The organism is Streptomyces sp. NPDC006476, from assembly GCF_040612015.1.
GTDB lineage: Bacteria > Actinomycetota > Actinomycetes > Streptomycetales > Streptomycetaceae > Streptomyces > Streptomyces griseorubiginosus_B.
In genome coordinates this window covers 112,434-167,727 of record NZ_JBEXPK010000010.1, presented here as the reverse complement: position 1 = coordinate 167,727, position 55,294 = coordinate 112,434, and the positions used below count along the sequence as shown (strand labels likewise).

Sequence of the window (55,294 nt, the reverse complement as noted above, 5' to 3'; positions counted from 1 at the left end):
CCGCGGCAGGGGCGTGTCGTCGTCGGCCGGGGCCAGGACGGAGACCTCGTGGCCCAGGCGGATGAAGTACTCGGCGAGGTCGCGGATGTGGAACTGGACGCCACCCGGTACGTCCCAGGAGTACGGGCAGACGATGCCGATCCTCACGACGTGCCCTTCTCGGGAGCCGGGGCCTTCTTCGCGGAATCCTCCGCGGGATCCCCAGCGGGGTTCTGCACAGAATTCTTCGCGGGATTCTTCGTGGGGTCGAGGTCCTTGAGCCACAAGCGCTGCAGCATGTGCCAGTCCTCCGGATGGTCGGCGATCCCCGTGGCGAAGGCGTCGGCCAGCGCCTGTGCCATGACAGACGTCTTTTCGGCCCGGCTGCCTGACTCGGGGACCTCGATCGGGGGATGGACCCGGCCCTGCATGACGGGTGAGTCGTCGTACCAGAGCGTGACCGGCAGGAGCAGCGCGCCGGTCTGCTGGGCGAGCAGCGCGGGTCCGGCCGGGATCCGGGTGGCCTCACCGAAGAACTGGACCTCGACGCCGGAGGAGGACAGGTCGCGCTCGGCGACCAGGCAGACCAGACCGCCGTCGCGCAGCCGCCGGGCCAGGGTGCCGAAGGCGGTGCCGCCACTGTGCGGGAGGACCTCCATGCCGAGGCCCTCGCGGTAGGCGACGAAGCGGTCGTACAGCGTCTCGGGCTTGAGGCGCTCGGCGACCGTGGTGAACGGCGTCTGCAGCTTGGTGGTGACCCAGGCGCCGGCGAGGTCCCAGTTGGCCATGTGGGGCAGCGCGAGGACGACGCCCCGGCCGGCGGCGAGACCGTCGGTCAGATGGTGCAGGCCCTTGGGGTCGAAGCCGCCCTTGATGCGCTCCTTGCTCCACGCGGGCAGCCGGAAGGACTCCATCCAGTAGCGCAGGTACGAGCGCATGCCCGCGCGGGAGAGCTCGGCGAGACGTTCGGGGCTCGCGTCGGGCACCACGCGCGCGTAGTTGCTCTCCAGCCGCAGCACGCCCTTGCCCCGCCGTTTCCAGGCGAGGTCCGCGATCGTGCGGCCCAGGCGTACGGCGACCGGCTCGGGAAGGTTCTTGACCGTGCTCCAGCCGAGCCCGTAGAGGCCGTCCGTGAGGCGGTCCCGGGCACTCACTTGGCCGCCCCGCTCTCCTGCTCCGCCGTGGCCTGCGCCTCGGCCTCCGCCGACTCACGGCGGACGGTGACCACGCGCTGGACCAGGGTGACCAGACTGCCGACGGCGACGATCCACAGGGCCACGGGCAGCAGGTACTGGATGCCCGGCACACCGAACTTGTGCAGACCCGCGAGACCGGCCGCGACCAGCGAGATCACCAGGCGCTCGGCGCGCTCGACGAGACCGTTGACGGCGACCGGCAGGCCGATCGACTCGCCGCGCGCCTTGGTGTACGACACCACCTGGCCGCTGGCCAGGCAGAAGATGGAGACCGCGCACAGCACGTTGTCGTCGCCGCTGCCCGCGTACCACAGGGCGAAGCCGCCGAAGATCGCGCCATCGGCGACGCGGTCGAGGGTGGAGTCCAGGAACGCGCCCCAGCGGCTGGAACGGCCCAGCTGGCGGGCCATGTTGCCGTCGACGAGGTCGGAGAACACGAAGAGCGTGATCACGACCGTGCCCCAGAAGAACTCGCCCATGGGGTAGAAGACCAGCGCACCCGCGACCACGCCGGCGGTGCCGAGGAGCGTGACGGCGTCGGGGCTGACGCCCCGCCGGATGAGAAACGCGGCGAACGGTGTGAGGACACGCGTGAAGAATGCACGCGCGTACTTGTTCAGCATGGCCTTCCCGACGGTCGGTGTGGCCGGCTCGGCCCCTGCTGGCCACCGGCGCGCCCATCGTAGCCACGCGCGCGTGTGTGCGACGGCCGGGCACCCGGACCCCCTTGCGTCATGGGCCGAAGGCATACGGGTCACGGCGCGATCACGTCCTTCGTATGGACGCACCGTGACGGGAGTGGAAAGCTCGAAGGACCGCGGGCGTCATCGGAGCCGCCACCGCACGCGGCCCGGCATGCCCGCGCCCACAATGACCTCACCGTGCACGGGAGGCAAGGCCATGGGCGACAAGGCGAACGCACACCCTGGGGCCGCCGGCAGGGCTACGGCGGCCGACCATCCCGCGTCCGTACGGAATGTGGTGCTGGTCGGCCACTCCGGATCGGGCAAGACGACATTGGTGGAGGCCCTCGCGCTGACCGCGGGGGCAGTGAACCGGGCGGGCCGTGTGGAGGACGGCGGCACCGTCTCGGACTACGACGAGATCGAGCACCGGCAGAACCGTTCGGTGCAGCTCTCCCTGGTGCCGGTCGGATGGGACGGCATCAAGGTCAATCTTCTCGACACCCCCGGATACGCCGACTTCGTCGGTGAACTCAGGGCCGGTCTGCGTGCTGCGGACGCGGCCCTTTTCGTGGTCTCCGCCTCCGACGGCGTGGACGGTTCCACGCGCATGGTGTGGGAGGAGTGCGCGGCCGTCGGGATGCCCCGGGCGATCGTGGTCACGCACCTGGAGGCGGCCCGGGCGGACTTCGAGGAGATGACGCGGGTCTGCGCGGAGGCCTTCGGCGGGGACGACCCCGACGCCGTGCTGCCGCTGTACACCCCGCTGCACGGCCCGCAGGGGCCCGACGGGCACGCGCCCGTGACGGGGCTGGTCGGACTGTTGTCGCAGAAGCTGTTCGACTACTCCACCGGCGAGCGCAAGGAGTCGGAACCGGGCGAGGACCAGCTGCCGGAGATCGAGGAGGCACGCAACCGGCTGATCGAGGGGATCATCTCGGAGAGCGAGGACGAGACCCTCATGGACCGCTATCTGGGCGGCGAGCAGATCGACTTCAAGACGCTCGTCGAGGACCTGGAGCGGGCCGTCGCGCGCGGGGTCTTCTTCCCCGTCCTGGCCGCCGCCCCCGCGGCCGAGGGCGCCAAGCAGGGGCTCGGCACGGTCGAGCTGCTGGAACTGATCACGGGCGGCTTCCCGACGCCGTTCGAGCACCCCACGCCGGGGGTGACCACCATCGACGGCAAGCCGCGGGAGATCAAGGCCTGCGACACACAGGGTCCGCTGGTCGCCGAGGTCGTCAAGACCGCGTCCGACCCCTATGTCGGCCGGGTCTCGCTGGTCCGCGTCTTCTCCGGCACCCTGCGCCCCGACGAGACGGTGCACGTCTCCGGGCACGGGCTGGCCGACCGCGGGCACGAGGACCACGACGTCGACGAGCGCGTCGGCGCGCTGTCCACGCCCTTCGGCAAGCAACAGCGGCCGGTGACGCACGCCATCGCCGGCGACCTGGTGTGCGTGGCGAAACTGAACCGTGCGGAGACCGGGGACACGCTCTCGGCCAAGGACGACCCGCTGCTGATGGAGCCGTGGGAGATGCCCGATCCGCTGCTGCCGCTCGCCATCCAGGCGCACAGCAAGGCGGACGAGGACAAGCTCTCGCAGGGCCTCGCCCGGCTGGTCGCCGAGGACCCGACGATGCGGCTCGAACAGAACCAGGACACCCACCAGGTGGTGCTGTGGTGCCTGGGCGAGGCGCACGCGGACGTGGCTCTGGAGCGGCTGCGCAGCCGCTACGGCGTCCAGGTCGACGTCGTACCGCACCGGGTGTCCCTGCGGGAGACCTTCGCCGGCAAGTCGGCGGGACGCGGGCGGCATGTGAAGCAGTCCGGTGGTCACGGGCAGTACGCCATCTGCGAGATCGAGGTGGAGCCGCTGCCGAACGGCTCGGGCGTCGAGTTCGTGGACAAGGTGGTCGGCGGGGCGGTGCCCCGGCAGTTCATCCCGTCGGTCGAGAAAGGGGTGCGGGCCCAGGCCACCAAGGGGGTCGCGGCGGGGTATCCGCTGATCGACGTCCGGGTGACGCTGCTCGACGGCAAGGCGCACTCCGTGGACTCCTCGGACGCGGCCTTCCAGACGGCCGGCGCGCTCGCTCTGCGGGAGGCGGCGGCCGACGCGAAGATCCACCTCCTGGAGCCGGTCGCGGAGGTGACGGTCCTGGTCGGCGACGACTACGTGGGCGCCGTCATGAGCGACCTGTCCGGGCGGCGGGGCAGGGTGCTGGGCACGGAGCAGACCAGCGGCGGACGCACACTCGTCCGGGCCGAGGTGCCCGAGATCGAGATCGGGCGGTACTCCGTCGACCTGCGCTCCCTCTCGCACGGCACCGCGCGCTTCAACCGCTCCTACGCACGGCACGAACCGATGCCCCCACAGATCGCGGAAAGGATTCGTGAAGAGACCCGCGACGCGTCGTAGTTGACGCGGGCCGAGCCCAAGTCCCGTAAGGCGGCGCACAAGTGGCGTACGACGGCACACGGACGGCTTGCGGCAGCGCACAACCGGCTCTCGCGGAACGCTCCCCTCCGGTGTCGGCGGACGGCTTCGGCCGTCCGCCGACGAATGTCGGTGCCTGCGGATACGCTGGTGACAAGCTGATCAAGTGGTCGCGGGATCAGGCGATCACCGTGATGACCTGATCAACAGGTGTGCGGGGCAAGGAAGTCGGGAAGAGCCGCAGAAGCGACGTCGAGCGGCGATGGGGGGCGGGAATGAGCGATGTGGGCGGCTGGGGAGACATGTTCGGGCCGCAGGTACCGCGCACGGGCTCGGACCAGAAGGCGACCTTCGCGCTGGCCTCGGCGGCGTACCGGGACGACGAGGTCATCAAGATCCTCGAGACGAACAACGAGTGGCACGAGTCGACCGTCAAGCTCCCCCGCAGGTGGGCGACGATCTTCCGGCCGAACCTCGGCGAGGCCTTCTCCCAGGCCGTGGTGTCCCGCATGCTGGGGGTCGGCCGCAAGCCGGTCGTCCAGTCCTTCGGTCTCGAGCCGCAGACCGTCGTCGAGCACTGCATGGCGGCGAACAACGTCCGCAGGCAGCGCGACCGGCAGCTGACCGGCGTGGCCCTGCTGTGCGGTGTCCTCTTCCTGCCGGGACTACTGATCTGGCTGCTGGTCTTCCAGATACGGACCGCGATCGCCCGGCGCGAGGACAAGCGGGCCGGCGCGATGGCCACGACCCTGCTGGTGGCCGTGGGCGCGCTCGCCGTGCTCTTCCTGATCCGTATGCCGTTCACCGGCTTCTGGGCCTGGTACGCCCGGCTGGCGATCATCGCCCCGGTCGTCGGCTGGTTCCTGGCCAAGCAGATCTGCGAGCGCACGGCCAAGGAACTGCGCGCCCACTGGGACAGCCTGCTGTCCGGCAGCACGGTCGGCGCCAAGGTCCCCGAGTCGGTGCCCAGCAGCCCCGGCGACACCCGTGCCGAGCGACTGCGGCAGGCCTTCGGGGAGCTGCGGGACGAGCAGCGGTCCAATGTGGTCTTCTACGCCGGCCCCAAGGGCATCCTCGGCATGGGCACCCGCTGGGGCCACTGGCACCTCGCCGAGGACCTGGTGCCCAATCCCGTGGAGGACGCCCCGAAGGTCGGCTCGCTCAGCGCGGACCTGTCCAAGCACCTGGTGCCCGAACCGGAGATCAACCGGTTCCAGAGCTTCGACGTGGTGACCGCCATCCAGCGCGGCCTCGAGCGGCTCGACACGGGCCCGCTGACCACGGGCGGCTTCCCCAAGCCGAAGGTCGCCCACTGGATCGTGTCGCACATCGGCGCGGGCGCGAAGGAGGTCTCCCGCCCCAGCGGCACCACGGCGCACCAGGTGAACCTGGAGGAGATACGCAAGATCTGCAACTCCCAGCAGTACGACCAGGGTGACCGGCACTATCTGGGCGTCCAGTGGACGCTCTGGGACGGCAACCTGGTGATCACGATGATGATCACGGTGACGGTGCTGCACAAGACGCTGCGCATCGAGCTGACGGGGCATGCACTGGGGCCTGTGCACGGGCTGTTCACGACCAAGCCGGCGGCCAAGGAGAAGGAGGTCGCCAAGCAGGTCAAGTTCTGGGAGACCCGGAAGGTGACGCTTCCGCTGGTCGACAGCGACGAGGTGGTCCGGCTCACCGCCCGGGCGCCGCTGACCTGGTATCCGCCGCTGCTCAACTGGCTCGGCGGCTCCCTCGTGCTGCCGGAGCCCTTCGGACTGCGTCACGCGTGGGCCGCGCAGCCCTGGGGGAACCGCTTCATGACCGACGACGTGCTGCGGACCGCCACGCCCGTGATGCGGGTGGTGCACGAGGCGACTATCGAGTTCCTCAAGGGGCACAACGTGGACACCGAGAAGTTCGACGGGCGGTCCTCCGTGCTCAGCGGGGCGGTCCAGGACCCGACGCCGAAGAAGGACGACGTCTATGACGCGTAGGCCTCGGTTCGCCGCCTAGGAGGGCCAGGCCTCCGCCAGCATCTTCCGCGTGTCGGCCAGCAGCTGCGGCAGCACCCGCGTGTGGCCCACCACCGGCATGAAGTTCGTGTCGCCGCCCCAGCGGGGGACGATGTGCTGGTGGAGGTGGGCCGCGATGCCGGCGCCGGCGACCGTGCCCTGGTTCATGCCGATGTTGAAGCCGTGGGCGCCGGAGGCCGTACGCAGAGCCGTCATCGCCTGCTTGGTGAGGGCGGCCAGCTCGCTCGTCTCCGCGTCCGTGAGGTCCGTGTAGTCGGCGACGTGGCGGTAGGGGACGACCATGAGGTGGCCGCCGTTGTAGGGGTAGAGGTTGAGCACGGCGTAGACCTGTTCGCCGCGGCGGACGACCAGACCGTCCTCGTCCGACTTGGCCGGGATCGAGCAGAAGGGGCAGCCGTCGCCGGCGCCCGGGCCGGTCGGCTTGTTCTCGCCCTGGATGTAGGCCATCCGGTGGGGCGTCCACAGACGCTGGAAGGCGTCCTGCGTCCCCACTCCCAACTGCTGCTCCGGCTCACTCGTCATGCAGTGCAGCATATGGCGTCGCCCGTTCGCGGCGTGTCGGCGGGGTTCCGGGAAAAGCCCGCCGCGTCAAGCTGGGGCCGTGGACGATGACACTCGCAAGGCCCGTTGGGAGCAAGCCACCGAGCTTCCGCTCGCGTTCGCGTCCCTGGCTTTCCTCGCCTCGTACGCGGTCCGCGTCCTGGCGCCCGGTCTGAAGGACCCCCTGCAGGATTTCGCCCTCGCGGTGCTGCTGGCCTCCTGGGTGTTGTTCGCCGTCAACTACGCGGTGGTCTGGCGGCTGAGCGGGCAGGGGCTGAGCTTCGTACGGAAGCACCCGCTGGACGCCGTGGTGGTGCTCCTGCCGCTGCTGCGCCCGCTCCGGGTCGTGAAGGTCTACGAGGCCGTGCAGCGGCGGCACGGCAAGCCGCGGCTCGCGCTGCACGCGCGCGTGATCTCGTACTCCGGGATCGCGACGGTATTGCTCGGCTTCGCCGGTGCCCTCGCCGTGTACCAGCAGGAGCGCGGGGCCCCGGGCGCGTCCATGAAGTCGTTCGGGGACGCCGTCTGGTGGACCTGCGAGACGCTGTCGACCGTGGGTTACGGCGACATCGTCCCGGTGACGCCGCTGGGCCGTGTCGTCGCGGTCGGGATGATGGCCATCGGCCTGGCCCTGCTGGGCGCGGTGACCGGCACCTTCGCCTCCTGGCTGCTGCAGGTCTTCGCCCGGGAGGACGACGAGAGGCCCCCGGGAAGCTGACTCCCGAGGGCCCCGCGGCACGGCCGGGTCAGACCTGCGCCCGCTCCTCCACGACCTTCACGATCTTCGCGATGGCCTCGTCGAACGGGATGCCGTTCTCCTGCGAGCCGTCGCGGTAGCGGAAGGACACCGAGCCGCCCGCCATGTCCTCGTCGCCCGCGATGACCATGAAGGGCACCTTCTGCTTCTGGGCGTTGCGGATCTTCTTCTGCATCCGGTCGGAGGAGGAGTCCACCTCGACCCGCAGCCCCTTCTTCTTGGCCTCGGCGGCGAACTTCTCCAGGTACTCCACGTGCGCGTCCCCGATCGGGATGCCGACCGCCTGGACCGGGGCCAGCCACGCCGGGAAGGCGCCCGCGTAGTGCTCGAGGAGCACCGCGAAGAATCGCTCGATGGAGCCGAAGAGCGCGCGGTGGATCATGACCGGGCGCTGCTTGGAGCCGTCGGGGCCCGTGTACTCCAGGTCGAAGCGCTCCGGCAGGTTGAAGTCGAGCTGGATCGTCGACATCTGCCAGGTGCGGCCGATGGCGTCCTTGGTCTGCACGGAGATCTTCGGGCCGTAGAAGGCGGCGCCGCCCGGGTCCGGGACCAGGGGCAGGCCCTGCTTCTCGGCGACCTGGCGCAGCGTCTCGGTGGCCTCCTCCCAGACCTCGTCGGAGCCGACGAACTTCTCCGGGTCCTTCGTCGACAGCTCGAGGTAGAAGTCGGTCAGGCCGTAGTCGCGCAGCAGGCCGAGGACGAAGGTGAGCGTCTTGTCGAGCTCCTCCGACATCTGCTCACGGGTGCAGTAGATGTGCGCGTCGTCCTGCGTGAAGCCGCGGGCGCGGGTGAGGCCGTGCACGACGCCCGACTTCTCGTACCGGTACACGGTCCCGAACTCGAAGAGACGCAGCGGCAGTTCGCGGTAGGAGCGGCCGCGCGCGTCGAAGATCAGGTTGTGCATCGGGCAGTTCATGGGCTTGAGGTAGTAGTCCACGCCCTCGTCGAGCTGCATGGGCGGGTACATGCCGTCGGCGTACCAGTCCAGGTGCCCGGACGTCTCGAAGAGCTTGCCCTTCGTAGCGTGCGGGGTGTAGACGAACTCGTAGCCCTCCTCCTCGTGCCGGCGGCGCGAGTAGTCCTCCATCACGCGGCGGACGATGCCGCCCTTGGGGTGGAAGACCGCCAGGCCGGAGCCGATCTGCTCCGGGATGGAGAACAGGTCGAGCTCGGAGCCCAGCTTGCGGTGGTCGCGCTTCTCGGCCTCGGCGAGGAAGTCGAGGTACGCCTTCAGCTCGTCCTTGGACGGCCAGGCGGTGCCGTAGATGCGCTGGAGCATGGGGTTCTTCTCGCTGCCGCGCCAGTAGGCGGCCGCGTTGCGCATCAGCTTGAACGCCGGGATCAGCCGGGTGGAGGGCAGGTGCGGGCCTCGGCAGAGGTCCTTCCAGCACAGCTCGCCGGTCTTGGCGTCCAGGTTGTCGTAGATCGTCAGCTCGCCGGCGCCGACCTCGACGTCCGCGCCGTCGTCGTGCGACGCCGAGCCCTTGAGGCCGATCAGCTCCAGCTTGTACGGCTCCGACGCCAGCTCCGCACGGGCCGCCTCGTCGGTCACCACACGGCGGGAGAACCTCTGCCCCCGCTTCTGGATCTCCTGCATCTTCTTCTCGATGGCCTTGAGATCCTCGGGCGTGAACGGCTTCTCCACGTCGAAGTCGTAGTAGAAGCCGTCCTTGACCGGCGGACCGATGCCCAGTTTGGCCTCGGGGAAGATCTCCTGCACGGCCTGCGCCATCACGTGCGCGGTGGAGTGGCGCAGGATGTTCAGGCCGTCCTCGGAGGAGATGTCGACACCCTCGACGGTCTCGCCGTCGCGCGGCTCGTACGCGAGGTCCTTGAGCTCGCCGCCCACGCGCGCGGCGATGATCGAGCGCTCGCCGGCGAAGAGCTCGGCGGCCGTAGTGCCCGTCGTCACCACGCGCTCTTCCCGCTCGGAATCGCGTTGGATGATCACACGGACGTCTGACACCGGTCTCTCCTGACTGAAGGTGGGTGCGGCGCCATACCAGGAGCGCGCGCAATAGGGGATCGTACCGACCCCGACCCGCCGACCGCGAAACGGTCACCGACAGCAGCGCTCAGTCACAGTCGTCGCCGCTGCACGCCTCCTCGAAGAAGTCCAGGTTCTCGTGCAGGGACTTCATCAGCCGGTCCCGCTCCGCGTCGTCCACCTGCACCGGTACGACCCCGCTGGCGCCGGTCAGCCGCCGGAAGCCGCCCCGGCTCTCCAGCCTGCCGTGCACCCGGATCGGCAGTCCGACGAGGTGGGCGTGCCCGGCGATGCGGTAGTCCTCCTCGTCCAGGGTGATCCGGACGTGCGGTATCTCGGCCCCGGCGATCACCCGCAGCCGTACGCTGCCCTCGCCGCGCGGCCCCGACCTGCGCATCCGCACCACCGTGCCAGTGATCCGGACGGGCACGGACGGCTCCTCGCGCAGGAAGCGGGCGCCGGCCTCGCGCAGCACGGACAGGTCGCCCGGCGAGAACTCGACGGGCTCGACGCCCGCCACGCAGTCCTCGGGCACCCCGGCGGCGGGCGCCCACTCGACGGCGATCCGGGCGCCCTCGGTGCCGCGTACGAGGGTGATCAGCGCCTCGGTGAGCTCGCGGCTGACGCCGGCCTCCACGGCCCCGTCGAAGGCGTCCATGCCGCCGGTCGCCCGCTGGTAGTCGATGGCCTCGCGGGCGGCGTACAGGGACTGGTGGAGCCGTACGGCGAGCGGTCGCCCGGTGCCGACGGGGACGAAGGCGGTGAGCCGCCCGTCGCCGGCCGCGGGACCGACGAGGACGCTCTCCAGCTGCGCGGCGGCGGCACGGCGGTGCCGTACGCCGTAATAGCCCGCACGTGCACGTGTGGCGAGCGCGGCGGCGAGCAGCATCTGGCGGGCGGCGGAGCGCAACTGCTCCTCGACCACCCAGGGCGCGGAGTCGGCGGGGCCGGTGGGCACGTCCCGCCACCAGCGGATCTCGTCGCTGGGCACGGCGAGGCCGACGAGCACCTCGCGCGCGGAGGGCGTGCCGGAGCGGGTCAGCGCGACGAGCGCCTCGCCCAGCAGGTCGTCGCTGTCGGGGAAGGCGCGGCTCTCGGGCACGAGCAGGCTCGTGCCGCTGCCGCCGGGGCCGGGCGGGGTCCAGCGGCCGTAGCGCCCGGCCGCACCGCCACGGCGTTGCCAGCCGTGCCGTTGCAGCAGGGCGCTGAGCACGGCCGGATCCACCTGGTCGGGCTCGGGGGGCCGGTGCCAGGCCGCGGCGGCGATGTCGTCGGGGTGCGGCCTCACCGGCCGGACTGGCTCCTGAAGGGGGCGGTGCGTCATGGTCTGCCTCCCGTCCCGACCCGCGTCATGATCTCGCACAGCGCTCGGTCGTCGAAGATGCGTGAGGTCGGTATGCGGACGGTGGTCCGTGTGCGGCCGGTGATGGGATGCCCGGCGAGATTGACCCAGTAGCAGCAGTGGCGCAGGTCCAGCCGGTCGTGGCTGGCTCTGAGCCAGTCGTCCTGGGCCCGCGGGACGAGCATCACGACCAGGATCTTGTGCACCGACACCGGTGTGCGCGCGAGCTTGCGCAGATGGTCGTTGTCGAGCGTGAAGGAGAAGAAGCGGCCCGGTGGGTTGGGCGCGACCTGGTAGGTGCACTTCAGCTGCACCTTGATGGTCACCTCGTCGTCCACGGTGTGCCCGGGCGAGCCGTGACTGACGTGCCAGTCGATGCCGTTGTCCGGAAAGGGCTGCGACAGCGAGCAGCCGGCCGCCGCGGCGACGGCGTGCAGATAGCCCACCTGCAGTGTCTCCATGCAGGCGGTGGTGGCGAGTGTGCCGCGAAGGGGGCCCGTACGTTCGGGCAGCAGCCCGCCCCGTTCGGGCTGCGCTATCGCCATGACCAAACAGCCTTCCAAGCCAAGTGATTCCCCGCTGCGGGCCGCTGAACTGCAAAGACCCGTACTCCTGTTGTGTCCTTCCGGCGTAGTGCGCAAACAGCCCGGGTATCACCAAACAGGCAGAAGACGGGACGTCAGCTGCCGTGGGTGAACGAGGAGTTGTGTAGGCATGACGTGCTGGTACGAGGGGCCCCTGGCCGCCTTCGACACGGAGACCACGGGCGTTGACGTCGAGACCGACCGGATCGTGTCGGCCGCCGTCGTCGTCCAGGACGCCCCGGGCACCCGGCCCCGGGTGACCCGCTGGCTGGTCAACCCGGGTGTGCCGGTGCCACAGGCGGCGACGGCGGTGCACGGGCTGACGGACGAACACCTGCAGCGCAACGGCCGCTGGCCGGCGCCGGTGATGTACGAGATAGCGGAGGCGCTGGCCGAACAGGCGGCGATGGCCCGCCCGTTGGTCGTGATGAACGCGCCCTTCGATCTCACCCTCCTGGACCGCGAGTTGCGCCGCCATCGCGCCTCGTCGCTGGACCGCTGGTTCGAGTCCGCCCCGCTGCGGGTCCTCGATCCCCGGGTCCTGGACAAGCACCTGGACCGCTACCGCAAGGGCCGCCGCACCCTGACCGACCTGTGCGCGCACTACGGCGTCTCTCTGGAGGGCGCGCACGACGCGGGCGCGGACGCACTGGCGGCCCTGGACCTCGTACGGGCGCTGGGCCGCCGTTTCGCCACCCGGCTGGAACGGCTCTCCCCCGCCGAGCTGCACACCCTGCAGACGGGCTGGCACGCGGCGCAGGCGCGCGGGCTGCAGGCGTGGTTCGCGCGCAGCGGCACGGACGAAGTGGTGAGCACGGAATGGCCCCTGCGCCCGGAACTGCCGGCAGCGGCTTGACCCTTCGGACACGCAGAAGGCCGGTCCGCTTCTGCGGACCGGCCTTTCCCGGTGGGCGATACTGGGTTCGAACCAGTGACCTCTTCGGTGTGAACGAAGCGCTCTCCCACTGAGCTAATCGCCCGGGAACGCACTGAACCATACAGGTCTCCGCCGGTTTCCTTCAAACCGCTTCCAGGTACGCGAGCAGTCCCCGCCGCCCGGCGCGCATCATCAGCCGGTGGTTGGCGCGGAAGAAGGGGCGCCCCGGCACGGCCAGCCACCTCAGCAGCGGCTTGTCGACGTCGACGACCTGGTCGTACCGGGCGAGCGTGCCGCCGGGGCCGGCGGAGACCGTCCAGCGGGCCCAGCCGTCGAGGTCGCCGCTCATCGAGACCTCCAGCACGCCGGCCACCGGGTCGCGGCGCGTCTCGCGCGCGGTGAACCGCAGGTCGTACGGCAGCACGGATCGGACGACGACGACACCGCTGCTGTCGTCAAGCCGGGTCACCTCCCGTACCTGGGGCCACCAGCGGGGGTACTCCTCGGCCCGCTCCAGCACCTCGTAGACGGCGGCCGGCGGAAGGGGCAGCGCCCAGAGGCTGCGGAAGCGGTAGTGCGTCCAGTCCATGCGGGGAGTGTGCCCGTACCTAGCGCCTTCTCCGCGCACCCGGTGTCGATCTGAGTACGTCCTGAGTACCCGCGCTCATGTCCTACGACGTGACGCGGACCACACTCCGTGCCATGACGCATGTTCCGCCCCCGGCCGAGGAGTTGCGGCTCCTCGACGCCGAGCTGTGGCGACTCGACGCCCGCCGCGCGCAGTTGCTGACGCGCAGAGCCTGGCTGCTCACGGCCCTCCAGTCACAGGCGCCCACTGCCGCCCCGCCGGCACAACCTCGCCGGGAGACCACCGCACCCCGGGTCCAGAACGTCCTGCTCCTCCTCGGGGGTGTGCTGCTGACCATCGCGGCGATGGTGTTCACCCTGGTCAGCTGGGGACACCTGGGCATCACGGGACGCGCACTGGTCCTCGGCGTGCTCACCCTGGCCGTGCTCACCGCGCCGGTCGCCCTACTGCGGCGCGGACTGCGGTCGACGGCGGAGTCGATGGCCGGCCTCGGACTGGCCCTGACGGCGCTGGACGCATACGCGCTGCACGAGACGGTGTTCCCGGGCGCGGACGGTGCTGCGTACGCGGCGTCCGCGACTGCGGCACTGGCGGCCCTGTGGACGGCATACGGTGCCCTGCCCACCGCCTCCGACCTGCGTCTGCCGCTCCCGGCGGCGATGGCCATGGCCCAACTCCCGTGGTTCCTGGCGGCGGTCGCGGTCTCTACGGACCCGTACATCATCACGGCGTCCCTCCTGGTGACGGCCGCGTTCGACACGATGGTGGCGCTCCGCAGCACCGCGAAGGCCGTACGTCTCGTCGCCGTACTCGGCGCTTACGGCGCGGGTGCGTGGGGCGCACTGGCGGCCGGCTTGCTCTCCTGGGACGCAGCCGGCCCGAGCGCCGCCGCCCGTGCGGCGGCGCTCCTCACTCTGGCGGCGGCGATCCCGGTGGGGTCGGCGTGGTGGCGGGCGAAGAGCGGCACCGGGACGGTGTCCGTCGTGGGCAACACCCTCGCCGGCGGGCTCTTCCTGGTCGCCGGCGCCGGCGGGTTGCTCCGGGCGGCGTTGCCTGGTGCGTGGACCGTTCCGGGCTATCTCGTCTGCGGTGTGGCACTGCTGGCCGCACTGCGCTCGGGCCTCCCCGAGCCGGTACGGCGGGGCCTGGCCCACGCCTCCGCCGCCGTACAGGCGATCGCCCTCGCGTGCGCGCTGCCGCTGATCGCGGTCGCTCTGCTGGGTCCACTGGGGTGGGCGGACCGGCCCTGGTCCGGTGTGCCGTCGGACGCGCGCGCCGCGGTCGCCGTGCACACGCCCTGGCCGCCGTACCCCACCCAACTCCTGCTCGCGCCGCTGCTCGTCGCCGTCGTACTGGCCCTGCTGGTCCGCACCGAGTCCTGGCGGCCGGCGGCCCTGAACACCGCCGTGGTCCTCGCCTGGGCGACGCTCATGACACTGCCCGCCGCCCTCCAACTCTCCTACGCCGTAGCCCTGTCGGCCCAGACCCTGACCACTGCGGCCGCGCTGGCGGCGGCCGTCTTCCCGTCGCGCGCGACCTCGGCGTTCCTCCGCCCGGCCGTCCTCGCCCTCGTCCTCGCCGTCGGCACCTCCCTCCCCACTGCCTTCCTCTCCCTCGCCTCCCAGCCCGCCACCCTGACGGTCCTCTCCCTCCTGTCCGCCTTCTTCGCCGCGGCCTCCCTGCGCCCCCGCCTCGCCCCCCTCACCGCCCCGACCGCCCTCGGGTACGCCGCCGCGCTGGCCTGCGCCATCGGCGCGGCGGCGGGATGGCAGCCGCAGCACACCGCGCTGCTGGTCCTGCTCGTCCCCGTGGCTGCGGCTCTGCTCGCCGCTCGCGTCACCGGGCGGGCCACCCTGCCGGTGGAACTGACCGGCGCCGCGACCGCGCTGCTCGCGGTGGGCCTCGCGATCACCGACCCACCCATGCTCGCCCTGGTGCTGGCGCTGTGCGCGGTGATCGCGGCCGGCGTGGCCGTGCGCCCCGACCGCCGGCCGGTCGGCCATGCGGCGGCCGTACTGTTCCTGCTGGCCACCTGGGTACGGCTTGCCGCCTGGGACGTCGGCACCGTCGAGGCGTACACGATCCCGGTCACCGTCCCGGCCCTGTGTGTCGGCGCCTGGCGCAGGCGGCGCGACCGGCTCACGTCGTCCTGGACGGCGTACGGCCCCGGGCTCGCCGCCACAATGCTGCCGAGCCTCGCCGCGGCCTGGGACGACCCGCACTGGACGCGCCCGCTGCTGCTGGGCACGGCGGCTCTCGCGGTCACCCTGCTGGGCGCCCGCCACCATCTCCAGGCCCCTCTGCTCCTGGGCGGTTCGGTCCTGACCCTGGACGCCCTGCACGAACTGGCCCCGTACCTGGCCCAGTTGACCGGCGCCCTCCCCCGCTGGGCCCCCTTCGCCCTGGCCGGCGCACTGCTCCTCGCTCTGGGCTCCACCTACGAACGCCGGATCCGCGATGTCCGCCGAGTCCGGGACGTCTTGACGAACATGCACTGAAGCGCCCCGAAGATGCGCTGGGAACTGCGCGCCATCCACAACGGACCCGCAGTTCCCCGCGCCTTCCCCCCGCGGCGCTACGGCATCCTGTCCCCCAGCAACGCCAGATTCTCAATAGCCGCCAGCCCGTACAGAGCCGTGTCATTCGACGAAACCCACGCGGCCTCACTGCCCGCCACCAACGCCACCGGCCCGCTCAACGGCTCGGTCTTCCAAGGCGACGCCTCCGCGTACCCGTCGGAGTTGTAGAACTTCGCCCACGCCCGTTTGGCCAGCGCCGCATCCCCCGTCTGGACGGCCGCGTACGCGTCCAGCCGCGAGTGCCCCTGGAAGAGCAGCAGCGTGCCGAAGTCGGAGCCGTACCGCGCCTTCTGTTCGGCCTTGGTGGCGTTGAAGTACCGGCAGTAGTCGAAGTACGCCTGGTGGAACTTCGGCATGTCGACGAGGTCGATCAGTTCCGCGCACAGCTCGTTGAGCCCGAAGACGGCCGAGAGGTGGGACACGGACACCACCGGCGAGCTCGCCACGGCGAACTTGCCGGTGTCGAGGTCGTAGAGCCCGCTGCCCTGGACGAAGCCGTTGGGCTGGGCGGCGATTCCCTCCATCGTGGACAGGACCCGCGCCTTGGCCTTCTCCCACTTGGGCCCCTTGCGCTCCCACTCGGTCAGCCAGGCCGACACCAGCCCGCTCCAGTCCGTGCCGAAGCCGATCGACAGCGCGTGCCGGTCGGGCGTGTAGGGATCGGTCCGCACCTTGCGCTGCGGGTCGAGGACGAGGAACGTCTCGTCGGAGTCGACATTGGCGTGCATGAGGTCGCCGACCCGCTCGTCCGCGGTGAGGAAGTAGTAGTAGCGCCGGTACGTCGTGTTGGCGATGCGCTGCTGCTTGGCGCTGTCGGCGTAGTGCTGCACACCGTGCCGTGTGCCGAGGCCGGCCCACTGGCCGATGTGGTAGACGTCGACCTCGCCGGTGTGCCGGGTCAGCGCCTCGGCGAAGCGAAAGATGTCTGCTCGGCCGGAGCGGATGTACGCGAACCAGAGCCAGATGTCCGGCGACAGCTCGGAGTTGTCCCAGGCGTAGCCGCCGACGTCGTAGCGCCACTGGTGGCGCACGGTGTCGTAGGTGTGCATGAAGTCGCCGTAGTCCCAGAAGCCGTACCAACGGCGTTGCTCCACCTGGTCCTTGTAGTAGGCGAAGAGGAAGTCGAGGTGGTCCTCGATCTTCGCCTTGGCCGGGGTGGAGCGGTCTGGCTCGGAGTACAGCCCCGGTCCGAAGACCTTGGCCTTGATCAGCTGCCTGGGCGGGGCGGCCAGCTGCGGCAACACCCGTACGGCGGCGACCTGTTGGGCGAGTGTCTCCGCGCCGGGCGTCGAGTCGTTGGCCCAGAACAGCAGTTCCGAGGTGCGGGCGATGCCGTAGGGGGTGCCGAACTCGGGTTCGTAGTCCTCGTAGGTGATGTTGAGGCCTTCGAGCTGCTTGGCGTACGTGTCCTGGCCCATGCCGTCGTGGTAGAAGCGCAGGTCCATGGGCTGGGCTTCGGGCGACCAGAGCCAGAGGGTGACCTGGGCCGCGTCGGTGTGGGCGTCGCGGATGTCGAGCTGGGCCGGGTACTTCTCCCAGAAGTCCCGCAGGCCGAAGGAGAATCCTCCGCTCACCCCGCCCACGTATCCGAACCCGGAGGCCCGTCTGCCGCCGCCGGCGCCGATCCAGCCGTACCCCTTCTTGGTGCGCTTGCGCAGCGTGAAGCCGTCGGCGGACAGCTGGCAGAGGGTGTAGTCGCCCCACTCGGGGATGTACTGCAGCCGGGTCGTCACCCGCTGGTCCCAGGTGGACGGGTCCGGCAGCTTCTGCCCGGCGTACTGTGCCGCCTGCACCGCGGCGCCGGGGTCGCGGCGCAGTCCCGTGATGCCCTTCACGGCCTCCCGCAGCAGTCCGGTGCCTTCGCCGCCGATGCGGATGTGGCGGTCGTAGGACTCGTCCCGCATCGGCACGCTGAAGCGCACACCGAGTCCGCGGATGAAGTCGCCGCTCGCCTGGCCCGGTTCCTGGGTGCCGTCGTAGGTGATGGTGTGCACCATGCGGAAGGAGTCGGCCCCGGCGTAGAAGTACAGCCGGATGGAGAAGGGCAGCCAACTCCGGCCGCCCTTGCGGTGCTTGCCGTCGATGCGGACGACGGCGCGGACCGGCCCGTCCTGCTCCACCGTCACCTCGCCGATCGCCCCGTCGAAGCGCTCGGTTCTGACCGTGCTCTGGTCCTCGTCCTCGATCTCGGGCTGCCGGACGAGGACGAGCCGCCCGTTCCTGGCGATCTCGGTGGATCCGCGGGTGACGGACTTGATGATCGTGGAACCGTTCTTGCCGATCTTCACGGTGATGACGCCGGTGGACACGTCGATCGTGCCGCCGCTCTTGTCGACGGTGACCTTCTTGTCGGGGGCGGCCGCGTCACCGGCGGTGAGCGTGAGCTTGCCCGATCCCGAACTCACGGCGTGGGCAGTCCACTTGAGCGATCCGTCCGGCCAGTAGGCGATCGGCCACGACTGCACCGGTACGGCCTTGCCGCCGGCGTCGGTGAGCGCGAAGGTCTGGCCGGGCTGATGTGCGCCCTTGGGCCAGGGGACGCCGACGGTGGAGCCGGGTGCGGCGCCGAGGCCGCCGTCCTCCAGCCAGTCCAGGGTCACGGGACCGTCGTCGGCGGTCTCGGCTCTGGGGGCGGCCTCGGCGTCCCGGGCTCCTGGCACCCAGCTGAACTGCGCGGCGGCTCCGGCGACTGCGGCCGCCTTGAGGAGGGACCTGCGGGGGATGGGGGACATGAGAGTTCAGCCTTTCCTTTCCGGAGGTTGCTTTCGAGCGGATAGTCAGGGGCATGACAGATGGCAGCTCACAGTGGTATGTCACATACCACTGACCTCGCACCCAACGGCGGTGGCCGCCGGTTCCCCGGCGGCCCCATCCCTCATCGCCCCCGTTGCCGCTCCTCCACGGCGACGGCGGCCGCCACGACGGCTCCCAGCACGGGAACGGCCAGCGGCGCGATGAACCAGGCGGACAGCGCGACGAGCGCCAAGCCGCCGACGATCAGGAAGGACCCGGCCGGATCGAGGACGGTACGGCGCCCGGCGCTCGCGAGCAGCGCCCGCCACCGCTCCCCCGGCGTCCACACGGCCGCCGCGCGCAGCCCGGCCACTGCGGCCCCGATGAGCGCGAACAGCCCGACGACCCCGACGAGCGGCCCACCGGGCAGCCCGGCCCGCCCGGCCTGGACGTCCACCCAGACCAGCGCTACGGCGACCCAGCCGCCGAGCCCGACGACCCACCCGCGCCGCACGGCCGTACGGAAGTCGCCGGCGAACTCCCGCCAGCCGCCGCCCTGATGAGCCGTCCGCCGGCGCAGATGCCGCGCTCCCGCGGCGAAGGCCGCGGGGTAGGTCACCACGCCGGCCGACGCGACCGCGATCCACACCCCGGTCAGCAGACACTCGGCGAACACGGCGAACCGCTCGGCGGGCCGCGCGGTGGTATGTGACATAGCACTGAAACTCGCAGATTCCCCCCTGCCCTTCACCCGTACCCGAGCCACCGTGACCACCTCAACCCTTCAGCCCGGACGTCGCCATGCCGTCGATCAGATAGCGCTGGAAGGCGAGGAAGAAGAGGAGGACGGGGAGGAGCGCCACGAGGGACATGGCGATGAGTCCGCCGTAGTTGGCCGCCACGCCGTCGGAGTCGCGGAACATCATCATGCCGAGGGAGACGGTGTACTTGCCGGGCTCGTTGAGGTAGATCAGCGGGCCCATGAAGTCGTTCCAGGCGTTGATGAAGGTGAAGATCGCGCTGGTGATGAGCGCGGGCCGGCACAGCGGCAGCACGATCGACCAGTAGATCCTCAGGTGCCCGCAGCCGTCGATGCGCGCCGCCTCGTCCAGTTCCCTCGGCAGGTTCCGCATGAACTGGACCATCAGGAAGACGAAGAACGCCTCCGTGGCCAGGTACTTGCCGAGCAGCAGCGGCACATAGGTGTTGATCAGCTCCAGCTTCTGGAACATCACGTACTGCGGGATGAGCAGGACGTGGTACGGCAGCAGGAGCGTGCCGATCATCAGGGAGAACAGCAGGTTCCGGCCCGCGAACCTGATCTTCGCGAAGGCGTACGCCGTCAGCGAGCAGGAGATGAGGATGCCGACGACGGCACCGCCCGCGTAGAACAGGGAGTTCTTGAAGAAGGTCCAGATGGAGATGTCGGCGATGCCGTCGGCGAGGCCCTTGAAGTTCGCCAGGATCGGGTGGCCGGGAAACAGCTGCAGGCTGTTGATGATGTCCTTGCTCGGCTTGAACGAGGCTCCGACGACCCACAGCACGGGGTAGAGGATGACCGCGAGGATCAGCAGGGCGCCGATGTGCCAGGCGAGCGAGCCGGTGCGCCTGCGGTTCAGGGGCAGGGGTTTCGTGGCGGTCGGTCTGGTCGTGGTGGCGCTCATCGGGCGTCCTCCTCGTAGTGCACCCATTTCTTCTGCGACCAGAACAGGACGGCGGTCACCAGGGCCACGGCGAGCAGCAGCATCCAGGCCATCGCGGAGGCGAAGCCCATCTGGGCGTTCTTGAAGCCCTGTTGGTACAGGTAGCAGGTGTAGACGAGCGTGGCGTCGGCCGGGCCGCAGTAGGTGTTGGAGACGACGTAGGCCGAGCCGAAGATCTGGAAGGAGTGGATGGTCTCCAGCAGGACGTTGAAGAACAGCACGGGGGAGATCATCGGGAGCGTGATGCTCCAGAACTTGCGGAAGGCTCCGGCACCGTCCAGTTCCGCGGCTTCGTACAGCTCTCTCGGCACCTGCTTGAGACCGGCCAGGAAGATGACCATGGGCGCGCCGAACTGCCAGACGGTGAGCGCGACCAGGCTGTAGAGGATCCAGTCGGGGTTGCCGACCCAGCCGCCGGCGTGGATGCCGACGGCGGACATCGCCCGGTCCACGATGGCGTTGTCGGAGAAGATCGACCGCCAGACGAAGGCGACGGAGACGCTCGCGCCGATGAGCGAGGGAGCGTAGAAGGCGGCCCGGTAGAAGGCCTGTCCGCGCCGGCTCTGGGCGAGCAGCAGGGCGACCCCGAGGGCGAGCAGCAGCTTGAGCGGGGTGCCGATGACGACGTACTTGGCCGTCACCGCAACCGACTTCTGCCACCGGGGGTCGTCGAACATCTTGGTGAAGTTGTCGAGCCCGACCCACTTGGGGGTGTTGAAGAGGTTGTAGTCGGTGAAGGCGAAGTAGAGCGAGGCGACCATGGGGCCCGCGGTCAGGAGCAGGAAGCCCGCGATCCACGGGGACATGAAGAGGTAGCCGGCGAGGTTCTCCCGGCGGCCCCGCCGCTTCTCGGCGGCGGGGGCGGCGGAGCGGGCCCGCCGGGTGGCGGGCGGTGAGTCCTTGACGAGCGTCACGGTGCTTTCCCCATCGGTTCCGGTCAGGCCTGGAAGGCGGCCTGGGCCTCGTCGAAGAACTGCTTCACCGCGTCGGAGGTCTTGACCTTGCCCAGGCCGAGGTCACCGCCGATACGCAGGAAGGAGGCCTCGATGGTGTCGGCGCCGGAGGGGTGCGGGGTGATCGTGCCGAGGACTCCCGCCTTGGCGGTGTCGGCCTCGTACTGCGCGATCTCCTTGTTGACCGGGTCGGTCGGCTTGAAGGCGTCGTACTGCTCGGTGGCGGCGAGGATGCCCCGGTCGTAGCCCATGATCTTGCCGACCTCGGGGTCGTGGACCATGAAGTCGATGAACTGGGCGACCTGCTTGGGGTGCTGGGTGCGTGACGACGCGCTCAGCATCAGGGAGGCGAGGTACTGACCGGTGTGCTTGCCGTCCATGGTGGGGATCGGCGCGAGGCCGTACTCGCTGTCGCCCTCGGCCGTGTAGCGGACGGTGAAGTTGTCCCAGGTGAATTCCGAGGCGCCGTGTCCGGCGGAGAGCGAGGACTTGGGACGGTCCTGCGCGACGATCTTCGGGTCGGTGATGATGCCGGCCTTGGTCCGGTTGTAGCCGTCCTGCCACCACTCCGTCAGATCGGCCTTGTCGAAGCCGAGTCCGTCCTTGGTGTAGAACGCCTTGCCGTTCTGCCGCAGGTACAGGTCGTACAGGTACATGATGCTGAAGTAGCCCGTGTCGCCCGGCACCTTGGTCTTGTCATGGACGGTCTTCAGGGCCTTGAAGTAGTCGTCCCAGGTCCAGCCCGGGTGCGGCTCCACGCCCGCCTTCTGGAAGACCTTCTTGTCGACGACGAGAGCCATGGTGTTGGAGCCGACGGGGACGCCGAGCTGCTTGCCGTCGACCTCGCCGACCTTCGTGACACCGGCCCGGAAGTTGTCCAGGCGCAGATTCCCGGCGTCGATCTGCGACTTGAGATCGAGCAGCACGCCTCTCTTGTCGTACTTGCGAAGGAATGTGACGGCGTTTTGGAAAACGTCCGGGGGATTTCCGCCGGAGGCCTGTGTCTGGAACTTCTCCCAGAAAGACACATAGTCCTGGAAGTCCGTCTTCACCTTGATCTTCGGATACTTCTTCTCGAAGAGCTGGATGGTCTGGTTGATCTTCTTGGCCCGTTCGTCGGCCCCCCACCACGAGTAACGGATCGTCACCGTGCCGTCGGCCGAGGTGCCGCTGTCGCCTCCGCACCCCGTCGCCGCTCCCAGCCCGAGCGCGGCCGCCCCCGCCCCGGCCGCCTTCAGGATCGTACGCCTCTCAACATTCCTGCTGGTTCCCACAGTCGGGCCTCCCCGGCGTCGTCGCCTGTGCATGAATCGTTTCAAGTAAGCGCTTGCTGGCACAAGTTACGGAGGGGCTCGGAGTGCGTCAATGATTCGGACAGGAATTTCTCGCGGGCCCGCCGAGCGCCCCGGAGCGACGGGAAAGCGGCATGCGCGGACGATCGCGACGACGTCGCAGGTGAGGAAGGCGCGATCGACGGACCGAACGGCCGACAGCCAGTGGCGCACGAGGGCGCTACGGCCGAAACCCGTCCGGGGGATCGGGGAGTTGACCTCCGGACACGACAACGGCCCACCTGCACTGAAGCAGATGGGCCGCCGCCTCCGGGTGGGCGATACTGGGTTCGAACCAGTGACCTCTTCGGTGTGAACGAAGCGCTCTCCCACTGAGCTAATCGCCCGGACGCAGGAAGAACATTACCCCATGTCAGGGGGTGCACCCGCACCCCCGGCACAGCTCACTGATCCTTGATCTTCCAGGGCATGACCATTCCGAACTTCCACAGGTACACGCCGACCAGGACACCGACGATCACCAGGCCGATCACGGTGAGTGTGATGTTGCGGCGCCGCACCTTCAGGTCGAGGGCCTTCTGGGCCGCCTCCGTGACCTTCCGCTTCGTCCAGCGCAGCACCAGCTGGGCCCAGACGAACTCGGTCGCCCAGACGGCCATGCCGGCGAAGATCACGACCCAGCCGGGCCCGGGCAGCGGCAGCATCACGATGCCGGCCCCGACGATCGCGAGGCCGACGACGAAGACGCCGACCTGCCAGCTCAGATGCAGGGCGCGGCTCCGCTTGATGAAGCCCGGTGCCCTGGAGCCGAGTCCCTGCTCGCCGTCCGGCTTCGCCTCGTCCGCGTGCGTCCCGTCCGATGCCACGGCGACCTCGCCCGACTGGTCACTCCCCGTATTCATACGGCCAAACTTTACCTTACTTTACTGACCGGAAACCAGTCACCGGAATGGCCGTACCGTACGAAGGAGGTCTCGGCCGGAAGAGTTACGTAAACGCACGCAAAACACTCAGAGGGGTTTACAACGGCACCGTAGGTGGCATGTCGATTTCGCCGACGTGCGAATCCCCGAGCGCACACTGAGCGAAAGGCCCTGGCGCTTATGAACACCACGGTCAGCTGCGAGCTGCACCTGCGCCTCGTTGTGTCGAGCGAGTCCTCCCTGCCTGTCCCCGCAGGACTGCGGTACGACACGGCCGACCCCTACGCCGTGCACGCCACCTTCCACACCGGAGCCGAGGAGACCGTCGAGTGGGTGTTCGCCCGCGACCTCCTCGCGGAGGGTCTGCACCGGCCCACCGGCACCGGCGACGTCCGAGTCTGGCCGTCGCGCAGTCACGGCCAGGGGGTCGTCTGCATCGCCCTGAGCTCACCGGAGGGCGAGGCGCTGCTGGAAGCCCCGGCGCGGGCTCTGGAGTCCTTCCTGAAGCGGACGGACGCCGCCGTGCCGCCCGGCACGGAACACCGGCATTTCGACCTCGACCAGGAGCTCTCCCACATCCTGGCGGAGAGCTAGGCCGAGGCCGCACCAAGCCGCCCGGCGCCGTCGACTCGGGGAGACGGCTCGGGCCAGGACAACCGCATACGGCACGCGTCGGCGCCGTCCCACGGTGGGGCGGCGCCGACGTGCGCGCCCGGGGCGGCCACGGAAGCCGGACCGCTGGGCGCCGGGGCCGCTCTCCGTCTCCCGGAAACCATTACCATCGGCCAGCATCGGCGGGCGTGTGCCCGACCCCCAGGCCAGGGAGCGAAACGTGCTGATCACCCACGACACCCGGTGCGCCCTCGACACCGTGGTCGATCTGGTGAACACCGCGCCGGAGGACGACACGACGCCGGACGGGCTGCTCGATGTGACGGCGCTCGAGGACTTCGTGCAGAACCACGAGATCAGCGATGTCGGCGTGCTGTCGGAGTTCGATCTCTCGGCGGTGAAGAAGATCCGCGGGCGGTTCGCGTCGGTGTTCGCGGCCCCCGACGCCCGGGTCGCCGCGGGACTGATCAACGAGCTGGTTGCGGCCGCGGGCACCACCCCCCGCCTCACCGATCACGACGGCTACGACTGGCACGTGCACTACTTCGCGCCGGGCGCCTCCGTGGCCGATCACCTCGCGGCGGACTGCGGGATGGCGCTGGCCTTCTTCGTGGTGGCCGGCGAGCAGGAGCGGCTGCGGCGCTGCGAGGCCCCCGACTGCCGGCGCGCCTTCGTGGACCTCTCCCGCAACCGGTCGCGGCGCTACTGCGACAGCCGCACCTGCGGGAACCGCCTGCATGTCGCCGCCTACCGGGCGCGCCGCAAGGAGGCAGCGGGCTGACGGGCACGATCGAGACGCCCGGACAGTGCGGCGGTTTCCCGGCGCGCGGTCCCTCCCGGCCCCGGAAGATCCCTCACGGTGCCGTCGACCACGGTGCTGTCGTCGTGATCCCCGGCGGGTGGCGCCGGGGATCACGGGTACGGCTCAGAGCAGCAGCAGATCGTGCAGCGCAGCCATGAGCAGCAGACACCCGATCACCGCAAGGAAGATCATCAGCGGTGGCTGGGAAAGGGCGAAGAGGCATCCGCGCGGCTCGTCCTTCGGCGGCGCGGTTTCGCCTTGTGTCGTGTCCAGCATCTCGCGGGCGATGATGGCGCAGACTGCGGCTTCCGCGCGATCAACACGCCCGGAATGACCAGGAGTTCGCCGGATCCCGTGATGTCCGGTTTCGGAAGTGACCGGTTCTGTGCACGGCGTTGATCCACTGTGTCGTTTCAGTCGTCATGCGAGGGTCATATGCCGTGCTTCTTCAGGATGGCCTCGATGTCGCTGAAGTCGTCGGTGGATCCGGAGCGGGGTGCGGTCGCGGGCCGGGTGGCCGCCTGGGTCCCCGGCCCCAGGGAGGGCGCGGAGGCCGTCGGGGCGGCGGCGGCGCGCCGCGCGGCGGCCTTGGCCTCCTTGCGCTCCTTGCGGGTGCCGCCCCGGCGCCGCTCCACGGCCCGGGTCGTGGAGAACAGCAGCCAGGCGACGCCGAGCACGCCGAAGCCCGCCCAGGCCGTGACGCTGAAGGCGGTGTCCGCGAGCCACTGCACGACCCCGGTCATCACCAGGCCGATGGGCACGAGGGAGTAAGCCGCGATCCGGGCGGCCGAGAGGAAGCGCTTGCGGTACGCGGTGACCGCCGCGATGCCGAGGCCGGCCGCGGACACGGCGGAGCAGATTGTCTCGGCGATCATCCGGTCCTCCAGGCAGGGGTCGGTCGGGCAGGGGCACTTCGTCCCTTCCATCCTGCACCGCCCGGACCCCGCCGGGCCATGCCTCGGGCGGACATCAGGGACATCTCCGGGTCCCCTCCTCCCCAGGTGCCGGTCGGATGCCCACCCCCGGGTGGGGATCAGGGTCGGCGCGGTGGACAGGCACCGTCCGGCTCGATTGGGTCGGCCTCGCCCCGACCTGGGAGACTGACCGCATGAGCGACTCCTCCCCCGTGCCCACGCCCGTCCTCGAGGTCTGGTGCGAACTCCAGTGCCCTGACTGCCGCAGCGCCCTGGACGATCTGCGCGCCCTGCGCGCCCGTTACGGCGACCGGCTGGAGCTGCGGCTGCGGCACTTCCCGCTGGAGAAGCACAAGCACGCCTTCGCCGCCGCGCAGGCCGCAGAGGAAGCGCTGGAGCAGGGCCGGGGCTGGGAGTACGTCGAGGCGGTGCTGGGCCGGCTGGAGGAGCTGGACCGTGAAGGGGAACCTTTCCTGGTCGAGGTCGCCGGTGAACTCGGCCTTGACGCCGAGGAGTTCGACACCGCGCTGATCGACGGGCGGCACATCCTGATCGTCGACGCCGACCAGGCCGAGGGCAAGGCGATCGGCGTGACCGGCACGCCGACGTACGTCATCGGCGGGGAGCGACTGGACGGCGGCAAGAGCCAGGCGGGGCTGCGGGAGCGGATCGAGCAGATCGTGGACCCGCTGCTGGCCGACGGGGCCTGAACGCGGAAGTGGGCCGAGAGCGGGTCCTAGATCAGGTCCTTCTGCAGGTTGTGAGAGGTGGTCTCGTAGCCGAGGGACTCATAGAGCCGCTCGGCCGGGGCGTTGCCGGCGAAGACGTGCAGGCCGATGCGGTCCTTCCCGGCGGCGATCGCCTGGATCTCGGCGAGCAGCATGAGCGCCCGTCCGTGGCCGCGGCCGCGATGGCGGGCGTCCGCCTCGACATCGAGCACGTACGCCATCTCCGGCCACAGCCCCACCCACAGCGTCCCGACCGGTACGCCTTCGTGCTCCAACACGCTGATCAGGGTGTTCTCGCTGGCCAGACCGTCGGGCAGGAACTTGGCGTGGCCCTCGACGGCCTTCTTGCGGGCCTCCTCGGCGGACACTCCCCGCTCGACCATGCTGCGGACGTACTGCTCGGCCTGGTACTCGATCCAGGGGCCGTACTCCGCCTCGGTCATGGGCCGGGCCGAGCTCCCCGTGGGCAGGTCCGGCGGGGTCGGCCCCAGCCGCTTGACCATGTTCCGGCTCCTGCGGACGTACCCGAGTGCCGTGGCGAGACGCAGGGCTCCCTCCGCCTCGCCGGGGACGGGTGCCTCGACGCGCTTGCAGCCCCAGGCCCGGGCGATCTCCTCCGCGGCCAGCACCGCCACCGTGCCGCGTCCGCGTCTGCGGTCCCGCTCCTCGATGCGCAGCTCGGTCAGCCGGGCCACCGTAGAGCCGAAGCCGGGGTCCGTGGACAGCCGTATCCCGCCCACGGGACGGCTGTTCACACAGACCTGGTAGCGGCGCGACTGTGTGCCGTCCGCGTGGCGCTGAAGCGGCTCGGTCGGCCGCAGGGTCGTGGTCATCAGGGGTGTTCTACCCGCCCGGCAGGCTCGCGTCAGCCCGTTTTTCCGGGCCTCACGGGTCCAGGTCGGCGCCGGACCGCTCGTCGAAGATCCGCATGGCCTTGGCCGTCACCGGGCCCGCCGTGCCCGGCAGTTCGCGGTCGTCGACGCGGTGGACGGCCTGGACGTCGCGCAGGCTGGAGGTGAGGAAGACCTCGTCGGCCCGCTCCAGGACGTCCAGCGGCAGGTCGCTCTCCCTGGCCCCGGTCCACTCGACCGTCAACGCGCGCGTGATGCCCGCGAGGCAGCCGGAGGCGAGCGGCGGGGTGTGGATCTCACCGTCGAGGACGACGAAGACGTTCGACCCGGTGCCCTCGCAGAGTTGGCCGACAGTGTTGGCGAACAGGGCCTCGGAGGCGCCGTGTTGGTGGGCGCGGGCGAGCGCGACGACGTTCTCGGCGTACGAGGTCGTCTTCAGGCCGGCCAGGGCGCCGCGTTCGTTGCGGGTCCAGGGGACGGTGATGACGGCCGTGGAGTCCGGGCGGCGGTCGGTCTCGCCGAGGGCGACCACGAGGGTCGGGCCGTGCTCGCCGCGGTCGGAGCCGAGGGGGCCGTGGCCGCCGGTGTAGGTGATGCGCAGCCGTCCGAGGGACAGCGGGTTGGCCTCCAGTACGGCGGCGCAGGCGCGGCGGATCTCGTCGTGGTCGGGGTCGGGCAGACCGAGGCCACGGGCCGAGCGGGTCAGCCGGTCGAGATGGCGGGTCAGCGCGAACGGCCTGCCGTCCACCGTCTTCACCGTCTCGAAGATGCCGTCGCCCACGGTCAGCCCGTGGTCGAACACGGACACGCTGGCGGACTCGATGTCCCTCAGCCCGCCGTCGAGCCAGATCTTCACGTCAGTCCCTCTCCGCTCACCAGGTCTCTGCCCGACGCTACCTCCAGCAGTCGGGCCGCCTTCAGCTCGGTCTCCCGCCACTCCCCCTCGGGATCGGAACCCCAGGTGATCCCGGCACCGGTCCCGAACCGCAGCACGGCCGTGCCGTCGGAAGCCCGGTCGATCCAGAACGTACGGATGCCGACGGCCAGCTCCCCTCTCCCCCGATCGGCGTCCACCCAGCCGATGCCTCCGCAGTACGGGCCGCGGGGGGCGGTCTCCAGGGCGTCGATGATCCGCAGGGCGCTGGACTTGGGGGCGCCGGTGACGGAGCCGGGCGGGAAGGCCGCCGTCAGCAGCTCGGGCCAGCCGGCACCGGCGCCCAGCTCGCCGCGGACCGTGGAGACGAGGTGGACCAGCCCCGGGTGCTTCTCCACCGCGCACAGGTCGGGGACAGTGACGCTGCCGGTGGCGCACACACGCCCGATGTCGTTGCGGACCAGGTCCACGATCATCACGTTCTCGGCGTAGTCCTTCTCCAGCAGGTCCGCCTCGGTGCGCCCGGTGCCCTTGATCGGCCCGGACTCGACGATCCGCCCGTCGCGGCGCAGGAACAGTTCGGGCGAGGCGGTGGCGATCTCGACGCCGTACCCGGGCAGCCGGATCGTTCCCGCGTACGGCGCCGGGTTGCCGCGGGCCAGCAGCGCGGTGAGCGCGTCCACGTCGGCATCCGGCGCGACGGGTGCGGTCAGCACCCGGCAGAGGTTCGCCTGGTAGACCTCGCCGGCCGCGATGTGCTCCCGGATCCGACGCACACCGGCCGTGTACGCGGCGCGGTCAAGGGAGGACGTCCAGTCACCGGGCCCGGGTCCTCGCCACTCCCCCGGCACCGGCGCGGGCACTGGCTCCTGTCGTACCTCCCGGAAGCGGGCGCAGGTCAGACGGCCCTCGAAGTCCGCGACGACGGCCCAGAAACCGGTGGAGTCGAGGGCCGCGGGGTCGCTGGTGACGTCGAGGAGGCCGGTGGCGACGCGGGTGCCGAAGCGGGCGAGGGGAGGTAGGTCGAGCACGCCGTCGAGTCTAGGGTGGGTGTCCGAAACGTGACCTCGGCATGTCCCCGCGGATGCCCAGGCCACGCCCGTGAGCAGGCGCAGCGCAGCACGCTGCGCAAACGCGTTTTTGTACTGGCCCGGGAATCCGCTAGAGTTCAACACGTCGCCGGGCCGCGGGAGCGGAACGAAACGACAAGCGGACGTAGCTCAGTTGGTAGAGCGCAACCTTGCCAAGGTTGAGGTCGCGAGTTCGAGCCTCGTCGTCCGCTCGAAGGATCAAGGGGATCTTCCCGGACCCCGCACTCCTGGTGGAGTGGCCGAGAGGCGAGGCAACGGCCTGCAAAGCCGTCTACACGGGTTCAAATCCCGTCTCCACCTCCAAGGACGATTAGCTCAGCGGGAGAGCGCTTCCCTGACACGGAAGAGGTCACTGGTTCAATCCCAGTATCGTCCACTGGAGCCTCACGGCTTCGACCCGCGCGATTAGCTCAGCGGGAGAGCGCTTCCCTGACACGGAAGAGGTCACTGGTTCAATCCCAGTATCGCGCACGCAGTACACGTGATCTTCGGCCTCGGCTTCGGCTCGGCTGTCGGTCCCGTCCCGAGGACGATTAGCTCAGCGGGAGAGCGCTTCCCTGACACGGAAGAGGTCACTGGTTCAATCCCAGTATCGTCCACACACACCGAAGCCCCCGGCCCTGCGGCCGGGGGCTTCTTCGTGTGCCGGTTGTCAGCTGGAGAACAGCATGTGACCGAAGCTCTTGTGGCGGTGGTGACCGCCGTGGTGGCCTCCGTAGTGACCGCCTCCGTGTCCGCCGTGCGGGGCGCCCCAGGCGGGCGCGGGCGGCGCCGGGTAGGCCTGCGGGGCGGGCGGGGGCGGCGGCGCGGGCTGGGACCACTGCGACTCCAGGCGGGTCAGCGCCTCCAGCTCGCCGTAGTCGAGAAAGATCCCCCGGCAGCCGCTGCACTGCTCGATCTGGACGCCGTTGCGGTTGTACGTGTGCATCGGCGCATGGCACTTCGGACACTGCATGGTCGGCTCAACTCCTCGCCCGTCGGTCCTGCTTCGCGTTTCCCCAGGACAGACTCCGTCCTGGCGCGCTCGGTTGCACCCTACTTCGCGGAATCGGGGGGCAACTGCGGCGGGACGGAGCCCATTCGGGCACATGCGTCGATCACCGACATCTCGATCTCGTCCAGGCGGCGGTCCTCCGTGATCGCCTTGGTGACGGCCCGGGCGGCGGTCTGGACGGTGAGGGCGCGGGCCGGGGTGTCCAGCGCGGGCCAGGGGTCGCCCGCGGCGGGGACGGCCGTGCCGCCTTGCGCACGATAGGTGTCGAGGAAGCGGGTCCACTCGTCCGGCGGGAGGAGACCGCAGGCGTACCAGGCCGCAGGGCGGGCGAGGTCCCAGGCGGGGACGCCGGTGCCGAGGTCGTCGACGTCGATGAGGCGCCAGGGGCCGTCGGGGGCGGGATGGCGGACGAGCTGGCCGAGGTGGAGGTCGCCGTGGCAGAGGGTGGTGGTGTCCGGCATGGGGGCCTCGGCGCGGGCCCAGGCGGGGAGGGTGTGCCAGGCGCGGAGGACCGGGCGTGCGGCGGGGTGGGGTGCGGCGGCGGTCGCGGTGGCTCCGATGAGGCGGGCGATGGCGTGGGCCGCCTTGGCGGGGCCGCGCATGGGTGGGACGGGGGTGGGAGGCGGGGTGCGGTGGAGGTGGGCGAGGAGGGTGGCGGCGGCTTCCCAGGGGGCGGCGTCTGGGTCGTCCGGGTCCACGGGGGTGCCGTAGGGCCAGAAGGTGACGAGGCGGTTGTGCAGGGCGGTGGGGGTGGGGGTGAGGGGAGGGAGGAAGAGGCTGGGGAGCTGAGCGGCGGTTTTGAGGCGGGGGGTGAGGGTGGTGTGGGGGGTGTTGGGGGCGTGGGCCTTGGCGACGGTGTTCGCGTGGCGGACGACCGTGGTGTCGGGGCGGTCGGCGAGGGTGGTGGTGGGGCAAGGGCAGGTGGGGGCGGAGTTGGGGGTGGGGGTGTGGGCCTTGGCCTTGAGTTGGGTGGTGAGGTCGGGGAGCAGGGGGGTGGTCACGGGGTGCGGCTCCCTGGGGCGGGGGTGGGTTGCTGGCGGAAGCGTACGGGGGGTGGGGGCGGCTGGCGCTGTGGCTGGGGTCTTCTCGCCCCCACCGCCCCTACCCGTCCCATCCTCCAGGGGCTGCCGCCCCTTCGACCCCGCTCTCAGGGGGCTCCGCCCCCTGGACCCCCGCCGGGGCTGCGCCCCTGGACCCCATCGGGGCTTCGCCCCGGACCCCGATCGGCCCTTCGGGCCTCGTCCTCAAACGCCGGACGGGCTGAAGACACGTAACGGGCTGAAGACACGTAACGGTCCTCAGAGATGTACCGGACTTCGGGCAAAGCAATGCCGGCGCAGCTCCCCAGCTGCGCCGGCATTTTTGCCGTCCGCCGCACCCCCGTCCCCACGGGGTTTCATGGGTGGATGTCCCCGCCCGGACCGCTCTTCCGGGCCTGGGGTCGCCGCTCAGCGCCCCAGCATCACGCCCACGGACGACGCCTGTGTGGCCACTGTCTCCCAGCCGTCGAAGACGAAGAAGAGCAGGGCCGCCAGGGGGAGGACCATGATCGTCGCCACCAAGGGGTGGCGCCGGCCCGTGCGACGCGGGCGGAGCGTCGTGCGCTCCAGCCTGCGGAACTGTGTCCGCGGTGCCGTCAGAGCCATGGTCCCTCTCCTGACCGTCTCAGTTGTCGTTGGCAGCGGCGGGTGTCTGACCTCGGGGGACGAGTGCTGCACCCGCCGCTTGACCTCAAATCTAGGCTTCCGGCGCTCTTCGCACGTCATGCCCTCGTACCGATTGCCGGGCCTCCCGGAGGATGAGCCGTGCGGTGGTGAGTACTCCCCTGGGTGGAGACGGGGACCTAGGTCTCAGGGTCTTCCCCGAGGGGACGCCCGCTGTGTACCGGCTTTTCCGAGCTGTCCTCCCTGGGTACCGGCTGCTCCACCAGGGCCAGGACCCGGTTGGCCATGAAACGGGCCGTACGGACCACGGAGCCGTTGCGGGTGACTTCGCTCACTTCCACGACACCGCGCCGTACCGCCGTCTCCACCCTGCGGCCCGCTCTGCTCGCCACCACCTCGTAGGTGCGGGTCGTGTCCCCCGCGTCCACCACTATCTCCACGCGATCACCCTTCACGGGTTCAATCCCCCTTCTGTGATGGGTGGTTGGGAGTCCGGTGGGTGTGAAGTGCGGTTGCTTCCGGGCCCCCTGACCACCCTTCAAGTCTCCCACCCGGCACTGACAATCGATCGGGACGAGAGGGCGCGGCCTCTGCGCGCGGGCGGCCGTGGAAACGTAAGCTGTGCCACGTCACACGGACCGGGCAGCGGGGATGAACATGGCGATGATGCGCCTGAGGCGCGAGGACCCGCGCGTCGTCGGCTCGTTCAGGCTTCACAGACGGCTCGGCGCGGGTGGGATGGGCGTTGTGTACCTGGGCTCCGACAAGAAGGGGCAGCGGGTCGCACTGAAGGTCATCCGGCCGGATCTGGCGGAGGATCAGGAGTTCCGCTCGCGGTTCGCGCGTGAGGTCTCGGCCGCGCGGCGGATCCGGGGCGGGTGCACGGCCCGGTTGGTCGCCGCCGATCTGGAGGCCGACCGGCCCTGGTTCGCCACCCAGTACGTGCCCGGGCCCTCGCTGCACGACAAGGTCGCCGACGAGGGTTCGCTGAGCGCGGCCGAGGTCGCCGCCATCGGGGCCGCCCTGTCGGAGGGGCTGGTCGCGGTGCACGAGGCCGGCGTGGTGCACCGGGATCTCAAGCCGTCCAACATCCTGCTGTCCCCCAAGGGACCGCGGATCATCGACTTCGGCATCGCCTGGGCGACCGGGGCGTCGACGCTCACCCATGTCGGCACGGCCGTCGGCTCGCCGGGCTTCCTCGCGCCCGAGCAGGTGCGCGGGGCCACGGTCACGCCGGCCACGGACGTCTTCTCCCTGGGCGCGACCCTGGCGTACGCCGCCATGGCCGACTCGCCCTTCGGACACGGCAGTTCCGAGGTGATGCTGTACCGGGTGGTGCACGAGGAGCCGCAGCTGCACGGCGTACCGGACGCCCTTGCTCCGCTGGTGCGGGCCTGTCTGGCGAAGGACCCGGAGGAGCGGCCCAGCACGCTGCAGTTGTCGCTGCGTCTGAAGGAGATCGCCGCGCGCGAGGCGCAGGGGCTCGGTGAGGTACGGCCGCCCTCGCCGCGTGCCGCGGAGGCGGACCGGCCCACCGGGCGGCTCGCCGACACCTATCCCGACCAGCAGCGACGCCCGCAGGGGACGCCACCGCCGAGGGGTACTTCGTCCTCGTCCCGGGGTTCGGCTCCGGTGCGGGGCGGTGATCCCTCGCGGGGTTCCGGTCCCGCGGGTCCGGGCAGCGCATCGCGGGACTCCGGCGTCTCCGGCCCGGGCGGTGCGGCACGGAACGGTGCGGCGCCTTCCTCGCGGGGTGGCTCTCCGCGCTCCGGCGCGCGGCCCACGCCGGCCTCGCGGGGCGGCACCCGCTCCGGCAGCGGGAACCGGCCCGCACCGCGCAGTGGTACGGGGCGTCCGGCGCCCAGGACCACGGGGACGGGCCGGCGTCCGGCCAATCCGCGGCTGCTGCGGCAGCGGCTGTTCGTCTTCGTCGTCGTGACCCTGCTGGTCGCGCTCGGCATCGCCGCGGCACAGGGCTGCCAGGGGCCGGCGCACGGGCTGGGCGGCGGCGGCCGGGGTGTCGTACAGGAGCAGCAGCGTCAGGCCGGGGAGCCGGGGCGCGCATAGGTGCGCTGTCCGGGCACGTTGGTGACGGCAGAGCCAGGCGTCACAGCCCCGGCAGGATGCGCTCGAAGAACTCCAGGTCGCCCTCGAAGACGGGGGTCAGGGTCAGGAACTCCTCCGGGGTGACCCAGCGGAAGTCGGCGACCTCGGCCGGGTCGGGGACCACCTCGCCGGTGGGTGCGTCTGCCGTCCACCAGTGGAGGCGGAACACGCCGTCGTCGGTGTCGGACTCCCAGACCTTGGCGAGGGGTACGGCGGTGAGGCCGACCTCCTCCCGGATCTCCCGGACGACGGCCTCCCGCTGGGTCTCCCCCGGTTCGACCTTGCCGCTCAGGGGCTGCCAGTAGCCGGGGCGGGCGACCGACGCGGCGCGGCATATCGCCAGGACGCGGTCGCCGCGGCGCAGGACCGCGACGATCGCCTCGCGCTGCGCCATCAGCCCTGGGGGCGGCCGGTGGCCACCGCGTAGAAGGCGACCGCGGCCGCCGCGCCGACGTTCAGGGAGTCGACGCCGTGGGACATCGGGATGCGGACCCATTCGTCGGCGGCGACCAGGGCCTGGGTAGAGAGGCCGTCCCCCTCGGCGCCGAGCATCAGGGCGACGCGGTCCATCTTGTGCGGGGCTGCCTCGTCGAGGGACCTCGCCTTCTCGTCCGGGGTGAGCGCGAGGAGGGTGAAGCCGGCCTCGCGGACCGACTCCAGGCCCTTGGGCCAGGTGTCGAGGCGGGCGTAGGGCACGGAGAAGACGGCGCCCATGGAGACCTTGACGCTGCGGCGGTAGAGGGGGTCGGCGCAGTCCGGGGAGAGCAGGACCGCGTCCATGCCGAGGGCCGCGGCCGAGCGGAAGATCGCACCGATGTTGGTGTGGTCGTTGACCGACTCCATGACGACGACCCGGCGGGTGGTCTGCAGGAGTTCGGCGGCCGTGGGCAGGGGCTTGCGCTGCATGGAGGCGAGTGCGCCGCGGTGCACGTGGTAGCCGGTGACCTGCTCGGCGAGCTCGGGGCTGACCGCGTACACCGGTGCCGGGAGCTCGTCGATGACGTCCCGCATCACGTCGACCCACTTGGCGGACAGCAGCATCGAGCGCATCTCGTACCCGGCGTCCTTGGCGCGTCTGATGACCTTCTCGCCCTCGGCGATGAACAGGCCCTCGGCCGGTTCTCGTTTGCGGCGCAGTTCCACGTCGGTCAGGCCCGTGTAGTCGCGCAGGCGGGGGTCGTCGGGATCCTCGACGGTGATGAGATCGGCCACAGGGTGATACTGCCTTGTCCTGGGTGTGGTGCCAACGGCTCGGAACGGGTTGTGTTACCCGGGGTTACTCGACCGCTCGCGGGCCCACTCCCACGACCTCGCCGATGACGATGACCGACGGCGCCTTCACCTCGTGCGTATGGACCGCCTCCGCGACCGTCGCGAGGGTCGCGTCCACCCGGCGCTGGGCGGCCGTGGTGCCCTCCTGGACCAGGGCGACCGGCGTCGCCGGGTCCTTGCCGTGGGCGACCAGGCTCTCGGCGATCTTCCCGATCTTGTCGACGCCCATGAGGACCACCAGCGTGCCGGACACCTTCGCCAGCGCCGGCCAGTCGATCAGCGACCGCTCGTCGTCGGGGGCGACATGCCCGCTGACCACGGTGAACGCCTGCGCGAGCCCGCGGTGGGTGACCGAGATGCCGGCCGCGCCCGGCACCGAGATCGAGCTGGAAATGCCGGGGACGACCGTGCAGGGGATGCCGGCCTCGGCGAGCGCCTGGATCTCCTCCATGCCGCGGCCGAAGACGAAGGGGTCGCCGCCCTTGAGCCGGACGACCGACCTGCCCTGCTTGGCGTGCTCGATCAGCGCGTTGTTGATGGCCTCCTGGGCCATGAAGCGGCCGTAGGGCAGCTTCGCCGCGTCGATCACCTCGACGTGCGGCGGCAGTTCGGCCAGCAGGTCGCGCGGGCCGAGATGGTCGGCGATGACGACGTCGGCCTCGGCAAGCAGCCGGCGGCCGCGGACGGTGATGAGGTCCGGGTCGCCCGGTCCGCCGCCCACGAGGGCGACGCCGGGTGTGCGGCCGCGGTGGTGCGGGGCGACGAGGGTGCCGTCGCGCAGCCCCTCCACGACCGCGTCGCGGATGGCGGCGGTGCGGCGCGGGTCGGGGCTGTGCGTGTCCGTGGTCAGGACGGCGACGGTGACGCCCTCGCTGTGGCCGGTGGCCGGCGTCCAGGCCGTCGCGGCCTCGGCGTCGTCGGAGCGCACGCACCACACCCGGTGGCGTTCGGCCTCGGCGGAGGCCTGGGTGTTCGCCTCGCGGTCGCCGGTGGCGATGAGGGCGTACCAGGCGTCGGCGAGGTCCCCGTCCTGGTACGGGCGCTTCGCCCAGGTGATCTCCCCCGCGGCCGCCATCGCCTCGACGGAAGGAGTGGCCTCCGGGGAGACGAGCAGGACGTCCGCGCCGGCCGCGATCAGGGCCGGCAGGCGGCGCTGGGCGACTTGGCCGCCACCGAGCACGACCACTTTGCGGCCCAAGAGGCGGAGACCTACGGGGTAGGCGGGGTGTTCGGCCATGAGGTGCGGCTCCTCGTCCTGCTGGCAATGCGATGGGCGCTACGGCGCTGGAGCAGCCCTGACGTGCGGATTTCGGTGATGGGGTTCAGCGTACGGCCGGGGTGGGACGCGCGCAGGAGCGCGTACCCCACCCCGGTACGGGGGCTACTTCTCGGTGACGCCCGCGGAGTCGAACGTCGCCACCTCGTGCATGGCCCGGGCCGTGCTCTGCACCAGCGGCAGGGCCAGCAGGGCGCCCGTGCCCTCGCCGAGCCGGAGGTCGAGGTCGACCAGGGGACGCAGGCCCAGCTTGTTGAGGGCCGCCACATGGCCGGGCTCGGCACTGCGGTGACCGGCGATGCAGGCCGCGAGGACCTCGGGGGCGATGGCGCGGGCCACCAGGGCGGCGGCGCCGGCGCTGACGCCGTCCAGGATGACCGGCGTGCGCAGGGAGGCTCCGCCGAGCAACAGGCCCACCATCGCCGCGTGTTCGAAGCCGCCGATCGCGGCGAGCACGCCGATGGGGTCGGCCGGGTCCGGCTGGTGGAGTTCGATGGCGCGCCGCACGACCTCGGTCTTGCGGGCGAGCGTCTCGTCGTTGATGCCGGTGCCGCGGCCGGTGACCTCGGCGGGGTCGGTGTCCGTGAACACCGAGATGAGCGCGGCGGACGCGGTGGTGTTCGCGATGCCCATCTCGCCGGTCAGCAGCGCCTTGTTGCCGGCCGCCACCAGGTCACGGGCCGTCTCGATGCCGACCTCGATGGCCTGCTTGGCCTCCTCGCGGGTCATGGCGGGACCGGTGGTCATGTCGGACGTTCCGGCGCGGACCTTGCGGGGCAGCAGCCCCGGGGTCGCGGGAAGATCGGCGGCGACACCGACGTCCACGACGCACACCTCGGCGCCGACCTGACCCGCGAAGGCGTTGCAGACCGCTCCGCCGCCGAGGAAGTTGGCCACCATCTGGGCGGTGACCTCCTGCGGCCAGGGGGTCACGCCCTGGGCGTGCACGCCGTGGTCGCCGGCGAAGATCGCGACGGCCGCGGGCTCCGGGATGGGCGGCGGGCACTGGCGAGACAGCCCGGACAACTGGGCGGAGATGATCTCCAGCATGCCGAGCGCGCCGGCCGGCTTGGTCATCCGCTTCTGCCGCTCCCAGGCCTCGCCGAGCGCCTTGGCGTCCAGCGGGCGGATCTGGGCGACGGTCTCGGAGAGCAGGTCGTGCGGCTCCTCACCGGGCAGGGCACGGCGGCCGTACGTCTCCTCGTGCACGACCCAGGACAGCGGACGGCGCTTGGACCAGCCGGCCTGCATCAGTTCGGGCTCGTCGGGGAATTCGTCGACGTAGCCGACGCACAGGTAGGCGATGACCTCCAGATGCTCGGGCAGTCCCAGCGCGCGGACCATCTCCCGCTCGTCGAAGAAGCTGACCCAGCCGACGCCGAGGCCTTCGGCGCGGGCGGCGAGCCAGAGGTTCTCGACGGCGAGCGCGGCGGAGTACGGCGCCATCTGCGGCTGGGTGTGCCGGCCGAGGGTGTGCCGGCCGCCGCGGGTCGGGTCGGCGGTGACGACGATGTTCACCGGGGTGTCGAGGATGGCCTCGATCTTCAGTTCCTTGAACTGCTTCGCCCGCCCCTTGGGGAGCGACTTCGCGTACGCGTCCCGCTGGCGCATGGCCAGTTCGTGCATGCTGCGCCGGGTGTCGGCGGAGCGGATGACGACGAAGTCCCAGGGCTGGGAGTGGCCCACGGACGGGGCTGTGTGCGCGGCCTCCAGGACACGGAGCAGCACCTCGTGCGGGATGGGGTCGTCACGGAAGCCGTTGCGGATGTCGCGGCGCTCGCGCATCACCTTCAGCACGGCCTCGCGCTCGGCGTCGTCGTAGGCGGGCGCGGCCGGGCCGGTGGACTGGCGGACTTCTTCCACTGGGGCCGTGCTCTCTTCCTGGTCGGCGGCCCGGGTGTCCAGGTCGTCCGCGTGCTGTACGAGTTCGGGATCGGCCTCGCGCGGGGCGGGGACCGGCGCGACCGCCTCCGGCGCGTCCTCCGGGGGGAGGGTGAGCGCGTGGGGCGGGGTCGGCGCGAGGTGGGGCGTGGTCGGGACCGAGCCCTCCACAGGGACGAACTGCCCGAGGGACTGGCCGGCTTGGGGCTCCACCGGGATGCCGGAGGGTGGGGTGGGAACGGCAGCGGCCGGGAGCTGCTCTGCGGGGGTGGCCGCGAGGGGCTCCGCCGTGGGGCCGGGCTGCTCCTCGGTGGCCGTTACGGCGGAGTCCACGGCGTCTGTGACGGCTACGGGCTGGGGCGCGTTCGCCGGGTCCGCCGGGTTCACCGCGATGGAAGCGTGGTGCTCCGGGGCGTTCAATACGGGGTCCGGAATCGGGCTCGCGGCCGCTACGACCTGGAGGTCGGCCGGCGTGATCGGCTCTGCGCCCGGGGCGGGCTGTCTGTCCGCGTGCTGGGGCTGCGCGGGGACATCCGTAGAAACCGTGTCCTCGGCCGGCGCCGGAGAACCGTCCGCCGGGTGAGACGTGTGGGGAGCCGCCGGGAACGGGGTGCTCTCCGGAACTTCGGGGGTTACGGCGGCGGTGTCGGGGCCCTGCGCCGGTACGGTCGTGTCGGCTGACCGGGCGGGGGCGAGGTCGGCGGAGTCCGCGGCCTGGCCGGCGTCCGGCGCCATGACCTCCGGCGCCTGGATGGCCTCGACCGCGTCGGACACATCGCCGGGCTCGGGTGCGCCGACGCCACTCACCAGCTCGCTTTCGGGCGCCGCGAGCTGGGCCTCCTCGACCGGCTCGGTTGCCGGAAGCGGCAGGGCCTCCGGGAGCTGACCGGCGTCCGGGCCTGCCTCAACTCCGGTGGCCGCCACGGTCTGCGACGCAGCAGGCGCGGCCTCGTCGGCCGGCCCGCCGTGCGGGTCGCCTTCGGCGAGGGGAGCCGTCTCCGCCTCCGGAACCGAAGCGGTCGTATCGGCCTGTCCGGCGACGACTTGCGGGGTGGGCACAGCGCCCGCGACCGGGTTCCCGGCTTCCGCGGCGCCGGCCGTCACGAGCCCGGCGTCTGCGGAACCCTCCGAGCCGGGCGCGGCAGCGGCAGCGTCTGGGTCTGCGGATGCCACGGCGGACCCGCCGAACGCGACCTCCCCGTCCTGCCCGGAGGGCACACCATGGGCGAGCGCGGCGCTCAGCGCCGACGGGGCGGCGTCACCAGGCGCGGCGCCGTGCCCGGACTCGACGCCATGACCAGGCTCAGCGACCTGACCGGCCTCCGCGCCATGGCCCGGCGCATCCTCGTTTCCGGGCTCCGCAGCGTGACTGAGCACACCACCCTGCCCGGGCTCCACACCTTGGCCCAACACACCGTCCTGGTCGGGCTCCGCACCATCACCAAGCACATCGCCCGGTCCAGGCTCCGCACCGTGACCGAGCACACCGGCCTGCCCGGGCTCCGCACCATGACCAAGCACAGCGCCCTGCTCAGGCTGCGCGCCAAGGCCGAGTTCGCCGGCCTGCGGGCTCAGTCCGCTCGGGCCGCTGTGGTCGTGCGGACCGCTCTCGACACCGTGATCGACGGCGTCGTCCTGCGTGGCAGCAGGCTCCGGACGGCCGATTTCCGCGCCGTGCCCCTCCGCCGCGGCCTGCGTGTTCTCGGCTCCGGCCGGGGCCTGGGCGAACTCGCCCTGTGCGGCGTACCCGGTCTCCTGTCCCTGGACGGCAGTGGCCTCGGTCGTGATGCGGGCCATCACCGCCTGGGCGGCGCCCAGGGGCTCGGCAGGGTGGCCAGGGGACGGAACAACCGTTTCCGCAGCCGGTGCCCCGGGGGCCACCGAGGGCTGGGGCGGAGCGCCCCAGGGGGCCGCGCCCTGCGGGGGTGCGTCGAGGTATTCGGGGCCGACCGTCGGCGGACCGGGGTGGCGGACCGGGGCGCCCGCGGGGCCGCGGTCGGCGAGGGAGCGCACCGGGCTGGCGGACGCGTCGGGGGTGGGCGGGCCGAGGTGCAGCGGGCGGCGCGGGGTGATCGGCGGGATCGGCACGGACGGGGCCGCGGGCGCCGGGGCCGGGTCGGGCAGGCGGACGCCGCCGAGGTCGACCGAGCCGCTGTCGCGGCCAGCCGTCTCGTGCGGGCCCGGCTCGTGCACGGTCTCGACGACCGGCTCGGGCGCGGGCGGGGCGACCTCGTTGCCCCAGGGGCTCTGCGCGCCCGGCAGCAGCAACAGGTCTTCGTCCTCGGCGGTGGTCTCGGAGAGGTAGGTGTACGCACCGTGCGCGGGAACGCCCGGCTGTTCCACCATGCCTGCGTTCTCCGGCAGCCCCTCGCCCGGGACCTGGCCGGTGTCGGTCATGCGTACCCCTCGCCCATCGGTTAGTGCTTCTCGGTCCAGCCACCGGGAACGGCGCACCGACCGCCCCCGCAGTGAAGAACGAGCGTGCGTGCCCAGCGGCACGAACGACCCGCCCGTAAAAGGCGACAAAGCCATTCAGTGGCATTGTCCCGGTCGTCCCCCCGTCGCGACAGCTTGATCCGCGACGGTCCGCTGTGGACTGCGCCACGTTGCGCGTCCTCCGGTTTCGGCGTACCACACCCACCCCAAAAGGGGCGCGTTTTCCGGACATTGGCGAATGAAACGCCGGGCCACCCGGTGCGGTACAACGGTCGGTCAGCCTACCGCGAGCGGTACGACGACCGGATCACCGGGAGGGAAGAAAACAGGATCACTGGGACGGCAGCGGAATCACGGGGTGCGCTCCGGGAGCGCGCCGCTGAGCAGGAAAGCGACGCTCCGCTCCGTCTCCGTCCAGGCCCTGGTGTCGAGTTCGACGGACTGCAGCAGGGCGCACTCGACCCGGTAGCCGTGCTCGGTGAGGTCCCGGCCGATGAGTTCGGCCTCGTCGCGGGTGGCGGCGTGGGTGACGATGCGCTGCGGCCGTCGGTCGGCGACCGCGGAGACCACGGCCGCTCCCCCGCCGCCGACGCGCACGACGTCGGGCTCGGGGAGGTTCTCCAGTACGTGCGGGGCGGTGCCCTGCACGACCTGGACCTGGAGTCCGAAGGCGCGCGCGTTGGCATCGGTCCGTTCGCAGGCGCGCGGGTCGTGGTCGACGGCGATGACGGCGGCCCCGGCGCGGGCGGCCTCGGTGGCGAACGCACCGCTGCCGCAGCCGATGTCCCACACCAGGTCGCCGACGCGCGGGCCGAGCCGGGCGAGTTGGGCGGCGCGCAGCGGTTCCAGTTCGCCCTCGCCCATGAGACCGCCGTAGGCCTCGGCGGGCAGCGTCCAGCCGCGGGGGCCCGCGGCGGGGTCGCGGCCGGCGATCCAGCCACCGCCGTCCGCGGCGCCGGCCGTGCCGCCGACGACAATGACGACGTTCGGGTCGCGCCAGGTGTGGTCGGCGGCCTTGTCGGAGGTGACGACGGTGACCTGTTCGCGTTCGGTGCCGAGTTCCTCGCAGATGACGAAGGTGCGGTGCACGCCCTCCATCAGCAGGCCGAGTTCGGCGGGACCGGCGCCGGGTGAGGTGAGGACGGCGACCTTGGTGTGGGCGCGGCACACGTTCACCGCGCGTCGCAGGGTGCGGCGGTGGGCGACGACCACTTGTGCGTCGTCCCAGGGCATGCCGGCGCGGGCGAAGGCGGCGGCGACGGAGGAGACGGCGGGGACGACCTCGACCTCGAGGCCGAACTCGGGCGCGCGCAGGGTCCGTACGACGCCGAAGAAGCCGGGGTCGCCGTCCGCGATGACGACCGCGGTGCCGCGGTGGCGGGCGACGCGGCGGGCGGCGAGGGCGACGCTGCCGAGCCGGATGCGCTCGGCGTGGGGCGGTACCTCGGGCAGCGCCAGATGGTGGGCGGCACCGGCCACCAGGGTCGCGGCGCCCAGGGCGGAGCGTGCCGCGGCGGTCAGCGGCGATCCGTCCCACCCGATCACCGTGACGCGGTCGGCCATAGTCGTCGGTCTCCAGGGGATTTACGCAGGTCGGGCTCCGTGAGGGTACCTCTCGGAGCCCTCAGGGTTCAGTTCCAGTCGGTGAAGGAGGTGAAACCACCGGTGTCGGCCAGTTGTTCACTGACTCCGGCGAGGTCCTCCGGCAGGAGGCTCCAGACGATGACGTCGGTGCGTACGTCGGCCCACTCGCCGTCGCCGGTCCTGGCACGGGCTATCCAGGCGTTGCGCAGGATGCCCTCGCTGATGCAGCCGATCTTCTGGGCCACCTGCTGGGAGGCGGTGTTGTCGGCGGCGGTGCGCAGCTCCAGGCGCTCGAACTTCTGGTCCTGGAAGAGCCACTGGGCGGTGACGAGCGCGGCTTCCGAGGCGTAGCCCTCGCCACGGGCCCAGGGGGCGATGACGTAGGCGATCTCGGTGGAGCGGACGCGCCAGTCCGTGTTCTGGAGGTGCACAATGCCGACGAGGCGTTGGGTGAGGAACTCCGTCACCGCGAAGACGATGCCACGGCCCTCGGTCCGTTCGGCCGGGGCGAGTTGGGTGGCCCAGCGGCGGGCGTCGGCCTCGGTGTAGGGGTTCGGGGCGGAGGTCCAGGCGACGACCTGCTCGTCGTTCATCATCTCGACCAGCGCGGACGTGTCGTCCTCGTCGAATGGACGCAGCACCAACCGCTCCGTGCTGATGGAGATGTTGGGGAAGGTGCTCGCCATGCGCCGCTCCGTAACCGCTGGAAAATGTTCAGGGCCTGCTGAACTGCCCAGCATGCAGCATGGCCCCCCGGAACCGCACCACGGGGTCCACTGCAAGTAAGCGAGTGGACCCCGTGCGTGCCGATACGCCGTATACGTGCCGTCGGCAGAGAACGCCCCGGCTCAGAAGGACGGGATGACCGAGCCCTGGTACTTGTCCTCGATGAACTTCTTCACCTCGGGCGAGGTGAGCAGCGTGGCGAGCTTCTTCACCCGCGGGTCCTTCTCGTTGCCCTTCTTCACCGCGAGGAAGTTGCCGTACGGGCTGTTCTTCGCGGACTCCAGGACGAGCGCGTCCTTGGCGGGCTTGATGCCCGCGGAGATGGCGTAGTTGCCGTTGACGACGGCGGCGTCCACGTCGTCCAGGGAGCGCGCGGTCTGGGCCGCCTCGACTTCCTTGAACTTCAGGTTCTTGGGGTTCTTGGCGATGTCCTGCGGGGTCGCCTCGTTGCCGGCGCCGTCCTTGAGCGTGATGAGGCCGTTCGCGGCGAGCAGCTTGAGGGCGCGGGCCTCGTTCACCGCGTCGTTCGGGACGGCGATCGTCGCGCCGCTCTTGAGGGCGTCGGCCTTCTTGACCTTGTGGGAGTAGAGGCCGAGCGGCTCCAGGTGCACCGTGACGACGGGCACGATGTGGGTGCCGCGCTTGGTGTTGAAGTCGTCGAGGTAGGGCTGGTTCTGGAAGTAGTTGGCGTCGACGGAGCCGTCCTCGGTGGCGGTGTTCGGGACGATGTAGTCCTGGAACTCCTTGACCTCCAGGTCCAGTCCGGCCTTCTTCGCCAGGTTGTCCTTCACGTAGTTCAGGATCTCGGCGTGCGGGGTGGGGCTCGCGGCGACGACCAGCGGTCCGCTGTAGTCGGAGGAGCTCGATGCCGAGTCCGGAGCCCGAGCCGCAGGCGGTGAGCCCGAAGGTGAGGGCTCCGGCGGCGAGGACGGCGGTGCTGAGCTTTGCGGTGTTACGCACGAAAAGTGCCTTTCCTTTTGGGTGCAGCGACCCCGCGGTCGGTGGTGCGGGGAGTCTGAGAGGGGCGCCGGCGGCGCCTACGCGACCTTGCCGACGTCGGCCGCGCCCGGCTCCTCGGCCTTCAGCAGCCGCAGCTTCGGCGCGGGTCCGGAGCGTCCGCCCCGGGAGTGCAGCGAGCGGGCCGCGAAGTCGCCGGCGAACTGGATGACGGAGATGACCACGGCGAGGATCGCCACGGTGATCCCCATCAGCTCGGTCTCGAAGCGCTGGTAGCCGTAGCGGATGGCGATGTCGCCGAGTCCGCCGGCGCCGACCGTGCCGGCCATGGCGGAGTAGCCGATGAGGGCGACGATGGTGGTGGTGGTGGTGCTGGCGATCAGCGAGGGCAGGGCCTCCGGTACGAGGACCTTGCGGACGATCGTCCAGGTGTCGCCGCCCATCGACTGCACGGCCTCGACGAGCCCGCCGTCCACTTCGCGGACAGCCGTCTCGACCAGGCGGGCGAAGAACGGGATGGCACCGATGGCCAGAGGCACGATGGCGGCCTCGCGGCCGATGGTCGTGCCGGTGATCCAGCGGGTGAAGGTCATCAGCGCGACCATGAGGATGATGAACGGCATCGAGCGGGCGATGTTCACGACCTGCCCGATGACCTTGTTGGCGAGGACGTTCTGCAGCAGTCCGCCCCGGTCGGTGAGGACGAGCAGGATGCCGAGCGGAAGCCCGCCGACGACGGCGATCAGGGTGGACCAGCCGACCATGTAGAGGGTGTCCCAACACGCCTGGGACAGCAGGGGCTGCATCTCGGACCAGGTCACTTGGCACCTTCCTTCACCAGCTGGGGCGCGCCCACGATGTCGATCTGCAGGCCCTGTTCGCGCAGGAAGCCGATCGGTACGACGTTGTCCTCGTAGCGGCCGGGCAGTTCGATGCGCATCCGGCCGACCTGGAGGCCGCCGACGGTGTCGATGGCGGCGCCGAGGATCGATATGTCGATGTTGTAGGTGCGCGAGAGCTGGGAGATGACGGGCCGCGTGGCGGCCTCGCCCTGGAAGGTGACGTCGACGACCGTGCCGTCCTCGCCGGTGGCGTCGCCGCCGACCGGGAAGAGCGCGGAGGCCAGTTCGGAGCCGGGGGTGGCGAGCAGTTCGCCGACCGTGCCGGACTCGACGATGCGGCCGTTCTCCATCAGCGCGGCCGAGTCGCAGACCGACTTCACGACGTCCATCTCGTGGGTGATGAGCAGGACGGTGAGGCCGAGCTGCCGGTTGAGGTCGCGCAGGAGCTGAAGGATGGAGCGGGTGGTCTCCGGGTCGAGGGCGCTGGTGGCCTCGTCGGACAGCAGCACCTTGGGGTCGCCGGCCAGGGCGCGGGCGATGCCGACGCGCTGCTTCTGGCCGCCGGACAGCTGGGCGGGGTAGGCGCTCGCCTTGTCGGCGAGGCCGACGAGGTCCAGCAGTTCCAGCGCCTTGCGCGAGCGCTCCCGGCCGGAGGTGCCGAGGATCTCCAGGGGCAGTTCGACGTTGCCCTGGACGGTGCGCGAGGAGAGCAGGTTGAAGTGCTGGAAGACCATGCCGATACGGCTGCGCGCCCGCCGCAGCTCCTTGCCGGCCCGGGGACCGCGTCCCGCGAGGGCGGTGAGGTCCTGACCGGCGACGGTGACCGTGCCGGAGGTCGGGCGTTCCAGCAGGTTGACGCAGCGGATGAGGGAGGACTTGCCGGCGCCTGACTGGCCGATGACGCCGTACACCTCGCCTTCGCGGACATTCAGGTCGACGCCGTCCAGGGCGGTGACCTCACGGCCGCGTGAGCGGTAGACCTTGGTCAGGCCTGAAGTCGTGATCACTGGGGTTTTCCGTCACTGTCGAGTACGCGGGCGTGGGTGTGCCCGGGTACGGGAGGAAAGTCGTGCGCGGGGCGGGTCGGTCACACGCGTCGCTCAGGACGCGGGGACATGCCGCGGCGGCTCGCTTCGGGGCGCGAGACTCGAGGTGGTGCGGGGGCCCTCTAGAAGGCGCACATTCGACACATACAACGAGCACCGGGCGTCATGGTCGCCTCGGTCGCATGGGTGCGGCAGCTCGTCGTGGTCATGCGATCAGTAAAGCAGAGGTATGGGAGCGACCAAGAACGCGTTGTCCACATGGCGGACAGTGCTGGACAGGGGTCGGCGGCGACGGACCATTTCCGCCGTAATAAGGTCACGACATGCTCACCGTCCTGACCCTGGTGACCGGGGTCGCCGCGCTGCTGCTCGCCGCCTGGTGCGGCTGGGCCGCCTATCGGGACCAGCCGACCAAGGACTGGCACTTCATCGGCATGGCCGTGGTGTCGCTGCTGGCCGTGGTGCAGCTGGTGGTCGGGATCGTGCTGCTGGCGCGCGGCGAGAAGCCGGAGCAGGGGACGACGATTTTCGTGGCGTATCTGCTGGGCGCCTTCGCGTGCGTTCCGGCGGCGGGCTTCATGTCGCTCGCGGAGCGCACCCGCTGGGGTTCGGTGACGGTGGCCGCCGGCGGTGTGGTGCTGGCCGTGCTCGAGGTGCGGCTCTATGACATCTGGGGAGGCTGAGGTGGCCGTGACGGAGGAGAAGCCGACCAGGACACGGTTGATCAGCGGGCCGGGCATGCTGCTCGTCTGGTTCTACGGCGTGATGGTCGTCGGTGCGGTCTCGCGCTCCGTCTACCAGATCGCGACCGAGTTCGACCGGGCCCCGCTCGCCTACTCGCTGTCCGCCGTCGCCGGCGTCGTCTACGGCTTCATCACGTACACGCTGGTGCGCGGCGGGGAGACGGCCCGCAAGGCGGCGCAGATCTGCTGCGCCGCCGAACTCGCGGGCGTGCTGATCGTCGGCACCTGGACGCTGGTCGACAAGTCGGCCTTCCCGGACGCGACGGTGTGGTCGGACTACGGCATGGGGTACGTCTTCATCCCGGTGCTGCTGCCGATCTCGGCGCTGTACTGGCTGCGCAGGAACCGCGCCGTCACGCCGTAGTGACGTAGGCCTCGGCCGGCTTCTCCAGGACGATCATCGGTACGCCGTCGGCACCCTGGGAGGTACCGACCGTCTCGTAGCCGACGCGGCGGTACAGGCGGAGGTTGCCCTCGCTGCGGTGACCGGTGTGCAGCCGGAACCGCTTGGCGCCGCGCTCCTCCACCAGGGCCGTCTCGGCGGCGCGCAGCAGCCGCGCGCCGATGCCGTGGCCCTGCAGACGGGGGTGGACGCAGAGCTTGCCGATGGAGGCGGAGCCGTCCTCGGTGACGTGGCCGCGCACCGAGCCGACCACCTCCTCGCCGAGGCGCGCGACGAAGACGCAGTCGGAGGCCACCTCCTGGCGGACCGAGTCCAGACTCTGGACGAGCGGGTCGATGCGGTAGTTGCCGTACAGCGCCGCCTCGCTCTGGAAGCACAGGTACTGCAGCCTGAAGATCTGCTCCACGTCCTGCTCGGTCGCCACCGAGATGGTCACGCTCATGCCCATGTGCGCACGCCTCCCGCTCACCTGATCGCCACGTTGTCCCTCACTCCTATCCCCGCGCTCAGCGGGCCGCAACCTCCGATGTGAGCAAACGGCGAAGACATCCCAGACATCTGGAGCGTTCCGGGCCGAGACTTCCTTGTGAGATACCCAACTCCCCCGCGATTTCCCGGTATGTCAGGTCTTTCGGCGAGAGCAGCGCCTCCAGCAGACGCGGACAGCGCCCGGGAAGGCGGCGGACCGCGTCCCGCAGGGCCCGCCCGCGGGCGGCGGCGAGGGCGAGGTGCTCGGGGTCACGGCCGGTGTCGTCCACGGGATCATCGGCGTACGGTCTTTCGCGACGGTTCGTGCGGCGGCTGCGGCGCACCTCGGATCGGACGGCCCGGCGCAGCCAGCCGTGCGGGTCGCGGGGCGGCCCGGCGGAGTCGAGGCGCTCCAGCAGGCGGAGCCAGACCGCCTGTTCCAGGTCGGCGGGTTCCGTACCGGAGGCATGCGCCTCCGCCGAGGCCTCGGCGGTGAGCAGGGGGCGCAGGGTGGCGACGAGATCGTGCGTCATATGCGGCACGACGCGGCCGCCCGGGCGGTGGGTTGCCCGGGCGGCCGGCTGTTCACCCCAACCGGGGCCGGACGCTCATCCGTTGACGAAGTCGGCGCGGGCCAGCACGCCCGTGTCGGCGTTGTCGGTGAAGACGCCGTCGATGCCGGTGGCGAAGTAGGCCTTGAAGGCGCCGAAGGGGTCGCCGTAGCCGTCGGCGGCCGTGCCCTTGCGGAACTCGGCGGGCAGGAACGGGTTCTCGTTGCGCATCGTGTAGGGGTGCAGGATCAGGCCGACCTTGTGCGCGTCGGAGACCAGGGTGGTCGGCTTGTCGAGGCTGCCGTCCGCCTTCTTGGTGATGATCAGGTCGAGGGTCGGGCCGAGGCCCTGCGCGTAGCCCGCGATCTCCCTGAGCCCCTTGGGGGTGATCAGGTCGGCGACGGTGCGCGGGTCACCGGCCTCGACGAAGTCCCAGGGGCGGGTGCCCGCCGCCGAGAGCAGGACGACCAGCGGGTTGTCGACCAGCGTGTTCAGCCGCTGGATGCTGCTCGGCTCGAAGGACTGCAGGATGACCGGCGAGTTCCGCTTGTCCTTGCCGTACTTGTGCAGCAGCTTGGCGACCCGTTCCTCCAGGCCAAGGCCCAGCTTGCGGAAGTAGGTGGGGTGCTTGGTCTCGGGGTAGATCCAGACCTGCTTGCCGCGCTTGCGGGTCTGCTCGTCCTGCCACTTCAGGACTTCCTCGAAGGTGGGGATCTCCCAGCGGCCGTTGTAGAGGGTGTTGTGCGGGCGGTTGGCCGGGATGCGCTCGATCGCGCGCAGCGTCTTCAGCTCGGCGAGCGTGAAGTCCTCGGTGAACCAGCCGGTGGTGGAGACGCCGTCGAGGACCTTGGTGGTCTTGCGGTCGGCGAACTCGGGGTGGTCGGCGACGTTCGTCGTCCCGCCGATCTCCGGCTCGTGCCGGCACACCAGATGCCCGTCCTTGGTGGGCACCAGGTCGCCGGCCTCGACGATGTCGGCACCCAGGTCGAGGGCGAGGTTGTAGGAGCCGAAGGTGTGCTCGGGCCGGTAGCCGCTGGCGCCGCGGTGCCCGATGATCGTCGGCTTGGGCAGGCTCTTCAATCCGCCGCCGGTGCGCCCCGCGCCCGCCGCTCTCGCCGTGCCGGACAGGCCCAGTACGGCTCCGCCCGCGCCCAGCACCGCCGCGCCGAGGAGCGCGCGCCGCCCGGTGCCGCCTGTCTGCTCGTTCTCCTGCGTTCCCATGAGCGCCTCCCCTGGCGTCGGCCCGTCGTCTGTGTCCGGCGCGATGGTAGGTGGGTCGACATGACGCGAGGGAGGCCTGAACCGGAACAGGCGGGTGACTCGGAATGTCGTAAGCCGTAAGGAGGACGCGTCTAACCGGGCGACTTCCGTCACACGGTTCCGGGCCGGTTACGGGCCGGAAACGCGGTGTCACCGCAGGTGAGCCGACGTCAACAGTGCGTAAGACCTCGGTGAACGCCGTGTCCCCGATGTGCACGAGGCCGGGGACCGCGAGTATCGTCCTCACCTGCACAGACTCATAAAGAACCGCTTGACACCGGAGGGCCCGTTGTCCCGCTTCGCGCTCATCAAGGCAGTGCTCGGACCGATCATGCGCCTGATGTTCCGCCCACAGGTGGAGGGCGTGGAGCACATCCCGGGCGACGGCCCGGTCATCCTGGCCGGCAACCACCTCACGTTCATCGACTCGATGATCCTTCCGCTCGTCTGCGACCGGCAGGTGTTCTTCATCGGCAAGGACGAGTACGTCACCGGCAAGACCCTCAAGGGACGGCTGATGGCCTGGTTCTTCACCGGGGTCGGCATGATCCCGGTGGACCGCGACGGCGGTCGCGGCGGCGTGGCCGCGTTGATGACCGGGCGGCGCGTGCTGGAGGAGGGCAAGGTCTTCGGGATCTACCCGGAGGGCACGCGGTCCCCCGACGGGCGGCTGTACCGCGGGCGTACGGGTATCGCGCGCCTCACCCTGATGACCGGTGCGCCCGTCGTTCCCTTCGCGATGATCGGCACGGACAAGTTGCAGCCGGGGGGCGCGGGTATGCCGCGGCCGGGGAAGGTGACCGTTCGTTTCGGTGAGGCGATGGAGTTCTCGCGGTACGACGGGATGGACCGGGACCGGTATGTGCTGCGGGCCGTGACGGATTCCGTGATGGCTGAGGTCATGCGGTTGTCGGGGCAGGAGTACGTGGACATGTATGCGACCAAGGCGAAAGCCGCTTAACGGTTCGTTGTCGGGTGCGGGTGTGTGGGGGTTGTTCGCGCAGTTCCCCGCGCCCCTAAGCGGCGTTGTCCAGCCGTTGGCCTCGGAGCATGAACCATGCTGCGATCGCCGTGGCAATCAGGACCGCCGCGCCTGCTCCAGCCGCGAGGGACAGGCCTTGCACGAACGCCTCCCGCGCCGAAGACAGCAGTCGCTCAGCAGTGTCGTCAGGCATGCCCGCCGCCGCTTCCACCGCTCCCCCAAGTGATTCGTGTGCCCCTGAAGGTGTGCCCGGCGGGGACGGGAAGCCTCGGTACACGCCCGTCACGATCGTGCCCAGGATCGCGATGCCCAGGGCCGCGCCCAGTTCGTAGGCCGTTTCCGAGACCGCGGAGGCCGCGCCTGCCTGGTCCTTCGGTACGGCGGAGAGGATGACGTCGGCCGTGACCGTGAAGGAGAAGCCGGCGCCGACGCCCACGACGAGCAGGGCCGTGCCGAGCAGGGGGTAGCCGGTCGACTCGGCGATCAGGGTCAGGGCGGCCAGGGCCAGGCCCACCGCCGCGAGGCCGCCAGAGACCACCGCGCGGACCGAGAAGCGGCGAGCCGCCCGGCCCGCGACCAGGCCCGCCGCCACCGCGCCCACCGCGGCGGGGAGTTCGGCCAGGCCCGCCTCGAACGGGCGCCTGCCCTGCACCAGTTGGAGGTACTGGGAGAGGAAGAAGACCAGGCCCGACATGCCGAGGATGGTCAGCAGGTCGGCCAGGACCGCGGCGCTGAAGCCCCGGTTGCGGAACAGGCGCATGTCCAGCAGCGGGGTGGCGAGGGTGAGCTGGCGCCGGACGAACCAGGTCAGGGCCGCCGCGCCGAGGGCGCCCGCGGCGAGGGTCGGCCACGTGAAGCCGTGGGTCGCCGCCTCCTTGACCGCGTAGACGACGCCGATCACGCCGATCAGCGACAGGGCGACGCTGGTCAGGTCCCAGGGGCCCGGGCGGGGGTTCTTCGACTCCGGCAGGGTGCGGATGCCCACCAGGACCAGGACCGCCATCACGGGCAGGTTGATCAGGAAGACCGAGCCCCACCAGAAGTGTCCGAGCAGGAAACCGCCGGCGATCGGGCCGACCGCCGTGCCCGCGGAGGCCGTCGCGCCCCAGATGCCGATCGCGAGGCTGCGCTCGCGCGGGTCGTGGAAGAGGTTGCGGATCAGGGCGAGGGTCGCGGGCATGAGCGTCGCGCCCGCGACGCCGAGCAGGGCGCGGGCCAGGATGAGCAACTCGGGTGTCGTGGCATAGGCGTTGAGGACGGATATCGCGCCGAACGCCGTGGCGCCGCAGAGCAGGATCCGCTTGCGGCCGATGCGGTCGCCGAGGCTGCCCATCGAGACGAGCAGACCGGCGATGACGAAGGAGTAGACGTCGCCGATCCAGAGGAGCTGGGTGCCCGTGGGCCTCAGGTCCTCACTGATGTACGGGGTCGCGAGACCGAGGACGGTCGCGTCGACGGCCACCAACAGCACGGCGAGCACGAGGACGGACAGCGCGAGCCAGCGGCCCGGGCGCTTCACCGCCTCGGTCGTGGTCGCCGGCTGCAGGGTGCTGGTCATGATTCCTCTCTCCGCAGTGCGCCACCGAGCAGCAGCTCGGTGATCATGAAAGTGAAGTCCTTGCGGGCCACCCGGCCCTCCATCACGGCCCAGGCGCCGGAGGCCAGCAGGCCGTACAGCGCCTCGGTGAGCCAGGCGGGGGTGAGGTCAATGCGGAAGGCGCCGCTTTCCTGTCCGCGCCGGAACAGCGCGGAGATGCGGTCGTCGATCCGGGTCCAGCCGGCGTTCTGCTCCTCCCGCTCGAACAGCTGGTTCTCGGTGTAGAGGAAGGCGAGCAGGGCGGCCGCCGGCTCGATCGCCACGACCATCCGCCGTACGGCGTCGCCCGCCGGGCCCTCGTCCATGCGGGCCTCGTCCAGGGCCGCCTCGCACTCGGCGATCCCGAGCGACTCCAGCGCCCGTACGAGAGCGTCGCGCCCCGCGAAGGTGCGGTGCAGGGTGGCGCGGCTGATCCCAGCCGCCTTCGCGACCTCGTCCATCGTCGCGGTGGACTTGCGGGTCAGCAGGGCCGCGGCGGAGCGCAGGACGTGGTCACGGTCGACAGTCATGAGACAAGCCTAGCCCACGTGAGACATCTTTGTCTCATTCAATGCGTGCGTGACTCACAGGTGTGAGTCGAGAGCGGTTCTGTCGAGAGCGGTCTCTTCGTCAGTGCCAGGGGAGGCTGCCGCGCTTCGCCCAGTACGCCTGCGGCTCCTCGACGAGGGTGGCGAGGCGGGTCAGCTGGTCCTCGTCGAGGTCGACGACGGCCGCGTGGAGGTTGGAGGCGAGCTGGCCGAGGGTCGCGGCACCGGAGAGGACGACGCCGGCCCACGGCTGGCGCAGGATCAGGGCGAGGGCGACGGCGTCACAGCCGAGGGACGTCTCGGCGGCCACCGCTTGGAGGGCGTCCGGTGCGTGCGGTTGCGCGAGGCGGCCGTTGGCCATGCCCTCCTTGACGATCACCGTGAGCCCGGCGTCGTGCGCCTCGGCGAGGGCGGGGGCGGCCGAGGTCTCGAGGGCGTTGTACGTCGACTGGACCGTACGGAAGAGGGGTTCGCCGTCGACCGTCACGGCGAGGGCGGCGCGGATCGCGTCCGCCTGGGCCGGGCCGCTGGTGGAGAAGCCGACGGTGAGGCCCTGGGCGGCGGCCTCGGCGAGCCTGGCGTGGAGTTCCTTGTCGGTGAGCGCCGGGCTGTCCGGGGTCACCGAGTGGATCTGGTAGAGGTCGAGGTGGTCGCCGAGGAGGTCCGCGGTCTCGGCGCGCTGGCGCTCGTAGGTCGCAAGGCCGTGGTCCTTGACCTCGTGTTGTTCGGCGTCCGTGGTCCAGTCGGCGGTGTAGGTGTAGCCCCATTTGCTGCCGATGACCACGTCGTTTCGGCCGGGGTTGTGGTTGAGCCAGTCCGCGAGGAACTCCTCGCTGCGGCCGTAGGAGCGGGCCGCGTCGAAGTAACGGACGCCCTGGGCGTAGGCGGCGTCGAGGAGTTCGTGGGTGCGGGCGCGGAGGGCTTCTACGGTTCGCTGCTCTCCGAGGTCGTTCTCGCGGCCCAGGTTGATGTAACCGGGGCGGCCGACTGCGGCGAGGCCGAGGCCGATGTGGCAGGTGGGTGTGGTGGCTGTGGCGAGGCGGGCGAAGGGCATACCGACAACGTAACTCGGGATGCCCGTCACAGCCCCGCACCCCTAACGGCGTTCCGCCCACGCGTGCTGAGAGGCGACGTTCTCCTTCACCTCCGCCAGCTGCACGGCGACCGCGCTGGGAGCCGTGCCGCCCCTGCCGTTGCGGGAGGCCAGGGCGCCCGGGACGTTCAGGACGGACCGCACGTCCGGGGTGAGGTGGGCGGAGATCTTGGCGAACTGGTCGTCCGTCAGGTCGTTCAGTTCCTTGCCCTCGGCCTCGGCGGCCTTGACGCACTCGCCCGCCACCTCGTGCGCCACGCGGAACGGGACGCCCTGCTTGACCAGCCACTCGGCGATGTCGGTGGCGAGGGAGAAGCCGGCCGGGGCCAGTTCCTCCATGCGCTCGCGGTGGACGGTGAGCGTGGCCATCATGCCGGTGAAGGCGGGGAGCAGGACCTCCAGCTGGTCGATGGAGTCGAAGACCGGCTCCTTGTCCTCCTGGAGGTCCCGGTTGTAGGCCAGCGGGAGCGCCTTGAGCGTGGCCATCAGACCCGTCAGGTTGCCGATCAGGCGGCCGCTCTTGCCGCGGGCCAGCTCGGCGATGTCGGGGTTCTTCTTCTGCGGCATGATCGACGAGCCCGTGGAGAACGCGTCGTGCAGGGTCACGAAGGAGAACTCCTTCGTGTTCCAGATGATGATCTCCTCGGCGATCCGGGAGATGTTCACGCCGATCATCGCGGTGATGAAGGCGAACTCGGCGACGAAGTCGCGGGAGGCCGTGCCGTCGATGGAGTTGCCGACGCTGCCGTGCTCGAAGCCGAGGTCCTTCGCCACCGCCTCGGGGTCGAGGCCGAGGCTGCTGCCCGCGAGGGCGCCCGAGCCGTACGGGGAGACCGCGGTGCGCTCGTCCCACTGGCGCAGCCGCTCTGCGTCCCGGGACAGGGACTGGGCGTGGGCCAGGACGTGATGGGCGAACAGCACCGGCTGGGCGTGCTGGAGGTGGGTGCGGCCGGGCATCGCCACGTGCGGGTGGGCCTCCGCGAGGCCGATCAGCGCGTCCTGGAGGTCGGCGATCAGACCGCCGATCGTGCGGGCGTGGTCCCGCAGGTACATACGGAAGAGGGTCGCGACCTGGTCGTTGCGGGAGCGGCCCGCGCGCAGCTTGCCGCCGAGCTCGGGGCCGACGCGTTCCAGCAGACCCCGCTCCAGCGCCGTGTGGCAGTCCTCGTCCGCCACCGTGCCCACGAACGAGCCGTCGGCCACGTCGGCCTCCAGCTGGTCGAGGCCGGCGATCATCCGGGTCAGCTCGTCGTCCGTGAGCAGCCCCGCCTTGTGCAGCACGCGCGCGTGGGCACGGGAACCGGCGATGTCGTACGGCGCCAGCCGCCAGTCGAAGTGGACGGACGCGGACAGCTTCGCCAGGGCCTCGGAGGGACCGTCGGCGAAACGGCCGCCCCAGAGCCGGACGTCACCGCTGTTGCTGCTCACTTGGGTTGCTCCTCGGGGTCGGTCGGGGTCAGTCCAGGCGCTCACTGACATGCATGATTATGCGGAGCGCTGCATGATTCGTCAATTCAAGGGATCGTCGCGCGGCAATCTCGAGTTGACTTGAACATGCGTAACCGCTTTCCCGTACCTCTCGCCGAACGCAGGCGCCGCGTTTGTAAACACCCGTCACACACCAGTGACAGAACTGTCACTCCAGACCCGAGTGAGGCATCCGCATGTCCAGGGCTCTTCCGAAGTACAACAAGCGTCGCGTCGCGATCATCGGCGGCGCCGCCGCGGTGGCGCTGTCCGGAGCGGTCATCGCCGGTACCGCCCTCGCCGGGACCCCCTCCAAGAGCAGCAGCGGGAACAACGCCCGGACCCTGGCCGCGTCCCCGGGCACCATCACCT

The 55,294-nt window shown here is 70.8% G+C and carries 51 protein-coding genes, 7 tRNA genes and 1 pseudogene (2 of these 59 only partly in view); 18 read left to right on the top strand and 41 right to left on the bottom strand.

The window, feature by feature from the left end:
• The 3 genes in view from ABZZ74_RS13955 to pgsA are tightly spaced (each overlapping or abutting the next) and all read right to left on the bottom strand, a layout consistent with a single transcriptional unit that may run on beyond the window.
• Positions 1-147: the 5' end (the start) of a glycosyltransferase family 4 protein gene (locus ABZZ74_RS13955; RefSeq protein ID WP_356764427.1), read on the bottom strand. It extends 1,023 nt beyond the left edge of the window; only the first 147 of its 1,170 coding nucleotides appear in the window; its start codon is at positions 145-147; the stop codon falls past the left edge of the window.
• Entirely contained in the window at positions 144-1,133 is a 990-nt protein-coding gene (locus tag ABZZ74_RS13950; RefSeq protein ID WP_356764425.1) for a phosphatidylinositol mannoside acyltransferase, read from the bottom strand. The genes ABZZ74_RS13955 and ABZZ74_RS13950 overlap by 4 nt, the downstream gene beginning before the upstream one ends.
• A complete protein-coding gene (gene pgsA, locus ABZZ74_RS13945) occupies positions 1,130-1,798 on the bottom strand; it encodes a phosphatidylinositol phosphate synthase (RefSeq protein WP_356764423.1) in 669 nt (222 codons plus the stop codon). Before pgsA ends, ABZZ74_RS13950 begins: the two co-directional genes overlap by 4 nt.
• A gap of 277 nt (positions 1,799-2,075) precedes the next feature.
• On the opposite strand from pgsA, the gene ABZZ74_RS13940 reads away from it, so the two are divergent.
• A complete protein-coding gene (locus ABZZ74_RS13940; RefSeq protein ID WP_356764421.1) occupies positions 2,076-4,274 on the top strand; it encodes an elongation factor G-like protein EF-G2 in 2,199 nt (732 codons plus the stop codon).
• A gap of 293 nt (positions 4,275-4,567) precedes the next feature.
• The gene (locus tag ABZZ74_RS13935; RefSeq protein WP_356764419.1) at positions 4,568-6,277 is read left to right on the top strand and encodes a hypothetical protein; all 1,710 of its coding nucleotides are present in this window, start codon (positions 4,568-4,570) and stop codon (positions 6,275-6,277) included.
• A gap of 15 nt (positions 6,278-6,292) precedes the next feature.
• On the opposite strand, the gene ABZZ74_RS13930 is transcribed toward ABZZ74_RS13935, so the two are convergent.
• The gene (locus tag ABZZ74_RS13930; RefSeq protein ID WP_356764417.1) at positions 6,293-6,850 is read right to left on the bottom strand and encodes an HIT domain-containing protein; all 558 of its coding nucleotides are present in this window, start codon (positions 6,848-6,850) and stop codon (positions 6,293-6,295) included.
• Positions 6,851-6,917: 67 nt separating this feature from the next.
• Between ABZZ74_RS13930 and ABZZ74_RS13925 the strand changes: the two genes are divergently transcribed.
• Positions 6,918-7,574, top strand: coding sequence for a potassium channel family protein (locus tag ABZZ74_RS13925; protein ID WP_356764415.1), 657 nt, complete (start codon positions 6,918-6,920; stop codon positions 7,572-7,574).
• A 28-nt stretch (positions 7,575-7,602) separates the two neighbouring features.
• Here the strand turns inward: ABZZ74_RS13925 and thrS are convergent, their stop codons facing one another.
• From thrS to ABZZ74_RS13910, 3 genes are all read right to left on the bottom strand, one after another.
• On the bottom strand, positions 7,603-9,579 hold the full coding sequence (thrS, locus tag ABZZ74_RS13920) for a threonine--tRNA ligase (RefSeq protein ID WP_356764413.1): 1,977 nt from the start codon (positions 9,577-9,579) through the stop codon (positions 7,603-7,605).
• A gap of 109 nt (positions 9,580-9,688) precedes the next feature.
• Positions 9,689-10,924 carry a hypothetical protein gene (locus ABZZ74_RS13915; RefSeq protein WP_356764411.1) on the bottom strand — a complete coding sequence of 412 codons (1,236 nt, stop codon included), beginning with the start codon at positions 10,922-10,924 and terminating at the stop codon, positions 9,689-9,691.
• Positions 10,921-11,487, bottom strand: a complete 567-nt coding sequence (locus ABZZ74_RS13910; RefSeq protein ID WP_133044905.1) for a DUF4365 domain-containing protein — start codon at positions 11,485-11,487, stop codon at positions 10,921-10,923. The genes ABZZ74_RS13915 and ABZZ74_RS13910 overlap by 4 nt, the downstream gene beginning before the upstream one ends.
• 169 nt (positions 11,488-11,656) lie before the next feature.
• Between ABZZ74_RS13910 and ABZZ74_RS13905 the strand changes: the two genes are divergently transcribed.
• Positions 11,657-12,382: a 3'-5' exonuclease gene (locus tag ABZZ74_RS13905; protein ID WP_356764409.1), complete on the top strand. Its 726-nt coding sequence runs from the start codon at positions 11,657-11,659 to the stop codon at positions 12,380-12,382.
• A 52-nt stretch (positions 12,383-12,434) separates the two neighbouring features.
• Here ABZZ74_RS13905 and ABZZ74_RS13900 read toward each other — a convergent pair.
• Positions 12,435-12,506, bottom strand: a tRNA-Val gene (locus ABZZ74_RS13900).
• A 39-nt stretch (positions 12,507-12,545) separates the two neighbouring features.
• Positions 12,546-12,992: an SRPBCC family protein gene (locus tag ABZZ74_RS13895; RefSeq protein ID WP_356764407.1), complete on the bottom strand. Its 447-nt coding sequence runs from the start codon at positions 12,990-12,992 to the stop codon at positions 12,546-12,548.
• Positions 12,993-13,069: 77 nt separating this feature from the next.
• On the opposite strand from ABZZ74_RS13895, the gene ABZZ74_RS13890 reads away from it, so the two are divergent.
• Positions 13,070-15,490 (top strand): hypothetical protein, encoded by a 2,421-nt coding sequence (locus ABZZ74_RS13890; protein ID WP_356764405.1) that lies wholly within the window; start codon positions 13,070-13,072, stop codon positions 15,488-15,490.
• A gap of 77 nt (positions 15,491-15,567) precedes the next feature.
• On the opposite strand, the gene ABZZ74_RS13885 is transcribed toward ABZZ74_RS13890, so the two are convergent.
• The 7 genes from ABZZ74_RS13885 to ABZZ74_RS13855 all read right to left on the bottom strand — a co-directional run bounded on the left by ABZZ74_RS13885 (position 15,568) and on the right by ABZZ74_RS13855 (position 23,154).
• Positions 15,568-18,303: a Tat pathway signal sequence domain protein gene (locus tag ABZZ74_RS13885; protein ID WP_356764403.1), complete on the bottom strand. Its 2,736-nt coding sequence runs from the start codon at positions 18,301-18,303 to the stop codon at positions 15,568-15,570.
• 143 nt (positions 18,304-18,446) lie between these two features.
• On the bottom strand, positions 18,447-19,019 hold the full coding sequence (locus ABZZ74_RS13880; RefSeq protein ID WP_356764401.1) for a hypothetical protein: 573 nt from the start codon (positions 19,017-19,019) through the stop codon (positions 18,447-18,449).
• Positions 19,020-19,080: 61 nt separating this feature from the next.
• A complete protein-coding gene (locus ABZZ74_RS13875; RefSeq protein WP_356764399.1) occupies positions 19,081-19,968 on the bottom strand; it encodes a carbohydrate ABC transporter permease in 888 nt (295 codons plus the stop codon).
• Positions 19,965-20,921 (bottom strand): sugar ABC transporter permease, encoded by a 957-nt coding sequence (locus ABZZ74_RS13870; protein WP_356764397.1) that lies wholly within the window; start codon positions 20,919-20,921, stop codon positions 19,965-19,967. Before ABZZ74_RS13870 ends, ABZZ74_RS13875 begins: the two co-directional genes overlap by 4 nt.
• Positions 20,922-20,944: 23 nt before the next feature.
• The gene (locus tag ABZZ74_RS13865; RefSeq protein ID WP_356764395.1) at positions 20,945-22,234 is read right to left on the bottom strand and encodes a sugar ABC transporter substrate-binding protein; all 1,290 of its coding nucleotides are present in this window, start codon (positions 22,232-22,234) and stop codon (positions 20,945-20,947) included.
• Between the two features lie 332 nt (positions 22,235-22,566).
• Positions 22,567-22,638, bottom strand: a tRNA-Val gene (locus ABZZ74_RS13860).
• A gap of 57 nt (positions 22,639-22,695) precedes the next feature.
• Positions 22,696-23,154 carry a TIGR02611 family protein gene (locus ABZZ74_RS13855; protein WP_356764393.1) on the bottom strand — a complete coding sequence of 153 codons (459 nt, stop codon included), beginning with the start codon at positions 23,152-23,154 and terminating at the stop codon, positions 22,696-22,698.
• A 201-nt stretch (positions 23,155-23,355) separates the two neighbouring features.
• Between ABZZ74_RS13855 and ABZZ74_RS13850 the strand changes: the two genes are divergently transcribed.
• Together ABZZ74_RS13850 and ABZZ74_RS13845 are read left to right on the top strand one after the other, a co-directional pair.
• A complete protein-coding gene (locus ABZZ74_RS13850; protein ID WP_004002642.1) occupies positions 23,356-23,769 on the top strand; it encodes an SsgA family sporulation/cell division regulator in 414 nt (137 codons plus the stop codon).
• Positions 23,770-24,007: 238 nt separating this feature from the next.
• Positions 24,008-24,568, top strand: a complete 561-nt coding sequence (locus ABZZ74_RS13845) for a CGNR zinc finger domain-containing protein (protein ID WP_356764391.1) — start codon at positions 24,008-24,010, stop codon at positions 24,566-24,568.
• Positions 24,569-24,712: 144 nt separating this feature from the next.
• On the opposite strand, the gene ABZZ74_RS13840 is transcribed toward ABZZ74_RS13845, so the two are convergent.
• Positions 24,713-24,865 carry a hypothetical protein gene (locus tag ABZZ74_RS13840; RefSeq protein WP_208784159.1) on the bottom strand — a complete coding sequence of 51 codons (153 nt, stop codon included), beginning with the start codon at positions 24,863-24,865 and terminating at the stop codon, positions 24,713-24,715.
• Positions 24,866-25,020: 155 nt separating this feature from the next.
• On the bottom strand, positions 25,021-25,464 hold the full coding sequence (locus tag ABZZ74_RS13835) for a hypothetical protein (protein ID WP_356764388.1): 444 nt from the start codon (positions 25,462-25,464) through the stop codon (positions 25,021-25,023).
• Positions 25,465-25,697: 233 nt separating this feature from the next.
• On the opposite strand from ABZZ74_RS13835, the gene ABZZ74_RS13830 reads away from it, so the two are divergent.
• Positions 25,698-26,213 (top strand): DsbA family protein, encoded by a 516-nt coding sequence (locus tag ABZZ74_RS13830; RefSeq protein ID WP_356764386.1) that lies wholly within the window; start codon positions 25,698-25,700, stop codon positions 26,211-26,213.
• A gap of 26 nt (positions 26,214-26,239) precedes the next feature.
• Here the strand turns inward: ABZZ74_RS13830 and ABZZ74_RS13825 are convergent, their stop codons facing one another.
• From ABZZ74_RS13825 to ABZZ74_RS13815, 3 genes are read right to left on the bottom strand one after another with little or no spacing between them, the layout of a single operon-like run.
• A complete protein-coding gene (locus tag ABZZ74_RS13825; protein ID WP_356764384.1) occupies positions 26,240-27,064 on the bottom strand; it encodes a GNAT family N-acetyltransferase in 825 nt (274 codons plus the stop codon).
• Positions 27,065-27,116: 52 nt separating this feature from the next.
• A complete protein-coding gene (locus ABZZ74_RS13820) occupies positions 27,117-27,938 on the bottom strand; it encodes an aminodeoxychorismate lyase (RefSeq protein WP_356764382.1) in 822 nt (273 codons plus the stop codon).
• On the bottom strand, positions 27,935-28,987 hold the full coding sequence (locus ABZZ74_RS13815) for a chorismate-binding protein (RefSeq protein ID WP_356764380.1): 1,053 nt from the start codon (positions 28,985-28,987) through the stop codon (positions 27,935-27,937). Before ABZZ74_RS13815 ends, ABZZ74_RS13820 begins: the two co-directional genes overlap by 4 nt.
• Before the next feature lie 178 nt (positions 28,988-29,165).
• Between ABZZ74_RS13815 and ABZZ74_RS13810 the strand changes: the two genes are divergently transcribed.
• From ABZZ74_RS13810 to ABZZ74_RS13790, 5 genes are all read left to right on the top strand, one after another.
• Positions 29,166-29,238: transfer RNA gene (locus tag ABZZ74_RS13810), tRNA-Gly, on the top strand.
• Between the two features lie 38 nt (positions 29,239-29,276).
• Positions 29,277-29,350, top strand: a tRNA-Cys gene (locus ABZZ74_RS13805).
• Position 29,351: 1 nt separating this feature from the next.
• Positions 29,352-29,423 (top strand) — tRNA-Val (locus tag ABZZ74_RS13800).
• A gap of 23 nt (positions 29,424-29,446) precedes the next feature.
• Positions 29,447-29,518 (top strand) — tRNA-Val (locus ABZZ74_RS13795).
• Positions 29,519-29,574: 56 nt separating this feature from the next.
• Positions 29,575-29,646: transfer RNA gene (locus tag ABZZ74_RS13790), tRNA-Val, on the top strand.
• A 53-nt stretch (positions 29,647-29,699) separates the two neighbouring features.
• On the opposite strand, the gene ABZZ74_RS13785 is transcribed toward ABZZ74_RS13790, so the two are convergent.
• The 4 genes from ABZZ74_RS13785 to ABZZ74_RS13770 form a co-directional block, all read right to left on the bottom strand.
• Positions 29,700-30,002: a zf-TFIIB domain-containing protein gene (locus tag ABZZ74_RS13785; RefSeq protein WP_133044921.1), complete on the bottom strand. Its 303-nt coding sequence runs from the start codon at positions 30,000-30,002 to the stop codon at positions 29,700-29,702.
• A gap of 80 nt (positions 30,003-30,082) precedes the next feature.
• Positions 30,083-31,042, bottom strand: a complete 960-nt coding sequence (locus ABZZ74_RS13780) for an aminoglycoside phosphotransferase family protein (protein ID WP_356764378.1) — start codon at positions 31,040-31,042, stop codon at positions 30,083-30,085.
• A 447-nt stretch (positions 31,043-31,489) separates the two neighbouring features.
• On the bottom strand, positions 31,490-31,687 hold the full coding sequence (locus tag ABZZ74_RS13775; RefSeq protein WP_356764376.1) for a hypothetical protein: 198 nt from the start codon (positions 31,685-31,687) through the stop codon (positions 31,490-31,492).
• A gap of 197 nt (positions 31,688-31,884) precedes the next feature.
• The gene (locus ABZZ74_RS13770; protein WP_133044924.1) at positions 31,885-32,160 is read right to left on the bottom strand and encodes a hypothetical protein; all 276 of its coding nucleotides are present in this window, start codon (positions 32,158-32,160) and stop codon (positions 31,885-31,887) included.
• A 196-nt stretch (positions 32,161-32,356) separates the two neighbouring features.
• Between ABZZ74_RS13770 and ABZZ74_RS13765 the strand changes: the two genes are divergently transcribed.
• The gene (locus ABZZ74_RS13765) at positions 32,357-33,772 is read left to right on the top strand and encodes a protein kinase (protein ID WP_356764514.1); all 1,416 of its coding nucleotides are present in this window, start codon (positions 32,357-32,359) and stop codon (positions 33,770-33,772) included.
• 40 nt (positions 33,773-33,812) lie between these two features.
• Here the strand turns inward: ABZZ74_RS13765 and ABZZ74_RS13760 are convergent, their stop codons facing one another.
• The 9 genes and pseudogenes from ABZZ74_RS13760 to ABZZ74_RS13720 form a co-directional block, all read right to left on the bottom strand.
• Positions 33,813-34,205, bottom strand: coding sequence for an NUDIX domain-containing protein (locus ABZZ74_RS13760; protein WP_133044925.1), 393 nt, complete (start codon positions 34,203-34,205; stop codon positions 33,813-33,815).
• Positions 34,205-35,023: an RNA methyltransferase gene (locus tag ABZZ74_RS13755; RefSeq protein ID WP_240863337.1), complete on the bottom strand. Its 819-nt coding sequence runs from the start codon at positions 35,021-35,023 to the stop codon at positions 34,205-34,207. The genes ABZZ74_RS13760 and ABZZ74_RS13755 overlap by 1 nt, the downstream gene beginning before the upstream one ends.
• Positions 35,024-35,087: 64 nt before the next feature.
• Positions 35,088-36,320 carry a uroporphyrinogen-III C-methyltransferase gene (gene cobA, locus ABZZ74_RS13750; RefSeq protein ID WP_356764373.1) on the bottom strand — a complete coding sequence of 411 codons (1,233 nt, stop codon included), beginning with the start codon at positions 36,318-36,320 and terminating at the stop codon, positions 35,088-35,090.
• 144 nt (positions 36,321-36,464) lie between these two features.
• On the bottom strand, positions 36,465-40,637 hold the full coding sequence (gene cobT, locus ABZZ74_RS13745; protein WP_356764371.1) for a nicotinate-nucleotide--dimethylbenzimidazole phosphoribosyltransferase: 4,173 nt from the start codon (positions 40,635-40,637) through the stop codon (positions 36,465-36,467).
• Positions 40,638-41,027: 390 nt separating this feature from the next.
• On the bottom strand, positions 41,028-42,239 hold the full coding sequence (gene cbiE, locus ABZZ74_RS13740; protein WP_356764369.1) for a precorrin-6y C5,15-methyltransferase (decarboxylating) subunit CbiE: 1,212 nt from the start codon (positions 42,237-42,239) through the stop codon (positions 41,028-41,030).
• 68 nt (positions 42,240-42,307) lie between these two features.
• Positions 42,308-42,946 (bottom strand): GNAT family N-acetyltransferase, encoded by a 639-nt coding sequence (locus ABZZ74_RS13735; RefSeq protein ID WP_356764367.1) that lies wholly within the window; start codon positions 42,944-42,946, stop codon positions 42,308-42,310.
• Positions 42,947-43,108: 162 nt separating this feature from the next.
• Positions 43,109-43,946, bottom strand: a pseudogene (locus ABZZ74_RS13730) (MetQ/NlpA family ABC transporter substrate-binding protein).
• Between the two features lie 77 nt (positions 43,947-44,023).
• Complete coding sequence (locus tag ABZZ74_RS13725; protein WP_356764365.1) at positions 44,024-44,764, bottom strand: methionine ABC transporter permease; 741 nt, start codon at positions 44,762-44,764, stop codon at positions 44,024-44,026.
• The gene (locus ABZZ74_RS13720) at positions 44,761-45,792 is read right to left on the bottom strand and encodes an ATP-binding cassette domain-containing protein (RefSeq protein WP_356764363.1); all 1,032 of its coding nucleotides are present in this window, start codon (positions 45,790-45,792) and stop codon (positions 44,761-44,763) included. Before ABZZ74_RS13720 ends, ABZZ74_RS13725 begins: the two co-directional genes overlap by 4 nt.
• 362 nt (positions 45,793-46,154) lie before the next feature.
• Here ABZZ74_RS13720 and ABZZ74_RS13715 point away from each other — a divergent pair, with 362 nt between their 5' ends.
• Together ABZZ74_RS13715 and ABZZ74_RS13710 are read left to right on the top strand one after the other, a co-directional pair.
• Complete coding sequence (locus ABZZ74_RS13715) at positions 46,155-46,514, top strand: hypothetical protein (RefSeq protein WP_133044934.1); 360 nt, start codon at positions 46,155-46,157, stop codon at positions 46,512-46,514.
• Positions 46,495-46,938: a hypothetical protein gene (locus ABZZ74_RS13710; RefSeq protein WP_356764361.1), complete on the top strand. Its 444-nt coding sequence runs from the start codon at positions 46,495-46,497 to the stop codon at positions 46,936-46,938. Before ABZZ74_RS13715 ends, ABZZ74_RS13710 begins: the two co-directional genes overlap by 20 nt.
• Here the strand turns inward: ABZZ74_RS13710 and ABZZ74_RS13705 are convergent.
• The 3 genes from ABZZ74_RS13705 to ABZZ74_RS13695 form a co-directional block, all read right to left on the bottom strand.
• Positions 46,928-47,425 (bottom strand): GNAT family N-acetyltransferase, encoded by a 498-nt coding sequence (locus ABZZ74_RS13705; RefSeq protein ID WP_356764359.1) that lies wholly within the window; start codon positions 47,423-47,425, stop codon positions 46,928-46,930. The genes ABZZ74_RS13710 and ABZZ74_RS13705 overlap by 11 nt on opposite strands.
• A gap of 58 nt (positions 47,426-47,483) precedes the next feature.
• Complete coding sequence (locus ABZZ74_RS13700; RefSeq protein ID WP_356764357.1) at positions 47,484-47,978, bottom strand: sigma-70 family RNA polymerase sigma factor; 495 nt, start codon at positions 47,976-47,978, stop codon at positions 47,484-47,486.
• Positions 47,979-48,053: 75 nt separating this feature from the next.
• Positions 48,054-49,217, bottom strand: a complete 1,164-nt coding sequence (locus ABZZ74_RS13695) for a glycerophosphodiester phosphodiesterase (protein WP_356764355.1) — start codon at positions 49,215-49,217, stop codon at positions 48,054-48,056.
• A gap of 328 nt (positions 49,218-49,545) precedes the next feature.
• Between ABZZ74_RS13695 and ABZZ74_RS13690 the strand changes: the two genes are divergently transcribed.
• On the top strand, positions 49,546-50,217 hold the full coding sequence (locus tag ABZZ74_RS13690; RefSeq protein ID WP_133045042.1) for a lysophospholipid acyltransferase family protein: 672 nt from the start codon (positions 49,546-49,548) through the stop codon (positions 50,215-50,217).
• 55 nt (positions 50,218-50,272) lie between these two features.
• Here the strand turns inward: ABZZ74_RS13690 and ABZZ74_RS13685 are convergent, their stop codons facing one another.
• The 4 genes from ABZZ74_RS13685 to argH form a co-directional block, all read right to left on the bottom strand.
• Positions 50,273-51,796 carry an MFS transporter gene (locus tag ABZZ74_RS13685; RefSeq protein WP_356764353.1) on the bottom strand — a complete coding sequence of 508 codons (1,524 nt, stop codon included), beginning with the start codon at positions 51,794-51,796 and terminating at the stop codon, positions 50,273-50,275.
• A complete protein-coding gene (locus ABZZ74_RS13680) occupies positions 51,793-52,344 on the bottom strand; it encodes a helix-turn-helix domain-containing protein (protein WP_356764351.1) in 552 nt (183 codons plus the stop codon). Before ABZZ74_RS13680 ends, ABZZ74_RS13685 begins: the two co-directional genes overlap by 4 nt.
• A 100-nt stretch (positions 52,345-52,444) precedes the next feature.
• Positions 52,445-53,416: an aldo/keto reductase gene (locus ABZZ74_RS13675; RefSeq protein ID WP_356764349.1), complete on the bottom strand. Its 972-nt coding sequence runs from the start codon at positions 53,414-53,416 to the stop codon at positions 52,445-52,447.
• Positions 53,417-53,458: 42 nt separating this feature from the next.
• Positions 53,459-54,883 carry an argininosuccinate lyase gene (gene argH / locus ABZZ74_RS13670; protein WP_356764347.1) on the bottom strand — a complete coding sequence of 475 codons (1,425 nt, stop codon included), beginning with the start codon at positions 54,881-54,883 and terminating at the stop codon, positions 53,459-53,461.
• Positions 54,884-55,119: 236 nt separating this feature from the next.
• Between argH and ABZZ74_RS13665 the strand changes: the two genes are divergently transcribed.
• Positions 55,120-55,294, top strand: partial view of a hypothetical protein gene (locus ABZZ74_RS13665; protein ID WP_356764345.1) — the beginning only. The gene runs 716 nt beyond the window's last position; only the first 175 of its 891 coding nucleotides appear in the window; the start codon lies at positions 55,120-55,122; the stop codon falls past the right edge of the window.

Excerpts from the sequence above, each read along its gene's own strand:
- pgsA (WP_356764423.1), bottom strand. The coding sequence starts at position 1,798 with ATGCTGAACAAGTACGCGCGTGCATTCTTCACGCGTGTCCTCACACCG.
- ABZZ74_RS13940 (WP_356764421.1), top strand. The coding sequence starts at position 2,076 with ATGGGCGACAAGGCGAACGCACACCCTGGGGCCGCCGGCAGGGCTACG.
- ABZZ74_RS13935 (WP_356764419.1), top strand. The coding sequence starts at position 4,568 with ATGAGCGATGTGGGCGGCTGGGGAGACATGTTCGGGCCGCAGGTACCG.
- ABZZ74_RS13930 (WP_356764417.1), bottom strand. The coding sequence starts at position 6,850 with ATGCTGCACTGCATGACGAGTGAGCCGGAGCAGCAGTTGGGAGTGGGG.
- ABZZ74_RS13915 (WP_356764411.1), bottom strand. The coding sequence starts at position 10,924 with ATGACGCACCGCCCCCTTCAGGAGCCAGTCCGGCCGGTGAGGCCGCAC.
- ABZZ74_RS13910 (WP_133044905.1), bottom strand. The coding sequence starts at position 11,487 with ATGGCGATAGCGCAGCCCGAACGGGGCGGGCTGCTGCCCGAACGTACG.
- ABZZ74_RS13905 (WP_356764409.1), top strand. The coding sequence starts at position 11,657 with ATGACGTGCTGGTACGAGGGGCCCCTGGCCGCCTTCGACACGGAGACC.
- ABZZ74_RS13895 (WP_356764407.1), bottom strand. The coding sequence starts at position 12,992 with ATGGACTGGACGCACTACCGCTTCCGCAGCCTCTGGGCGCTGCCCCTT.
- ABZZ74_RS13890 (WP_356764405.1), top strand. The coding sequence starts at position 13,070 with ATGTCCTACGACGTGACGCGGACCACACTCCGTGCCATGACGCATGTT.
- ABZZ74_RS13885 (WP_356764403.1), bottom strand. The coding sequence starts at position 18,303 with ATGTCCCCCATCCCCCGCAGGTCCCTCCTCAAGGCGGCCGCAGTCGCC.
- ABZZ74_RS13880 (WP_356764401.1), bottom strand. The coding sequence starts at position 19,019 with ATGTCACATACCACCGCGCGGCCCGCCGAGCGGTTCGCCGTGTTCGCC.
- ABZZ74_RS13875 (WP_356764399.1), bottom strand. The coding sequence starts at position 19,968 with ATGAGCGCCACCACGACCAGACCGACCGCCACGAAACCCCTGCCCCTG.
- ABZZ74_RS13855 (WP_356764393.1), bottom strand. The coding sequence starts at position 23,154 with ATGAATACGGGGAGTGACCAGTCGGGCGAGGTCGCCGTGGCATCGGAC.
- ABZZ74_RS13850 (WP_004002642.1), top strand. The coding sequence starts at position 23,356 with ATGAACACCACGGTCAGCTGCGAGCTGCACCTGCGCCTCGTTGTGTCG.
- ABZZ74_RS13840 (WP_208784159.1), bottom strand. The coding sequence starts at position 24,865 with ATGCTGGACACGACACAAGGCGAAACCGCGCCGCCGAAGGACGAGCCG.
- ABZZ74_RS13835 (WP_356764388.1), bottom strand. The coding sequence starts at position 25,464 with ATGATCGCCGAGACAATCTGCTCCGCCGTGTCCGCGGCCGGCCTCGGC.
- ABZZ74_RS13830 (WP_356764386.1), top strand. The coding sequence starts at position 25,698 with ATGAGCGACTCCTCCCCCGTGCCCACGCCCGTCCTCGAGGTCTGGTGC.
- ABZZ74_RS13825 (WP_356764384.1), bottom strand. The coding sequence starts at position 27,064 with ATGACCACGACCCTGCGGCCGACCGAGCCGCTTCAGCGCCACGCGGAC.
- ABZZ74_RS13785 (WP_133044921.1), bottom strand. The coding sequence starts at position 30,002 with ATGCAGTGTCCGAAGTGCCATGCGCCGATGCACACGTACAACCGCAAC.
- ABZZ74_RS13775 (WP_356764376.1), bottom strand. The coding sequence starts at position 31,687 with ATGGCTCTGACGGCACCGCGGACACAGTTCCGCAGGCTGGAGCGCACG.
- ABZZ74_RS13765 (WP_356764514.1), top strand. The coding sequence starts at position 32,357 with ATGAACATGGCGATGATGCGCCTGAGGCGCGAGGACCCGCGCGTCGTC.
- ABZZ74_RS13760 (WP_133044925.1), bottom strand. The coding sequence starts at position 34,205 with ATGGCGCAGCGCGAGGCGATCGTCGCGGTCCTGCGCCGCGGCGACCGC.
- cobA (WP_356764373.1), bottom strand. The coding sequence starts at position 36,320 with ATGGCCGAACACCCCGCCTACCCCGTAGGTCTCCGCCTCTTGGGCCGC.
- cobT (WP_356764371.1), bottom strand. The coding sequence starts at position 40,637 with ATGACCGACACCGGCCAGGTCCCGGGCGAGGGGCTGCCGGAGAACGCA.
- cbiE (WP_356764369.1), bottom strand. The coding sequence starts at position 42,239 with ATGGCCGACCGCGTCACGGTGATCGGGTGGGACGGATCGCCGCTGACC.
- ABZZ74_RS13735 (WP_356764367.1), bottom strand. The coding sequence starts at position 42,946 with ATGGCGAGCACCTTCCCCAACATCTCCATCAGCACGGAGCGGTTGGTG.
- ABZZ74_RS13715 (WP_133044934.1), top strand. The coding sequence starts at position 46,155 with ATGCTCACCGTCCTGACCCTGGTGACCGGGGTCGCCGCGCTGCTGCTC.
- ABZZ74_RS13710 (WP_356764361.1), top strand. The coding sequence starts at position 46,495 with ATGACATCTGGGGAGGCTGAGGTGGCCGTGACGGAGGAGAAGCCGACC.
- ABZZ74_RS13705 (WP_356764359.1), bottom strand. The coding sequence starts at position 47,425 with ATGGGCATGAGCGTGACCATCTCGGTGGCGACCGAGCAGGACGTGGAG.
- ABZZ74_RS13700 (WP_356764357.1), bottom strand. The coding sequence starts at position 47,978 with ATGACGCACGATCTCGTCGCCACCCTGCGCCCCCTGCTCACCGCCGAG.
- ABZZ74_RS13695 (WP_356764355.1), bottom strand. The coding sequence starts at position 49,217 with ATGGGAACGCAGGAGAACGAGCAGACAGGCGGCACCGGGCGGCGCGCG.
- ABZZ74_RS13685 (WP_356764353.1), bottom strand. The coding sequence starts at position 51,796 with ATGACCAGCACCCTGCAGCCGGCGACCACGACCGAGGCGGTGAAGCGC.
- ABZZ74_RS13680 (WP_356764351.1), bottom strand. The coding sequence starts at position 52,344 with ATGACTGTCGACCGTGACCACGTCCTGCGCTCCGCCGCGGCCCTGCTG.
- ABZZ74_RS13675 (WP_356764349.1), bottom strand. The coding sequence starts at position 53,416 with ATGCCCTTCGCCCGCCTCGCCACAGCCACCACACCCACCTGCCACATC.